We start from the raw sequence: 56,084 nt of genomic DNA on the forward strand, positions 1-56,084 counted from the left end.
GTGCAGCGCCTGGAGTCGTACGGGGTGAAGTTCGAGAAGGACGAGCACGGGGAGTACGCGGTCCGCCAGGTGCACCGCTCGGGCTCTTACGTGCTGCCCATGCCCGAGGGCAAGGACGTCAAGAAGGTCCTCTACCGGCAGCTGCGCAGGCGGGAGGTGCGCGAGAAGGTCCGTATCGAGAACCGGCTGATGCCGGTGCGGGTCCTGACCGCCGAGGGCAGGGCGGTCGGCGCCGTCGCGTTCAACACCCGCACCGGTGCCTTCGTGGTCGTGCGGGCGGGTGCGGTGATCCTCGCGACCGGTGCCTGCGGACGCCTCGGTCTGCCCGCGAGCGGCTATCTGTACGGCACGTACGAGAACCCGACCAACGCGGGCGACGGCTACGCGATGGCGTACCACGCGGGCGCCGAGCTCACCGGCATCGAGTGCTTTCAGATCAACCCGCTCATCAAGGACTACAACGGCCCGGCCTGCGCCTACGTCGCCAACCCCTTCGGCGGCTACCAGGTGAACCGGCACGGGCAGCGGTTCGTCGACTCCGACTACTGGTCCGGGCAGATGATGGCCGAGTTCGCCGCCGAGGTGGCCTCCGACCGTGGGCCGGTCTACCTCAAGCTCAGCCATCTGCCGGAGGAGTCGATCTCGGCCCTGGAGTCCATCCTGCACTCCACCGAGCGCCCCACCCGCGGCACCTTCCACTCCGGGCGCGGCCACGACTACCGCACCCACGACGTGGAGATGCACATCTCCGAGATCGGCCTGTGCGGCGGGCACTCCGCCTCGGGTGTACGGGTCGACGACCACGCCCGCACCACCGTCCCCGGCCTGTACGCGGCGGGCGACCTGGCCTGCGTCCCGCACAACTACATGATCGGGGCGTTCGTCTTCGGTGACCTGGCGGGCGAGGACGCGGCCCAGTACACGGCGTACCAGGGCGAGTTGCCGCAGGACCAGCTCGCCGAGGCCCACGAGTTGATCTACCGTCCGCTGCGCAACCCCGACGGTCCGGCTCAGCCCCAGGTCGAGTACAAGCTGCGCCGTTTCGTCAACGACTACGTCGCCCCGCCCAAGAGCGGCGCCCGGCTCTCCCTGGCGCTGGAGCACTTCGAGCGGATGCGGGACGAGATCGCCGAGATGGGGGCACGGACACCGCACGAACTGATGCGCTGCGCCGAGGTCTCGTTCATCCGTGACTGCGCGGAGATGGCGGCCCGGTCGTCCCTCGCCCGCACCGAGTCCCGCTGGGGCCTCTACCACGAGCGCCTCGACCACCCTCAGCGCGACGACACGCAGTGGCTGCACCACCTCGACCTGCGCAAGGGCCTCGCGGGAGCCATGGAGTTCACGGCGCGTCCCGTCGCCCCCTACCTCGTGCCCGTCGACGAGTTCACCCCCACCGGCGGTGCCTCCCGTCACCTGGGCGAGGTGGACCCGCTCCCCACGGCGACGGCGGGACGCCGGGAGGTGGCGCCGGCAGCGGCCATCATTCGACCGGGCGCTGTCGCGCCGTCCGACGGCCCGACGCACGGAGCCTCGGAGTCCAACCGGGAACGGATCCTCGAACTCGTCGCGCTCTCGGAGGAGGAACCCGATCTCCCGGCGCTGGAGCCCTACCTGAAGGACCCGGACGCGGCCGTACGCCTCGCCGCCGTGAAGGCGCTGACGGAGACGGCCCCACCCGGAACGGGCCCCGCGCTGGGTTCCGCGCTGACCGACAGCGACGGACAGGTGCGCGCCGCGGCCGCCTCGTCGCTGCGCGAGCTGGCCGAAGTCCTCATGGCGGAGCCGGAGTTGCGGGCTCCGCTGGTGTCCGCGCTCACCGCGGCGGATCCGACGGCCCGCGCGGCGGCCCTGGACGTGCTGCGCGCCCTGCGCCTGGGTGACGCGGCCCTGTTCGCGGGGCACCTGGCCGACCCGGACACCGAGGTGCGCCTGGCCGCAGTACGCGCCCTGGTCTCAGTGGACGCGGTCGATGCCCTGTCGGAGGCGGCCGGCGACCCCGCGCGTGAGGTACGGGTCGCCGTGGCGCGTGGGTTCGCCGCCGTGGCCGCGCACATCGCGCGTGCGCGGCAAGGTACGCCGTCCGCCCTGCACGGCCTGCTCCAGGACCCCGACGCCCTTGTCCGTGCCGCTGCCCTTGAGTCCCTGGGCGTCCTCGGCATCCCGGACGGACTCCTCGCCGCCGTGACAGCGGCGCTCACCGACCCGGCCTGGCAGGTCCGCGCGGGCGCCGCGAAGGCCCTCGGCGGGGCGGCGCCGGAAGACGGTGTACCCGCCCTCGCCGAACTGCTGCGCGACACCGACGCCGATGTGCGCAAGGCCGCGGTTCTCAGCCTGCTGCGGCACGCCGCACACGCCGACGCCCGTACGGCACTGGCCACGGCGGTGGACGACCCGGACGCCGACGTCAGGGCGTACGCGGGCCGAGCGGCGCGGTGATCCTGCGTCCGCCTCCCGCTCCTGGCCGCCCGGACTCCCTTGGCCCCTACCCCGGTTGATTGGTCTACACCTTATTTGGTCTACACCCTTGACTGGTACATACCAAAGCGATTGAGTGTGTCTCCACACCCCCCACCACGGCCGCCCCCACGCCGTGGCCGACCCCGTCGGCGCGTGCGCTCAAGGCTCTGCTTCGCCCGGGCCCTTGTCCGGGTGCGGCCGTGCTCCGCAAAGGAGTTGATCCTGTGTCGAGGCGCCGCATAGCCGCACTGCTGTCCTCACTCGCCCTGGGCAGCGCCGCGCTGCTGTTCCAGCCGGCCCCGAGCGCGTCCGCCGCCGGGTTCGTCGTGAGTGAGTCGCAGTTCAACCAGATGTTCCCGAACCGGAATTCGTTCTACACGTACAGCGGCCTGACCGCCGCGCTCAGTGCCTACCCGGGCTTCGCCAACACCGGCAGCGACACGGTGAAGAAGCAGGAGGCCGCCGCGTTCCTCGCCAACGTCAACCACGAGACCGGCGGCCTCGTCCACGTCGTGGAGCAGAACACCGCCAACTACCCCCACTACTGCGACCGGAGCCAGCCGTACGGCTGTCCCGCGGGCCAGGACGCCTACTACGGCCGCGGTCCCATCCAGCTCAGCTGGAACTTCAACTACAAGGCCGCCGGTGACGCGCTCGGCATCGACCTGCTGAACAACCCCTGGCGGGTGCAGAACGAGTCGGCCGTCGCCTGGAAGACCGGCCTGTGGTACTGGAACACCCAGTCCGGCCCCGGCACCATGACCCCCCACAACGCCATGGTGAACCAGGCCGGCTTCGGCCAGACGATCCGCAGCATCAACGGCTCCCTGGAGTGCGACGGCAAGAACCCGGCGCAGGTCCAGAGCCGAGTCGACGCCTACAACCGGTTCACCTCGATCCTCGGCGTCACACCGGGCGGCAACCTCTACTGCTGACGCTCCGGCGCCCGAGGCGTGTGCGACACTCCGCCGATGACCTCGGAGACGATCACCGCGCGCGCCGCGGGCACCTGGAAACTCGGCGACCTGTCCGTGAGCCGCGTCGGCTTCGGCGCGATGCGGCTGACGGGCAGCGCCGCCTTCCACCACGGGACGCCCAGCGCCCGGCAGCGCTCGACCGCCGTACTGCGCAAGGCGGTCGAGCTGGGCGTCGACCACATCGACACGGCGGCCTTCTACTTCTCCGCCCTGCGCTCGGCCAACGAACTCATCAACACCGCGCTGGCGCCGTACCCCGACGACCTGGTCATCGCGACCAAGGTCGGACCGTTCCGGGACTGCACGGGGGAGTGGGGCACCTCGGCCCGCCCCGACCAGCTGCGCGGCCACGTCGAGGAGAACCTGCGCCAGCTCGGCCGCGACCACCTGGACGTCGTGTACCTGCGCCGCATGGGGCAGGAGTCCATCGCCGAGCACTTCGGCGCGCTGGCCGAACTGCGCGAGGCGGGCCTGATCAGGCACCTCGGCGTCTCCGCCGTGGAGCCACGGCACCTCGCCGAGGCGCAGGCCATCGCGCCCGTGGTCAGTGTGCAGAACCGGTACGCGCTCGACCGGCCGGACCCCGAGGCCGACGAACTCCTGCGCCTGTGCGGCGAGCAGGGCGTCGCCTTCGTGCCGTTCTACGCCGTCGCGGGCGACACCGGGGAGCGGGGCGCGACCGGCGCCCACGACGACGAAGTGCTCGCCGTGGCGCAGGCGCATGGGGCAAGCCCCGCCCAGGTGCGTATCGCCTGGACCCTGCACCAGGGCCCGCACGTCCTCGCAATCCCCGGCACCGGCAACCCCGACCATCTCGCCGAGAACGTGGCCGCGGGAGCCCTTCGCCTCACCGACGACGACCTGGCCCGGCTCAACACGGCGCGACAGCAGGCCGGTTGAGCCGGAGCCTGCACGGCATTGCTCAGCCGGCGAACCCGGTCACCGGATAGTGGTCGGACAGGTTCGTGTACGTGTAGTCGGTGCCCCAGCTCGACACGGTCCAGGGCGCGCTCTGCTCCTTGACCACGTCGTTTTTCCAGACAGTGGGACGGGCGTGACCCGCGCGGTGCAGGACGTGGTCCAGGTCCTCGCGCGGGTCGTCGGGGTAGCGGTCGCGGGCTATGGAGTTCTCCGCCGTGTCGAAGGAGTACGGGTGCCCGGTCCGCGCGTCGGCCCCGACCAGCCCGCCGTCGGCGAGCATCGAGCCGTACTCGGACGTGTGCGAGTCGACGTTCATGTCGCCGGCGACCAGAACCTGCTCGCTCGCGGGGATGCTCTTGGCGTCGAGGAAGGCGTCGATCGCCTTGAACTGCCGGCTGCGCATCGCCGCTGCCTCACCGGCGTCGCAGCCCGGGTCGGTCGACTGCGCGTGCGTGCCCACGACGTGCACCCTGGTGCCGTTCACGTTCAGCACCACGTACGCGAAGCCCTTGTTGGACCACCAGTCCGACCCGCACGCGTCCTTGTACACGTACTGCTCCTTGCGCAGCACCGGCCACTTGCTCAGAATCGCGACCCCGCCGTCCTCGGGCGTGGTCGCCGAGTACGCGCCACCGGTCGCGTCCCAGCCGCTCTTGCTGCGCCCGACCACCGGCGTCTGGTACGGGTAGCGGCCGGCGAGGGAGCTCTTCAGCGCGTCCGAGGAGGAGTTGTCGAACATCTCCTGGAACACCACGACGTCGTTGCCCTGCACGAACGGCGCCTTGGCGATCTCGGCGGCCCGGTGGTCCTGGCCCCAGTTCGGGTACAGGGTCTTGCTGAAGAGGAAGACGTTGTACGACAGCACCTTGAGCGGCGGCGCCTGCTCGGCGGCCGACGCGGCGGGCGCCGAGCAGGCAAGACCGGCACCGGCGAGCGAGAGCGCGAGCACGACCGAGCCCTGTGCGCGGCGGTGTGCGGAGAGCGTCACTGGATCTCCCTGTGGTTGAAGGGGGTTGCGTGGCGCCGCACATCAAACCATCAGGAGTTACTCCCAGGTAACACTTGTGCGGGAAATGGATGGCGTAGGGACGTACGCGCGAAACTTGTTCAGACAAGCCACATTCCGTTTCGCATGAGATGCCGCTGCGGCAGTTCATGCTGCTCGTGCCACGCCTGCACCGCGCACGGCCGCACTCGGTAATAGGCATACGTCGCGGAGTCGTTCCGCGGATCCCAGCCCGTTTTCGCGCGGAACGCCTCGGCGGCCGCGGCCGGCACCGCGTCGATGTCGTGGACCTCCACCTCGCCGTCGATGAGCACGACGTCCCGGGTGTCCCCGAAGGCGAGGCGGGTCCGACGGCCGGTGCGGAGGTTGCGCCCGGTGGGGTTGCCGGGGCGGGTGGCCATCCAGAGCGCCTCGCCGTCCCAGACGAACCACAGGGCGACCAGACACGGCACCCCGTCACCGTCCGCCGACGCCACCCAGATGTCCGTCTCCCGATCCAGCCGCTCCAGAACGTCCTGCTTGCGGCGCTCGGGGCTGCGCGCCCCCTCCGTGATCGTCATTCCCGGAACGCTAGCCGCCGACCGCCTGCCGCACCTCGGGCGGCGGGCGTAGGACTGCGGTCCCGGTCGGGACCGGCGCCGGTCAAGGTCGGGACTGGCGCGGACGACGTTTTACGTATAACCTCTCCCGTCAATCGCACCTCCAGGAAGGCCCCGATGAGACACATCGCCCTGGTCACCCTCGTCGTCGACGACTACGACGAGGCGATCCGCTTCTACACCGACGCCCTCGGGTTCCGGCTGGTCGAGGACGCCCCGCGCCCCAACGGCTCGCGCTGGGTGGTCGTGGCGGCGGGCGATCAGGGCACCGCACTGCTGCTGGCCCGCGCCAAGGGTGACGAGCAGCGGGCCCGGGTCGGCGACCAGACAGGCGGGCGCGTCGGGTTCTTCCTGCACACCGACGACTTCGCCCGCGACCATGCCCGCATGCTCGCCGCGGGCGTGACCTTCCTGGAGGAGCCCCGGCACGAGTCCTACGGCTCGGTCGCCGTCTTCCAGGACCTCTACGGCAACCGCTGGGACCTGCTCCAGCCCGCCGGCTGATCCACCTCCCGGCCGATCCCTCTCCGGCTGATCCACCTCCTGGCCGATCCCTCTCCGGCTGATCCGCCTCCTGGCCGGCGGCCTCCGCCCGCCGCTTCGAACCGCCCGCTCAAGGAAAGACTCCGCCATGACCGCTACGCGCGTAGACACCGACGTCATCCGTCACCTCCCCAAGGCCGTACTGCACGACCACCTCGACGGCGGCCTGCGCCCCGCCACCGTGGTGGAGCTCGCGGAGTCGGTCGGCCACACCCTGCCGACCACCGACCCGGACGAGCTCGCCGCCTGGTACTTCGAGGCCGCGAACTCCGGCGATCTGGTCCGCTACATCGCCACCTTCGAGCACACCCTCGCCGTGATGCAGTCCCGCGAAGGGCTGCTGCGCACCGCCGAGGAGTACGTCCTCGACCTGGCCGCGGACGGCGTCGTCTACGGCGAGGTGCGCTACGCCCCCGAGCTCAACACCAATGGCGGGCTGACCCTCGCCGAGGTCGTCGAGACCGTCCAGGAGGGCCTCGCCGCGGGCATGGCCAAGGCCGCGGCCGCCGGCACTCCGGTGCGCGTCGGCACCCTGCTGTGCGGGATGCGGATGTTCGACCGGGTGCGCGAGGCGGCCGACCTGGCCGTCGCCTTCCGGGACGCCGGTGTCGTCGGCTTCGACATCGCCGGCGCCGAGGCGGGCTTCCCCGCCGCCGACCACGTCGACGCCTTCGATCACCTGCGCCGCGAGAGCGTGCCCTTCACCATCCACGCCGGTGAGGCCGACGGCCTGTCCAGCATCCACCAGGCCCTCCAGGTCTGCGGGGCCCAGCGCATCGGGCACGGCGTGCGCATCACCGACGACATCGTGGACGGCAAGCTCGGCCGCCTCGCCGGCTGGGTGCGCGACCGCCGTATCGCGCTGGAGATGTGCCCGACCTCCAACCTCCAGACCGGCGCCGCCACATCCATAGCCGAGCACCCGATCACCGCGCTGAAGGACCTCGGCTTCCGCGTCACCCTCAACACCGACAACCGTCTGGTGTCCGGTACGACGATGACGCGCGAGATGTCCCTGCTGGTCGAGCAGGCCGGGTGGACGGTCGAGGACCTGCGCACGGTCACCGTGAACGCTCTGAAGAGCGCGTTCATCCCGTTCGACGAGCGCAAGGCCCTCATCGAGGACGTCGTGCTGCCGGGCTACGCGGCCGCGCTGTGAAGCGGTTCGCGGTCTAGGACACCAGCCCGCGGACGTAGGCGGCCTGTCCGACGTGCTGGAGATCGTCGGACAGGACGCTGACCAAGCGCGCGCCCAGGGTGACCGGCGGATCCCAGCGTTCGTCCACGATGCGCTCCAGATCCTTGGCGGCCACCTCCCGCAGCGCCCCCAGGGTCTGGGCGTGCACGGCGTCGTAGTAGCCGGTCAGCAGGTCACCGGAGTCGACCCGTACCTTGGCGACCTTCGCCGAGGTGTGGCCGTAGCCGGTGTCGTGACGCGGCAGGTCGAGCCCGAAGGTCTTCTGGAAGTCCTGGGTCAGCCACACCTGGTCGAGGCCGAAGGCGTCGGCGATGTGGTCGTCCTGGACCCGGGTGAGATGCCAGATCAGCCAGGCGACGGTGTTGGCGTCGGGGGACGGGCGGGCGTGCAGGCCGTCGGGGTCGAGGCCCTCGACGGCGGCATGGACTTCTTCCTGGATGCGGTCGTACCCGTCGATGAGGATGTCCTTCGCATGCATGGCTCCACCATCGCGCACCCGTCCGTCATGCGCCCTCTGTTTCCAGCAGCGCCATGAGGGCCCGGGCCGCGGGGCTGGTGGCCTGCGCGGGCGGCAACAGGGCGACCGTCTCGTAGACGGTCTCGCCGGTGCCCTTCACGGGCAGCGCCGTCAGTGAGCGCCGCTTGTCCCGGAAGTGGCGCGGCACGACGGCGATGCCGAGGTCCTCGTCCACCAGGTCGAGCAGGCTGTGCACGTCATTGACCTCCAGGGCGACGGTCCGGCGCACGCCCGCGGCTGCGAAGACGGCGTCGGTGGTGCGGCGCGGCCCCCAGTCCGGGTGGAAGTCGACGAAGACCTCGCCGCCCAGCTCCTCCGGAGTGACGGCGGCGCCGGCGGTCGCGAGCCGGTGGCTCGGATGGCACAGGACGGTCATCGGCTCGCCGGTCAGCGGTACGACCCGCAGCTGGTCGGTGTCCTCCTGTGCGGTCCGGACGGCGAAGGCCAGATCGAGGCGTCCGGCCCCGACCTCCTCCGCGAGAGCGCCCGAGCCCGCCTGGCGCAGGCAGATCTCCACGTCCGGATGCGCCCGCCGGAAGGCTGCCAGCAGCCCTGCCACATGCACCCCGGCGATGCACTGCTCGGACCCGAGCGCCAGCATCCCGCGCAGCACGCCCTGCACCGCCGCCACCGCCTCATGGGCGGCCCGGACCTGGGCGAGGATCCGTTCCGCCTCGCACAGCAGTGCCCGGCCGGCAGGGGTGAGCGTCACCCGGCGGGTCGTCCGCACGAACAGCGGGGTCTGCAACTCCCGTTCCAGGGCGCGGATCGAGGCCGACAGGCCCGACTGGGACACCAGGAGGCGCTCGGCCGCCCGGGTGAAGTGCTGGTCCTCGGCGACCGCCACGAAATGCTGGAGATGGCGCAGTTCCATGATTGAGCAGCGTAGCCGCTGAATCCCATCTGATTTACCTGTTGGACCACTGCCAGCAGGTCACGACAGAGTGGACGGCGACTGGAACACCGGTTCCCCGGAGCCGTCCTCCCTGTGCCAACCCCTCTGGAGTCGCGTTGTACACCGCACACACCGACCGCTACGCGGACATGCCCTACCGGCGCACCGGCCGCAGCGGACTCAAGCTTCCCGCGCTGTCCCTCGGCCTGTGGCACAACTTCGGCCCGGCGGACCGCTCGGTCGAGCACCAGCGGGCCATCCTGCGCCGGGCCTTCGACCTCGGTGTCACCCACTTCGACCTGGCCAACAACTACGGACCGCCGCCCGGCGCCGCCGAGTGGGCGTTCGGCGAGGCGCTGAAGGCGGACTTCGCGCCGTACCGGGACGAGCTGATCATCTCCACCAAGGCCGGCTATCTGATGTGGCCCGGCCCGTACGGCGAGTGGGGCTCGCGCAAGTACATGCTGTCGTCGCTCGACCAGAGCCTGAAGCGGATGGGCCTGGACTACGTCGACATCTTCTACTCGCACCGCCCCGACCCCGACACTCCGCTGGAGGAGACGATGGGCGCCCTGCACTCGGCGGTGCAGCAGGGCAAGGCGCTGTACGTCGGCGTCTCCAACTACTCGGCGGAGCAGACCCGAGAGGCCGCCCGCATCCTGGGCGAGCTGGGCACACCGCTGCTCATCCACCAGCCGGCCTACTCGATGCTCAACCGCCGCCCCGAGGAGGAGGGGCTCCTCGACGCCCTCGACGAGCTCCAGGTCGGGTCGATCGTCTTCTCCCCGCTGGCGCAGGGCCAGCTGACCTCCCGCTACCTCGACGGCATTCCGCAGGACTCGCGGGCCGCGAGCGGCAGCCCGTTCCTGAACGCCGACGCGATCACCGACGAGCTGCTGGGCAAGCTCCGCGCACTCGACGAGATCGCCAAGTCCCGCAGCCAGACCCTGGCCCAGCTGGCCCTGGCCTGGGTTCTGCGCGGCGGCCGGGTGACGTCCGCGCTGGTCGGTGCGAGCAGCGCGCAGCAGATCGAGGACAGCGTCGCGGCCACCCGCAATCTGGACTTCGACGCCGACGAGCTGGCCCGCATCGAGGCGATCCTCAAGCCGTAAGGCTGATCCTCAAGCCGAAAGGCGTTCGCTGACCTCCCAGAGGCGGGCCGCCGCCTCTGGGTCCACGGCGTAGGACAGCACACCGGGTGTCTCCGCTCCGGCGCGCCACTCGGCCTCGTCGGCCTCGGTCACCAGGGGGCTGACGTCGCAGTTCTCGCAGTAGACCCCGCCCAGTCCGGTCAGTTGCGGGCTGGTGGCGCACCAGACGCTGGTGGCGGCTCCCTGCTCAACCGTCTTCAGCTGGCGGGAGGGGTCCCGTACCGGGCGCCCGTGCTCGTCGAGGACGCCGGCCGCCCGGACCACCTCCGCGGAGACGTGCTTGGCGAGGCCGGTCTCGATGATCGTGCCCGGGTGCACGGCGAAGGCCCGCACGCCCTGGTCCCGCCCGCGCCGGTCCAGTTCCACGGCGAAGAGCGCGTTGGCCGTCTTGGACTGGCCGTAGGCGGCGAACGGCTCGGAGGGCCGGTGCTCGAAGTGCAGGTCGTCGAAGTCGACGTTGCCGAAGCGGATGCCTCGTGAGGACACGGCCACGACCCGCGCCCCGTCGGCCGCGACCAGCGCGGGCCACAGCCGGGCGACCAGCTGGAAGTGGCCCAGGTGGTTGGCGGCGAACTGTGCCTCGTATCCGCGCGCGTCCCGGGTCAGCGGGGTCGCCATGATCCCGGCGCTGTTGACCAGGATGTGCAGCGGACGCCCGGAGGCCAGGAACTTCTCCGCGAACGCGTCGATCGACGCCGGGTCCAGCAGGTCGAGGTACTCGACCTCGGCCCCCGGCACGTCCTGCACCGCGGCCCGTGCCCGCTCCAGGTCCCGCGCCGGTACGACGACCTCGGCGCCGGCGGAGCGCAGCACCCGGGCCGTCTCCACCCCGATGCCGGAGTAGCCGCCGGTGACGATGGCCACCTTGCTGGTCAGGTCGACCCCTTTGATCACCTCCTCGGCGGTGGACGCGGCGCCGAAGCCGGAGGGCAGGGGGTGCTGTGCTGGCTGCGCGCCCTGGCCGACGAACGGCTCGCCCCGGTGCTGCGACTGATGCACGGCGATCCGGGCTACCCCTGGCGGCTGGAGGACCTCGCCCGGGCGGCCGCGATGTCCCGGACCACCTTCGCCGTACGGTTCAAGAAGGCGGCCGGGGTGCCGCCGCTGACGTATCTGCTGAACTGGCGCATGAGCCTGGCCGCCCGCGCCCTCAGGCAGGACACGGCGTCGGTCGCGGCACTCGCCCGTTCCGTGGGCTACACCTCCGAAAGTGCCTTCAGCAACGCCTTCAAGCGGGCCGTGGGCGTCGCGCCCCGGCGTTACCGGGAGGGGGGCGGCTAGGAGCTGATCCGCTCCTCAAGGTGCACGGTCACGGTGTCGCCCTCCGCCTTGCCGATGACCTTGCGAATGTCGGCCTTCACGGGCAGCTTGTGCGTGCCGTCGCCCATGGCCATGAACGAACTGCGGAAGGGCTGCCCGTCGATCGTGCCGCGGACCTTGACGAGCCCGCGGGTGCCGAAGAACTCGACGCTCCTCGGCCAGACGAGATAGGTCCAGCCGCCCTCACTCGGACTCTTGCGCAGGACGGCCGTGAACTCCTCGTCCAGCCTGGCGGTAGTGGTCATGGTGGTTCCTCCGCTCGTGGTGGTCACGTACTGAAGAGACCACCACGAGCGCTCGAACTCATCGCGGAGCTCACGCCCCGGCCGGCACCCGGTCCAAGAACCCGAGGACGGACAGGATCCGTCCCTCGATGTCCAGGGTGATCACATCGGACCCGGCGACCGGCGCCGCCCCGTCGACCTCGCTCACCAGCTCCCAGGAGAAGCGCGCCGTGTCGTGGTGGCCGTCCACGGAGCCGGTCTGCCGGAAGACGAAGCCGGGGAACCGTGCGCGCGCCGCCGCGACGACGGCCACGATCCCCTCGTGGCCCCGGACGTCCGCGAGCGGGTCGGTGTAGCCGCCCTGCGGGGACCAGGCGACGGCGACCGCCCGGGCCAGTGCGTCGGGCTCGCGGGTGTTCCAGGCCTCGAAGTAGCGGGCGACGGCGATCTCGTAGCGGTCGGTGGTCACGGGTACGGACGCGGACATGGGCGATCAGCCTCCAACGAGGTCGTCACTGGTGGGAAGCCGGATCCCGCTCGCGGTGACCCGGTACGGCAACGATGCCCGCGCCCGCCGGAAAGCTCGATTACTCCCGAGGTAATGCCCGGTCATGCAGCGGGGTTGACGTGTGCCCGCCGTGTTTCGGCCAACACCGGCTGTGAATATGCCAGGAGACTGGCCGGAAAGTCATGGTGACAGTGTTTCAGTAGTGAACATACTCAACTACGAGGGTGCCTCACTTGGGGCGACGGCCCCCTTACGCACCGCTCACGAGCCGCACGGAAAGCGAGGTCCGCCGAGAGGCGAACACGGCAACACGGGGGAGGTCACGTGCACGACGAGTTCCTGTGCCATGTCACCGCATACGGCGTCTGCGGCGGCCGGCGCATCGGGGTACCCCTGGGAACCTACCGGGCACCCACCCTGGCCCTCGCGCTGTGGTGGTTACGTGACCGCGCCTCGTGGATCGCCCAGCGATTAGACCCGCGACCGGACGCCGAGCACTTCCCTCCGAATGCGCTCGTCCCGGTCGCGGACAATGTGCCCGACGTGCCGGCCGTGCTGCGCGCATGGTGCGGCGATGACGATCAACAAGAGCTGGTCGCCGACGAGTTGGCGGCCGGACGACTGGTACGGATCGCCGTGAGCGACGAGACCACCGAATACGAACTGCTCGCCGAGTCGATCGACGCCCTGCGGATGCAGCGGACCGCCCCGACGCTGGTCGTGCCCGTCGCCTGAACCTCCCCCGCTGCCGAAGGAACTCGCCCTCAGCACAGGCGGACGCAGCGCGCGCAGGCAGCGCATACCTGGGCAGATCGATAGAATCCTCGCATGGCGGAGCGGCCGGTCGCACCGACTGCGCCCGTACTGGTCCTGGAGACCGAGTCGGGCTCCACCGTGATGACCCCCGGCCGTGACTACCGCGTCGGACGCGACCCGCTCAGCGACGTCGTCATCGATGACGCCCGCGTCTCCTGGCACCACGCGGTACTGCGGCCCGGCGCCGACCACTGGACCCTCGCGGACGAGAACAGCACGAACGGCACCTACACCGAAGGTCACCGCATCCGCGAGTGGGACGTGGGGCCCGGTACCGTCATCCGCTTCGGCAACCCGTCCGACGGCCCCCGCGCGGTGCTGCTGGACCGCCCGGGCCCGCCCGCCGCGCCGGAACACCCCTCGGCGATCGCCGTGCCCGGCCTCACCGGCACCTTCCGCCGGCCCACCTCCGTGCGGCCCCTGCCCACCCGCACCGTCCGCATCGGCCGCGCCGCCGACAACGACCTGGTCATCGACGACCTGGTCGTCTCCCGCCACCACGCCGAACTGCACGCCCTGGCCGACGGGACGTACGAGATCGCCGACCTGGGCAGCCACAACCGCACCTACCTCAACGGCAGTCCGGTCACCACCGCCCCGATCGGCCCCGGCGACATCGTCGGCATCGGACACTCCGCGTTCTGCCTGGTCGGGGACCAGCTGCAGGAGTACGTCGACACCGGCGAGGTCTCCCTGGAGGTGCAGGACCTCGCGGTCGCCGTCGACCACGGCCGCAAGACCCTCCTCGACCATGTCTCCTTCCCGGTGGGGGAGAAGTGCCTGCTCGCCGTCGTCGGCCCCAGCGGCGCCGGGAAATCCACACTTCTCAACGCCCTCACCGGCCAGCGCCCCGCCGACCACGGCACCGTGCTCTACGACGGCCGCGACCTCTACCGCGACTACGCCGAGCTGCGCCAGCGCATCGGCCTGGTCCCGCAGGACGACATCCTGCACGCACAACTCACCGTCCGCAGCGCCCTGTCCTACGCCGCCGAGCTGCGCTTCCCCCAGGACACCGCCAAGGCCGAGCGCCGGGCCCGGGTCGACGAGGTGATCCACGAGCTGGGTCTGGAGCAGCGCGCAGGGCAGCCCGTGCACAGCCTCTCCGGCGGGCAGCGCAAACGCGTCAGCGTCGCCCTTGAACTGCTGACCAAGCCGTCGCTGCTGTTCCTCGACGAGCCGACCTCCGGGCTCGACCCCGGAATGGACCGCTCGGTGATGAACATGCTGCGCGGCCTGGCCGACGACGGCCGCACCGTCATCGTCGTCACCCACAGCGTGCTCAGCCTCGACATCTGCGACCGGCTCCTCGTCCTTGCCCCCGGCGGACGCATCGCCTACTACGGCCCGCCCGAGGAGGCTCTGCTCTTCTTCGGGTTCGAGCACTGGCCGGAGGCCTTCGAGGCGTTCGAGCGCGACCAGGAGCGGGACTGGGCGGGCGACTACCGCAGCTCGCTCTTCCACCGGCAGTACATTGCCGACGCGACCGGCCAGCCCCGGCAGCCCCGCACCGGCCCGGTCGTGATCGCCCGCCCGCCTCGGCCGCGCAGCCGCGGTGCCCAGCTCGGCACGCTGATCCGCCGCTACGCCACCGCGCTCGCCGCCGACCGCACCTTCCTCGCGATCATGATCGCCCTGCCGTTCGTGATGGGCGCGATGGCCCGCGCCCTGGCCGGCAGCAGGCTGACCCAGGAGACGGCGATGAACGCGCTGCTCATCCTGTGCGTCGGCGGCGTTCTGACGGGCGCCGCGAACGCCGTGCGCGAGCTCGTCAAGGAGCGCGTCATCTACCGGCGGGAGCGCGCCGTCGGCCTGTCCAGATCGGCGTACCTGATGTCCAAGGTGGTGGTCCTGGGGACGATCACCGTGCTCCAGGCGGTCGTCCTGACTCTGGTGGCCCTGCTCGGCGTGGACCTCAACGCCCCCGGCGGCGAGGGCGTGTTGATGCCGCCGCTCGTCGAGATCACCGTCGCCGTCGCCCTGCTGGCCTTCACCGCGATGATGCTCGGCCTGGTCGTCTCCGCCCTGGTGCGCAAGGAAGAGGTGACGATGCCGCTGCTGGTGCTGCTCGCCATCGTCCAGGTCGTCTTCTGCGGAGCCCTGCTCAAGCTCCACGGCGTACCCGGCCTGGAGCAGCTCTCCTGGGTCGTGCCCTCACGGTGGGCGCTCGGCGCGATGGCCGGCACCTTGGAGCTGTCCCGGCTGGTCCCCGGCGACCTGACCGGGGACCCGCTGTTCAAGCACTCGGCCGGCGTGTGGCTGCTCAACGTGGCCATGCTCGTCGTGCTCTCCGCGGTCTTCGGCTACGTCGTCTCCCGGCTGCTGCGCCGCCGCGAACCCGTCGTCATGCGGAAGTAGGCGAGCGCCCATGACGTCCCCCGGCTTCCGGCCCACCCACGTCGTCCCCCAGCACGGCATGCCCGCCTGGGAGGCACCTGACCCAGCCCGGCCCACCGTCCCCCTGGACGCGCTCCTGCCGGTCCAGCTCCTCGAACGGCAGGGCGACTGGGGGCACATCCTGTGCGCCAACGGCTGGTCGGCCTGGGTCGACGGCCGCCACCTGGTCGCCGTCCCGCAGGACCCGCCCACCGCCGACGCCGGACCTCTCACCACTGCCGTGGACCCGCGCCCGCTGCTCGCCCGAGTCGAGCAGGTGCTGGCCGGGTACCGGTCCGCGGTCGAGGACCTCGCGGCCGGCGGCCTGGACGGCGAGTCCTTCGGCGTCCGCACGTCGGGGCTGCGCATGGGGGTGGTCGTCGACGGGGAGTCCCTGTGGCTCTATGACGCCGAGCACGGCCGCTGGGTGTACGCGGACGGCACCCGCCTGAGCACGTACGCCACCGACGACGGCCCCCGCGTCGCCACGGACCCCGGCCATGCCCCGACCCAGGTCGTGACCCCCGATGGTCCGTGACACGAGCCTCTTCTCCGGCCGCCCCTCCGAACTGATCGGCCGGGAGATCGCGGGCTACCGCATCGAGCGCGAGATCGGCCGCGGCGGCATGGCGGTGGTCTACCGCGCCCTCGACCTCCGCCTCGACCGCACCGTCGCCCTCAAGCTCCTCGCCCCCGAACTCTCCCGCAACGACACCTTCCGGCGCCGCTTCACCCACGAGTCCCGGGCCGCCGCCGCGATCGACCATCCGCACATCGTGCCGGTCTTCGAGGCGGGCGAGACGGACGGCGTCCTGTACATCGCCATGCGCTACGTCTCAGGCAGCGACCTGCGCCATCTCCTCGACCGCCAGGGTCCCTTGACGCCCCCGACGGCTCTGCGCATCGCCGCCCAGGTCGCCTCCGCCCTCGACGCGGCGCACGATCACGGCCTGGTCCACCGGGACGTGAAACCGGGCAACATCCTCGTCGCGCGCGGCACCGACAGCGATCACCCCGAGCACGTGTACCTCACCGACTTCGGCCTGACGAAGAAGTCGCTGTCCCTGACCGGCTTCACGACCGTCGGCCAGTTCGTCGGCACCCTCGACTACGTGGCCCCGGAGCAGATCTCGGGCAAACCGGTCGACGCCCGCTGCGACGTCTACGGTTTCGCCTGCGTGGTCTACGAGTGCCTGGCCGGCCACCCGCCCCTGCGCCGGGACAACGACATGGCCCTGCTGTGGGCCCACCAGTACGACCAGCCACCGCCCCTGACCGAGGCGCGCCCGGACCTCGCCCCGGCCGTCGACGCCGTGTTCGCCAAGGCGCTGGCCAAGAGCCCCGACGACCGGCAGGACTCCTGTCTCGCCTTCGTCGCCGACCTGCGCGCCGCGGTCGCGGGCGGTGCGGAACAGGGGCACACGCCGACGGAGGTGGACCTGAGGGTCGTGGAGCGGGCGCAGAAGTCCCCGAAGGACGAGCCGAGACCACCGCCCCGCTGGGCCGAGCCGGTCTTCCGGCGGTGACCGGCACCGGTGTGGTCACCGGTGTGGCCGATCATCCCTCCACGCGCGGCGGCACCTCGCCCCGGTGCCGCATCCGCTTCGCCAGCAGCCCACCGAGGAACCCGGTGACCAGCCCCCACAGCAGTGCCAGGCCGATGGCGCCCCACACCTCGGGCCGCAGGAACAACTCGCCGCCGAGATCCCCGCCGAGGTCACCGATGCCCAGCACCGACAGGCCGTAGTGTGCGGACGTCCGGCCGACGAGGCAGATCATCAGCACCGTCAGCGCCAGCGCGACCGCCATGTGCACGGCATGCTGCCAGGCGCGTATCCGGGCCGGCGAACGCCTCGCCATCACAAACGCGGCAGCCAGCAGCAGGACCGCGTCGACGACGACCAGCCACCACACCCGGCCGTCGTGCTCGGCGAGCGTGCCCAGATTCAGCTCTGCCGCCTGACGGCCGCGCAGCACCTCGTCGAGCACATGGGGCATGGGCAGCCCGAACGGCCCGTCCACCCGGCCGTTCCAGGTCGCGCCGAGCCCGATCGTCAGGGCGAGCCACACCACGTTCGGCAGACCGAGCAGGAGCACCGCGAACGTCTCGGCCGCGTGTCCGCGCGTCGCCGCCACGACCAGGCCGATGACGACACCCAGCACGACGTACGCGAGCAGCAGCGCCACCATGGCGTACGCGGCCGGCCGCACCGACTCCTGGAAGCGCAGCAGCCGGCCGGGCAGCGGAGCCCCGCGCGAGACCAGCAGGGCAAGTACCAGCACGCCCGCCAGCCACAGCAGGCCGAAGAACAAGGTCGCCGGGATGTGGGTGGTGAAGCCGACCTCGGGCGAGATGCCGAACAGGTCGCCGAGGTCGCCGAGTGCGTCCTCCCCGAGGTCGCGCAGGGAGAGGGAGAACGTCTGGCTGGCGGCCAGGGCCAGCGCCAGGAGCGCGACGAGCCACAGCGCGGCGATCCTTGCGGCCCAGCCGGCCAGCTCCCAAGCTCCGGCGACCGCACGGTGCCGCAGCGGACGCAGGAAACCGGCGGCCAGGACGAGCGCACCGGCGAGCGTGACGGACAGCGGGATCACAGTCAGCCCGGCGTCGGACTCGGCCAGCCCTCCGGCGTTCCCCGAGAGCTCGATCGTGCCGCCGACCGCCGTGACGACGGTCGCCGCGACGACGCGGGGGAAGGCGTTGTCCGGGAGGTCTGCGGCCCCGGCCGCCCACAGCCCGAGCGTGGCGACCACCCCCATCGCCACCAGCCCGGCCAGGACCGCGACCAAGGCCTGCACCCAGCCATGGGCGGCCGGGGCCGTTCGGGAAGGGGTCGGCGAGCTCACCCTGCCCACGCTAAGCAGCGCCTCGGCGCCCCGCCCGCCAGGAGGTCCGTCCGCGTCGGCTTGCGGGCGGCGCGGCACCGGAGCACAGAATGGGATCGCCGTAGAGAAGCGACAAGAGCGACAAAAGCGATAAAGGTGTGCGGCGAGTGCGCGGCGAAAGCACCACCTGCCACGCTGGGAAGAAGGCTTCGTGAGCGTCGAACCTCCGTCGTCCGGCCGCCCCACAGGACCGCCCTCGGGCCCCCTGTCGGGTCCTTCCCAGCCGCCCTCCGGCCCGCCCTCGCAGCCCCCGCCGACCGGCGGCACCGGAGCACCCGGCCCCGAACCGCGCCGCCCTTGGTGGCGGTCCGCGCCCCGCATCGCGGCGATCGCCGTCGTGGTCGTGGCCGCCGTGATTCTCGCCGTCGTCCTCTCCCGCGGTGACGGCGGCGACGGCGGCACCGGGACGAGCGCCGACGGGGAGGTCTTCCTCCAGGCAGCCGGCAAGACCGGACCCGACCCGTTCACCGAGTCCACGGCCACGGACAGCTCCGCCCCGCCCGCCACCCCCACCCAGGCCACCGAGTCGGCGCCGTCGAACGCGGTACGCGGAGTGGACGGCGGCGCGCCCGGCCTGTACGGCGGCACCCGCAGCACCGCCGCGTGCGACGTAGAGAAGCAGATCCAGTACCTCCGGGCGGCCCCGGACAAGAACAGGGCGTTCGCGTCGGTCGCGCGCGTCGACGCCGACGATGTCCCCGCATATCTGCGCGCGCTCACGCCCGTCCAGCTGCGCTTGGACACCCGTGTCACCAACCACGGCTACCGCGACGGCGCCGCCACCCGGTACCAAGCCGTGCTCCAGAGCGGCACGGCGGTGCTGGTCGACGACCGCGGGGTGCCCCGGGTGCGCTGCGCCTGCGGCAACCCGCTGACCCCGCCGGTCGCCCAGCAGGGCACGCTCAAACGGACGGGAGACTCCTGGCCGTCCTACCGCTCCTCGAACGTCGTCGTGGTCGTGCCCTCCACGACGGTCATCAACGTGTTCGTCATCTTCGACGACGAGCGCGACGAGTGGGTCGCCCGCGAGCGCGGCGACGACGGCGACAAGGACAAGAAGACCGACCGACCGGCGAAGCCCTCCCCGTCGGTGAGCGTGTCGACGCCGACGTCGCCGACTTCCCCGTCCAGCCCGCCGACATCGACCCCGGAATCGTCCACTCCGGAGAGCTCGCCCCCCGAACCCCCGACGACCGAGCCCGAGTCGCCCGAGCCCCCGGCCCCGCCGCCGGACGAGGACACGACCGCGACGTCCGGGTCGGCGCCCGCGGAGGGCACGTCGCAGTCGCCACCGCTGTGACGTACGGCGCGACCTGCACGGGGACTGCGCGGCCCCTCTCTGGGTAACAGGACTGGTGCAGCAGCGTCCGGCCGGGCCGGCTTCCGAGAGAGAAACGCATGATCGAGCACGTGGACGGGGCAGTGATTCCGACTGGTTTCGACGTGCCCGTGGAACCGCTTCGGCGGGCGGCGCACTACAGCGGTGAACCGGGATGCATCGCCGAGGCGCGGTCCTTCGCGGCGCTGTTCCTCGGGCGGCTCAGGACCGAGTGGTGCGCCACGATCGGGCAGCCGGACGAGGACAAGGTGCTGTTGGTGGTCAGCGAACTCGTCACCAACGCCGACCGGCACAGCAACGGCCCGTACATCCTGGATCTGGAGGGCACCGACGACGCGGTGACGGTCTGCGTGTACGACAGCAGCGCCGCCCTGCCTCGCCGCTATCCCAAGGACCCGCAGCGGGTGGGCCGGCACGGACTGGAGATCGTCCATGCGCTGGCCGCCGAAGTCGCCGTGGAACGGGTGCCGGTCGGCAAGCTGGTGCGGGCGGTGCTGCGACTGGCCGACGAGTGACCGGCGATCGGGAGTTCCGTGCCGGTTCGTAGCCGCGATTTCCCCCAGGGCAGAACGCCGGTCCCTTCCCCTGCCGTCGCACGCTCATAGGCTGGGAGAGTGAGCAAACCAGCGCCGAACGAAGCCCGCGTCATTCCCCTGCGCCCGCCGGCCGCGCGCCCGGGAACGACCCGCCCCGCGTCCGAACGCCCTGCCACCCCGGCATCCGCGCCCGCCGCCACACCGCCCGCCCCGGCACCCAAGGAACCCCTGTGGCGCGACCTGGTCGGCGACGTGCTGCGCCGCGAGCGCCTCGCCCAGGAACGCACCTTGAAGGACGTGGCCGACGCGGCCCGGATCTCCATGCCGTACCTCTCGGAGGTGGAGCGCGGCCGCAAGGAGGCTTCCTCGGAGGTCCTCGCGGCCGCCGCCCACGCCCTCGGACTCGGCCTCGGCGACCTGTTGTCGCAGGCGCAGGGCGAGCTCCTCCGGCTCACCGCCCGCCGTGCCCCCACCGGCAGCCGCACCAGGGCCGGTTCACGGTACGACGGGATGTGCCTCGCGGCGTGAGGTCGCGCCGGCGCCTCAGACCCGCAAGAGGCGCCGAGTCACCACCTCGTCGGCGAGGCCGTACGCCACGGCCTCCTCGGCGGTGAACACCTTGTCGCGGTCCATGTCCGCCCGCAGGGTCGCGATGTCGTGGTGGGTGTGCCGCGCCAGCACCTCCTCGACCTGCGAGCGGATCCGGACCATCTCCTTGGCCTGGAGGGCGAGGTCGGACACCGTGCCCCGGCTGCCGCCGGTGGCGGGCTGCCCGAGCAGCACGCGCGCGTGCTCCAGCACGAACCGCCGCCCCGGATCCCCTCCGGCCAGCAGGACGGCCGCAGTGGAAGCCGCCTGGCCGACGCAGAAGGTCGAGATCGGCGCCTGCACGTAGGTCATCGTGTCGTAGATCGCCATCAGCGAAGTGAACGAGCCGCCGGGGGAGTTGAGGTAGATCGCGATCTCGTTCTCCGGAGCCGACGACTCCAGATGCAGGAGTTGCGCGATGACGACGTTGGCGACGCCGTCGTCGATCTCCGTACCGAGGAAGATGATCCGCTCCGACAGCAGCCGGCTGAACACGTCGGAGGACCGCTCGCCGTGCGCGGTCCGCTCGACGACGTACGGAATCGTGTAGTTGCCCATGTCACAGCCCCATCCGTCGCTTGGAGGCGGCCGGGCGGACGTCCGCGAGGGACTCCACGACCTGGTCCACCATGCCGTACTCCCTGGCCTCCTCGGCCGTGAACCAGCGGTCGCGGTCGCCGTCCCGGGAGATGGTCTCCGGGCTCTGGCCGGTGTGCTCGGCGGTGATCCGCTCGATGGTCCCCTTCGTGAACTCCAGGTTCTCCGCCTGGATCTCGATGTCCGCGGTGGTACCGCCGATGCCCGCCGACGGCTGGTGCATCATGATCCGCGCGTTCGGCAGCGCGTACCGCTTGCCCGCGCTGCCGACGCTCAGCAGGAACTGGCCCATGCTGGCCGCAAAGCCCATGGCGAGCGTCGCGACGTCGTTCGGGATCAGCCGCATCGTGTCGTAGATGGCCAGGCCCGCGTGCACGGAGCCGCCCGGGCTGTTGATGTACAGGCTGATGTCGGTGCGCGGGTCCTCCGCGGACAGGATCAGCAGTTGGGCGCAGACCCGGTTCGCGGAGACCTCGTCGACCTGGGTGCCCAGCAGGACGATGCGCTGGCCGAGGAGCTGGGCGGCCAACTGGTCGTCGAAGCGGGTGGGCGCGGTGTCGCCCTCCTCGGCCCGCGGCGCGAGCGTGGTGAGTGGAGTCATCGGTTCTCCTCGTGGTGGCGGGAATGCCTTCGACTCCACTCTTGACCTCGGACGACGCCGGAATGCGGTTTCTCTGCCCGCGGCAGATTCGCTACCGGCAGAGCGGGCGGCCCAGGCCTCTGCCGCGTCAGCCGTCGCCCTTCTCGCGCAGCTGCCGGAAGAACGCCCGTACGTCCCCCACCAGCAGCTCCGGCTCCTCCATCGCCGCGAAGTGCCCGCCCCGGTCGAACTCCGTCCAGCGCACGATGTTCTCCGTCCGCTCCGCCTTGTGCCGCAGGGGGATCTGCGGGTCGCCGAAGAAGGACGCCACCGCGGTCGGGGCGGTCGAGGGCTCGTGCTGTGCGGCCACCCGGTCACCCTGGGCATGGGCGCGCTCGTAGTACACCCGGGCCGACGATCCCGCCGTGCCCGTCAGCCAGTACAGCATCACGTTGGTGAGCATCTGGTCCCGGTCGACGGCCTCCTCGGGCAGCTGCTCGGAGTCGGTCCACTCCTGGAACTTCTCGACGATCCAGGCGAGTTGGCCGACCGGCGAGTCCGTGAGCGCGTACGACAGGGTCTGCGGCCGGGTGGACTGCACGTGGAAGTAGCCCGTCGATCCGCGGAGCCACTGGGCCCACCGCCGCCAGGAGGTGAGCGTCCGCTCCCGCTCCTCGGGGCTCAGCGCCGCCAGCTCCTCGGCAGTCGGCTCGGTGGACGCCTGCGCGCCGGGCAGGAGATTGAGGTGGATGCCGATGACCCGGTCGGCGTGGACGCGGCCCAGCTCGCGGGAGATTCCCGCGCCCCAGTCGCCGCCCTGGGCGCCGAACCGCTCGTAGCCGAGGCGTGTCATCAGCTCGACCCACGCGTCGGCGATGCGACGCGCCTCCCAGCCGGTCTCGTGCGTCGGGCCGGAGAACCCGAATCCGGGAATGCTCGGCAGGACCACGTGGAAGGCGTCGGCGGGATCACCCCCGTGCGCCGCCGGGTCCGTCAACGGACCGATGATGTTCAGGAATTCCACGATCGAACCCGGCCAGCCGTGCGTGACGATCAGCGGGGTTGCGTCGGGCTCGGGCGAGCGGATGTGTGCGAAGTGCACATGCGCGCCGTCGATCTCGGTCGTGAACTGCGGCCACTCGTTCAGCCGCGCCTCCGCCGCCCGCCAGTCGTACTCGTGCCGCCAGTGCCGCACCAGCTCGCGCAGGTACTCCGACGGCACGCCGTAGGCCCATCCGACCCCGGGCAGCTCGTCGGGCCACCGGGTGCGGTCCAGGCGGTCGTGCAGGTCGTCCAGGTCGCTCTGCGGAATGTCGATACGGAAGGGGTGGATGCCGTGGGCGGCGGACGAAGGCGTCATGACGGCGATGCTAGTTCCGAACGGTGTAACGGCCATGTGGATTATCCGGCCGCGCGACCGATGAGTTCCGGGGCGAGGATCGGTCGGTACAGGTGACAGCGTTCCGCACGCCCAGGAGGTACCCATGGCAACCGACGGATTCACCACGTGTCTCTGGTACGACGGCCAGGCCGAGGAGGCCGCCAACTTCTACGTCTCCGTGTTCAAGAACTCCGGCATCGGCAAGGTCGCGCGCTACCCCGAGGGCGCGATGCAGCCGGCCGGCTCCGTCATGACCGTCGAGTTCACGGCCAACGGTCACAAGTTCCTCGCGCTCAACGGCGGCCCCCAGTTCAAGTTCACCGAGGCGACCTCCTTCATGATCTTCTGCGAGAACCAGCAGGAGATCGACTACTACTGGGAGAAGCTCATCGAGGGCGGCGGCGAGCCCGGCCCCTGCGGCTGGCTCAAGGACAGGTTCGGGCTGTCCTGGCAGGTCGTCCCGGACAGCCTCGATGCCATGGTCACCGACCCGGACCCGGCGAAGGCGGCCCGCGTGACCAAGGCCTTCATGGAGATGGGCAAGTTCGACATCGCCGCTCTGGAGAAGGCCTACGTCGGATAGTGAACCGGCCCCGCCGTCAGCCGACGGTGGCGGTGCCGATCGCTCGGGTGATCTCCCGGGCGATCCGCAGGATCCCGGGCGAGCGGACCGGGCACGGCCTCGGCTTCGAGGTCGTCGGTGCCAGACAGAAATGCAGGTAGTCGTCGTCGCGGTGCAGGGCGGTCCGGTCGCGGTCCGGCTGGGTGCAGTACTCGGCGTGCTCGCGCTCGTACGCCGTGCACGGCAGGTACTGGACCCAGGAGTGACGGGCCCCGGCCGCGCTCAGCGCCTTGCCCGCGTCGGCGAGCAGGCCGCCCGAGGCACCGGCCCGCAACTCGTAGAGGGCGTTGACGCGCCGGACCCGGTCGGGGGTAATCGGGTCCGGGCCCTGCAGCACCCAGACGATCCGTGCCTCACCGGCCGCGGCGATCTGGTCGGTGAGCCGCTTCAGGTCGGCCTCGTACCGCTTGAAGTACTTCCCGGGCGAGGCGTCATGGGTGATCCCGTCCATGCACGGCGTGTAGCCCCACGCGTTCCCCCAGAACTGCAGCACCACGAAGTCCGGCCGCAGCTTGCGCACCAGGGCGGCCGCCTTGTCCGCGACCGGCACGAGGGACCGTTCGCCGGTGCCCTCCAGGTAGTCGCACAGGGTCGTTCCCGAATAGGGGGCGCTCGTGAACGTCGCCCCCAGCTCGCGGCGCAGTTCCTGCCCGAGCACGTCCTGCGCCTCCATGGCGAGGGAGTCGCCCAGGTACAGCACGGCGGGCGCCTTCGCAGGGGCCTTCTTGTCGGTGTCGGCGCCGGTGCCGGTGCTCGGCGAGGCCGGCTTCCGCTGTTGCGTGGTCACCGACGCCTGCGGTGCGTGCGGAGGCGGCGCCTCCGGCCCGGACGCCGGATCCCCGCACGCGCCGAGCAGCACGGCGGCCAGCAGTAGCCCCACGATCCACGGCCTGCGCATACGGCAACTCCCGCCCCGGGCAGCGAAAACGGTTCCCCAGGCAAGCACAGCCGGGCCCAAGGCGGAAGACTCGCGTCGGCCATGGCCCACCCATGGCCGACGCGAGCCCGACGGTCGGTCAGACGCGGTCCGCCGCGATCAGCAGGTACTGGAAACTGCCGTTGCGGTACGCGGTCAGGAACGTGTCCTCGATGCCCGTCACCAGGTGCTCGGCCTCACGGCGCAGTTCCCAGTAGGGCATGGTCGCCTCGGTGAGATCCTCCACATGCACCGGGACGAGCCGGTTGCGGGCCATGGCGCGGAAGTACTCCGAGCGTGGGTGGATGTCGCAGATGTAGTGGGCGTTGATCAGGGACACCTCTCGCGAGGCTCGCCCGTAGGTGTCGTTGTAGCAGCCGGTGATGGTCACGTAGCGGCCGCCGCGGCGCAGCAGCCGGGCGTGTTCGGCGAACAGCAGGTCGAGCTCGACGTACATGGTCGACTCGTTGTTCCAGGAGGCCGCGTACGCCCCGGTCTGCAGCCCGGTGTCGAGCATGTTGCGGTGGTGGTAGCGCACCCGGCCGTCGATGCCCCGCTTGCGGGCCTGGGCGTTCGCGAACTCCGCCTGTTTCTGCGAGATGGTGACGCCGTCGGCGTGACAGCCGTACCGCAGATGCGCCGTGACGCTGCCGCCGCCGCGCCCGCAACCGGCGTCGAAGACCCGATCGTTGGGGGAGAGGGGGCCGAGCCGGTCGGCGAGCAGTTCGGCCTGGGCGTGCTCCAGCCGGTGCAGTTCGGTGGTGATGCGCTCCCGCCGCAGGTCCGGGTCGCGTTCGTCGAGCACGGAGCGGTCGGCGGCTCCGATGCCGTAGTGATGGTGGTAGAGGTCGTCGAGCTTTCCGAGTTCGAGGTTGACCGGGTTCTCCTCGGCGTTCCAGTAGTCCGCGACGCGGGTCTGGTACGTGGACTGGGTCGGCACCGATGCTGCCTTGGTGCCGGCGTCGGGGGCGATGGTCAACGGTGACTCCTTGTGCCGGTACTTGTGACGCTCTGTCATTCGATCGCGCTTTACCAGTAGTTGGGCAGGTGGTAGCGGTGGGTGTTGGTGGAGTGCCACTCGTGGTTGCCGGCAACCCAGTCGGACAGGCCCCGGGCGTACCGCTCGACGAGCGGCGAGGTGACGGACAGCAGGGCCGACTCCTCCTCGAACGCCTCCATGATCCGGTTGTGGATCTCGACGGCCTTGAGGTAGGCGGCCTTCAGCCCGCAGTGCTCGTTCGCGGCGATGACCTGCGGCAGGTTCAGATGGTCGGGATCGCTCGCCAGCTCCTTGGTGAAGGAGTACAGGTCGTTGACGATCGTGGTGGCGTTGCAGGCGAGCGCCGTGATCCGCTGGATCTCGGGGCGGGCGTAGACCGCCTCGGGCAGTTCGTAGCCGTCCACGGCGTCCACGATTGACAGACAGGGGCGGAAGTTGTTGAACTGCCGCATCACCAGGTACTCCCAGACCTGCGGGACATACCGGGTCTCCGCCCAGGCGGCCTCGGCGAGATAGCCCAGGTGCAGCCGGGCGATGTCGTGGACGAAGCGGTCGGTCTGGCTCGGCGTGGCGAAGGCGGCGTAGTCCTGGAGGGCGAAGTGGTACGAGCGCAGTGGACCGTCGGCCCGCACGCCGTGCCGCCACTGTTCCTCCAGCTCGGGAATGCCGTGGTACGGGTCGAGCGCCGACTGGGCCATGATCAGCCTGCCCCCGAGGCCCCTGCGCGCTCCGCCCCGGCCCTCGTCCTCCTCGCAGTAGCAGGAATCGACGACGTTCTCGGCGAGCAGCAACTCGCCCGCGGCAGTCAGACGTTCCAGATCGAGCGCCTGAGGATGCTGGAGCACCACGGCCCGCCCGAACTGGAACCCCGAGAAGTCTCCCTTCCACGCCTCGGGGAACAGATCGAGATGCCGGGCCCACTCCTCCAGCCTGCGGTCGACCTCCGCGGCCGTCACGGGGTCGGCGGGGGCCACCTGCCGGTACCGGAGCCCGGGAATCGCCCCGGTGCGCCGCTGGGTGCCGAACGAGCTCGCGATGTTCGGCGGTCCCGGCAGTGCGAAGCCGGAGACGGGGGAGGACGTGCTCATCGGGTGCTCCACGCGGTCACTCGGCCGTCCGGCCGATCTGGGCGTTCTCCAGGATCCCGACCGCGTCGGGGACGAGGATCGCCATCGAGTAGTAGGCGGTGACCAGGTAGCGCATGATCGAGTTGGCGTCGATGCCCATGAACCGCACGTTCAGGCCCGGCTGGTACTCCTCCGGAATGCCCGTCTGATACAGCCCGACGGCGCCCTGGTCGCCCTCCCCGGTGCGCAGCGCGATGATGCTGCTGGTGTGCTGCGGGCTGATCGGGATCTTGTTGCACGGGAAGATCGGCACACCCCGCCAGGCGGGGATCTCGTGCCCGTCGACGTTCGCCGTGCCCGGCACCAGACCACGCCGGTTGCACTGCCGGAAGAAGGCCGAGATCGCCTTCGGATGGGCGATGAACAACTTGGTCTTGCGGCGCATCGACAGCAGTTCGTCCATGTCGTCGGGGGTCGGCGGCCCCGTGAAGGTGCTGACGCGCTGCCCGTGGTCGGCGTTGGCCAGCAGCCCGAACTCCCGGTTGTTGACCAGCTCCCACTCCTGCCGTTCGCGGATCTCCTCGATAGTGAGGCGGAGTTGCTGTTCGGTCTGGTTCATCGGGTCGTTGAAGAGGTCGGCCACCCGGGTGTGCACGCGCAGCACGGTCTGGGTGAGGGACAACTCGTACTCGCGCGGCGAGAGTTCGTAGTCGACGTAGCCGCCGTCGATCGTCGGCTCGCCGGTGTGGCCGGCCTGCACCGGAACGTGGGCCTCGCCCTTGCGGTTCATGGGCAGCTTCTGGCGTTCGCCGTACGCCTCCAGGTGCGCCGCGAGGGACGGCACCCGGTCGACGATCTCCGCGACCACGGACCAGGGGAGCGCCAGCAGTACGCCCGCCGTCTCCGCGCGCACCGAGCTCCGCCACAGCGGCTCGGACTGGCCGATGGCCTCGTCGCCGAGCTGGTCGCCGTCGGTGACGACCCCGAGGATCTCCTCCTCGCCGTACTTGCCCTCGGTGAAGCGGGTGAAGCGGCCGTGCACGACGAGAAAGGCCTCCGTGACCGACTGCCCGGCCGCGACGAGCACCTGGCCGGCCCGGACCTCGCGCACCCGGAAACGGCTCGCGATCTCCTTGAGGACATCGATGTCGGAGTAGCCGCGCAGGGTGGGCAGTTCGGTGAGCGTCTGCGGGATGACCTTGATGTCGTCGGCGCCGTTCTGCTCGAACTGCACCCGGCCACGGCCCACGCGCAGCTGGAGACGCCGGTTGACCCGGTAGGTACCGCCCTTGACGTCCACCCACGGCAGCATCTTCAGCAGCCATCGCGAGGAGATGGCCTGCATCTGCGGTTCGGACTTGGTGGTCGTGGTGAGTTGGCGCGCTGCATGGGTGCTGAGACTGGTGAGTTGTCCGTCGGCGGAGGGGCCGGAGTCGTCGGTGGCGGGTTCCGTGGCGCTGTCGGGTACGGACACGTATCTCCCTAGAGGGTGATCGGGCGTGAGCGAAGTGGTCGGTGACGACGGCAACCGCGGGCGCGTGATGAGGGCTGCCCAGTGGCACTGGTGAGCCGCACGCGCCGCAGGGACAAGCCAAACAGCGCAGGTGGTGGGGTCGGTACGGCGTGAAGGGGGCGGTTTGATCACCTGGGTGGTGCAAACTCTCCCTGGAAGCAGAGGGCACACGCGCATGTGCCTGCACGCCGGTCGCGTTCGGCCCGACGTGCGGGCGCGCGGGGCGCGCGACCTGCGGGCTCTCGCACTTCGTGTCCCGTCCGGCGCGCGGGCCGCACGAGGCTCAAGAGACGTCGTTCACCAGTACGGCCGCTCCGTCGAAGCGCCCGGCCCTGAGATCCCGCAGTGCCTCGTCCGCCCGGGCGAGCGGATACGTGTGCGTCGTGGCGCGCACGGAGTGCTCGGCGGCGAGTGCCAGGAACTCACGGCCGTCCGCGCGCGTGTTGGAGGTGACGCTGCGCAGCTGTCTCTCGTAGAACAGCTCGGTCTCGTAGTGCAGTGCCGGGACGTCGGAGAGGTGGATGCCCGCGACGGCCAGGGTGCCGCCCCGGTCGAGGGCGCGCAGCGCGACCGGGACCAGCTCGCCGACCGGCGCGAACAGGATCGCGCTGTCCAGCGGCTCGGGCGGCATCTCCTGCGCGTCGCGCGCCGAGGCGGCGCCCAGATCGAGCGCCAGCTGCCGCGCGGCCGCCCCGCGCGTGAGGACGTGGACCGTGGCGCCCTCGGCCATCGCCACCTGCGCGCACAGATGGGCACTGCCCCCGAAGCCGTACAGCCCGAGCCGCCCGCCCGGTGGCAGCGCAGCGCGTCGCAGGGCGCGATACCCGATGATCCCGGCGCACAGCAGCGGCGCGCACGACACGTCGTCCAGGCCGGCGGGCAGGCGGTACGCGAACGCGGCCGGCACGGTCGTGTACTCGGCGTACCCGCCGTCGGCGTCCCAGCCGGTGTACGCCGAGGCCGGGCACAGGTTCTCGGCGCCCCGCGCGCAGTAGCCGCACGACCCGTCGGTCCGCCGCAGCCAGGCGACCCCCACCCGCTCCCCGACGCCGAAGCCCCTCACGGCCGCCCCGAACCCCGCGACCTCGCCGACGACCTCGTGCCCCGGCGTCACACCCGGCCGGTGCACCTCCAGATCACCCTCGGCGACGTGCAGATCCGTGCGGCACACCCCGCACGCCCGCACCCGCACGAGCAGCTCGTCGTCCCCCGGCACCGGCACCGGCTTCTCGACCGGCCGCAGGGACCCCGACTCGACCGGCCCCGGCTCGACCACCGACCACGCGCGCATCGTCCCGTCCGCCATACCGTGTCCCGTTCGTCGACCGGCTGCCGTCCACCCCCAGTCTGGAGCGGAACCGGGCATTCGGCGCGCGGCCGGAGGGCCGGGTGACTAGCGTAAGAATCCGGACAACTCACCGATCCGGGAGAGGGCCGCGACCATGGCCGTGAAACCTGAAGGAACGCCGATCTGGGCCGACGCGATGTTCAGTGATGTCGAGGGAGCAAAGAGCTTCTACGGCGACGTCCTGGGCTGGACCTTCGGCGAGGAGTCGACGGAGTTCGGCAACTACACCCAGGCCTACGCGAACGGCAAGGCGGCCGCCGCGGTGGTGCCGCCGATGCCCGGCCAGGAGGGCCAGTCGCAGTGGTGCCTCTACTTCGCCTCCTCCGACGCAGGCGCGAGCGCCGCCAAGATCCGTGAGAACGGCGGCGAGGTCCTGATGGAGCCGATGGCGGTCGGCGAGTTCGGCAGCATGTGCCTGGCCCGGGACCCCGGCGGTGTCGTCTTCGGTGTCTGGCAGCCCGGCACCCACAAGGGCTTCGAGACGGAGATGGATCAGCACGGCGCCTTGTGCTGGTCGGAGATCTTCACCCGCGAGCCGGAGAAGTCCGACGCCTTCTTCCCCGCCGTATTCGGCTATGGGCAGCAGCAGATGGAAGACGGGGAGATGGACTTCCGGCTCTACACCCTCGGCAAGGACAACATGGCCCTGGGCCGGATGAAGATGACGTCCGACTTCCCGCCCGACATCCCGCCGTGGATCAACGTCTACTTCAACGTCCCCGACTGCGACGACGCCGTCGCCAAGGCCACCAAACTCGGCGGAACCCTGCGCTTCGGCCCGATGACCAGCCCCTTCGGCCGGTTCGCGGCGCTGAGCGACCCGCAGGGCGCGAACTTCTCGGTGATCGACACCGGCACGACCGAGGGCGACATGCCCGAGCTCAGCGACGTCTCCTGACCGACTCCGCGATTCCGGGCACCCGGCCCGCCCATGGCATGATCGGGCACATGCTTGAACGTGTAGTGGCCGCGTGCGACGGGGCTTCCAAGGGAAACCCGGGACCGGCGGGCTGGGCCTGGGTCGTCGCCGACGAAACGGAGACCCCGGCCCGCTGGGAGGCGGGACCGCTCGGCAAGGCCACCAACAACGTCGCGGAGCTCACCGCCCTGGAACAGCTGCTCACCGCGACCGACCCGGACGTACCGCTGGAGATCCGCATGGACTCGCAGTACGCCATGAAGGCCGTCACCACCTGGCTGCCGGGCTGGAAGCGCAACGGCTGGAAGACGGCCGCCGGAAAGCCGGTCTCCAACCAGGAACTGGTCGTACGCATCGACGAACTCCTCGACGGCCGCACGGTCGAGTTCCGCTACGTCCCCGCCCACCAGGTCGACGGCGACCCCCTGAACGACTTCGCCGACCGCGCCGCCAGCCAGGCCGCCACCGTGCAGGAGTCCGCGGGCAGCGGGCTCGGCTCACCGGAGCCGCCGTCCTCCCCGGGCACCCCCAAGGCCAAGGCAGCCCCGCGCCGCAAGGCTGCCGCGCCCCGGAAGAACGGCAGCTCCTCGCGCACCATCAAGGCCAAGTTCCCCGGCCGCTGCCTCTGCGGTCGAGGCTATGCGGCGGGCGAGTCCATCGCCAAGAACCCGCAGGGCTGGGGCCACCCGGAGTGCCGGACCGCCGAGGCGTGACGACGAGCCCTGCGGGGCTCAGGCCGCGTCGAACGTGTAGTGCGCGGTGTGGTCCAGCAGGTCCGCGGGGCGTACGTCGTTCCACGGCTTCATCGTGTCGCCCAGGTCGATCACGTTGGGCGTCCCGGCGGCCGGCAGATAAGTGGAGCCGGGGTGCCGGCGCTGCCAGTCCGCCCACAGCTTGTCGATGTAGGCGTGGTGCAGCCAGAACACCGGGTCGTTGGGCGACGCGCCGGTCGCCATCTGCCCGCCGACCCACACATGCACCCGGTTGTGCAGATTGACGCCGCGCCAGCCCTCCAGGTGGTTGCGGAAGCCGTCCGAACCGCTGTTCCAGGGCGCCATGTCATACGTCGGCATGGCGAGCACGGACTCCACCTCGGCCTGCGTCGGCAGCTCACGGACGCCGGCGCCGAGCGCCCGGCGCAGAAACGTACGCCCGTCGACGCGCACATTGATCTGCCAGTTGCCGGTCGACGCCGCGAACGGCCCGTCCATCACCTGTCCGTCGCGGCTGCGCCCGGTGCCGCCGAGGAAGTCGGGCGCCCACAGCGAGGACCGTATCGAGCGGTCGCTGCTCCAGTCCCAGTACGGCAGCGCGACCGAGGCGTCCACCTCCTGCAGCGCGCGCTCGAACTCGAGCAGGAATCTGCGGTGCCAGGGCAGAAAGGACGGTGAACGGTGTCCGGTGCGCTCGCCGTTGTCGGTGTCGCCGACGATGAAGGCGTTGTGGGTCGTGACGAACTCGTCGTAGCGGCCGCTGCGCTTCAGCTCCAGGAGCGCGGAGACGAATCGCCGCTTCTCGTCGGCGGTGAGCAGGGCCTGGTTCTTACGGACGGTCATGGTCGCTGGTGCTCCAAAGTGCGGGTGGGGCTAGGCAGTTGATCGATGGACGGCCGCCCTGTCGGCGGTCGGCCGGTACTTCGGTCGGCAGGTCAGCCGGTGGGGAAGGGGAGGAGCGCGGCGCCCTGGAGTTCGTCCACGGCGGCGCGGGCCGCGGCGCGCGGCGTGGGCACCGGGTCGTAGTGGCTGACGACGCTGATCCAGCTGCCGTCGGCGTTGCGCATCACATGCAGTTCCACCTCGTCGACGAGCACGGCGTATCCGCCGCCGTGGTGAGCGTGACCGCCGCCCGAGGCCGGCCCGCCCTGTATCCGGCGGCCCTTGTAGACCTCGTCGAAGGGCGTCGGGGTCGAGGCATGGTGGTCGTGCCCGCCGGTGGACCCGGTCGGCGCGGTGGACCCGGCCGGGGTGGCGGACGCGGTGGTGGCGGTGGGGGCGGTGACCGTCTGGACACCGGCCACGGTGGCGAGGGCGGCCGCGGCGGTGAGCGCACGGCGACGGCTGAGTTCCGGCATGCGGACCTCCTGAGTTCGTTCGGCTGGGACTCCGCATGCTTATCGGGCCGGACGAGAGCGGAAGAAATCGCTCGGCAGTGGTTGGCCCCGATCCGGACAAGTAACTACATGTCGTGCAAGGTTGAATGAAGGTGATCTTGCCGCGATGGTGACCGCGAAGCCCCGGAACGGGAAATTCCTCCCCCGGTAGATCGCGTTCCGGATGGTCCTTCGCCGGCGGAGCCCGCGCGCGTGGCCCACCTCACGCGCGGAAAGTGGCGCGATCAGCAATGCCGCGGGATGGGGTGTCCGTCCTGCTACTCTGCCGAGCAGATATGGCCGATTTGAGTATTTTCAAGGGGTATGTGTGAATATCGCCTGTGTCGGTGGCGGGCCCGCCGGCCTCTACCTCTCGATCCTGCTGAAGCTGCGGGACCCGTCGCACGACATCACCGTCCACGAGCGCAATCCGGAGGGCACCACCTACGGCTGGGGTGTCACGTACTGGCGCGGACTGCTCGTCAAGCTGTACGAGCGCGACCCCGTGTCCGCTCGCGCCATCGAGGAGAGCTCGGTCCGCTGGGACGAAGGCGTCGCCCACGTCCGGGGCGTGACGGCCCGTCGGCCGAGCGACTCGGGGCACGGCATCGGCCGCCACCGGCTGCTGGAGATCCTCGCCGAACGCGCCCGGGCCCTGGGCGTACGGCTGGACTACGAGCACGAGATCACGCCGGAGAACCTTCCCGCCGCCGACCTGATCGTCGCGGGTGACGGCGTCCACAGCTCCCTGCGCACCCAGTACGCCGACCACTTCGGTACCCAGGCCAGAGCCGGGCGCAACCGCTACCTCTGGCTCGGCACCAGCAAGGTCTTCGACGCGTTCACCTTCGCCTTCGTCGAGACCGCCCACGGCTGGATCTGGTGTTACGGCTACGGCTACGGCAAGGGCTCCGGCCCGGATGCCAGCACCTGCGTCGTCGAATGCGCCCCGGAGACCTGGACCGGCCTGGGCTTCGACACCGCGAGCGAGGCCGACGGACTGGCTCTGCTGGAGAAGCTCTTCGCCGGCGTCCTCGACGGCCACCCCCTCATCGGGCGCTCAGGCCCCGACGGAAGCGACCGGTGGCGGCCCTTCCGCACCTTCGACAACCGCACCTGGCACCGCGACAACCTCGTCCTGCTCGGCGACGCCGCCCACACCACCCACTACTCCATCGGGGCCGGCACCACCCTCGCCCTGGAGGACGCCATCGCCCTCGCCGACGCGCTGCACGAGCACCCCGTCCTCCCGGAGGCGCTCGCCCACTACGAACGGGAGCGCAAGCAGGCCCTGTTGTCCATTCAGAGCGCGGCCCGCTACAGCGCCCAGTGGTACGAGAACCTGCCCCGCTACCTCCAGCTGCCCCCGGACCAGATGTTCGCCCTGCTCGGCCAGCGACACTCACCCCTGCTGCCACATCTGCCACCGCAGCTGTACTACAAGATCGACCGGGCCGCAGGGCAACTGGAGGCCATGCGCCGCCTCAAGCGCTGGCTCGGACCGAAGGTCGCACGCACCGTGCACGCCAGGGCCCTGGCGTCCCGCACCTAGGGCCTCACCGGAACAGCCGGTCGAGGAACGCGTTGCCGAACACGCCGTGCGGGTCGAGGCGGTCCAGGACGCCGGAAGCCTCGCCCCACACGCCCTCCCCGAAGGTGCCCGGTACGACCGTGCCCAGCACCTCCCCGTCGCTCCACGCGGCCTCCTTCGTATAGGCCCAGCCCTTCGACCACTCGACGCGGGTCATGGCGTACTCGCCGTCGAAGGTGCGCAGCAGGAACCGTTCGATCTGGCTCAGGAAGGCCTCCGCGTACGGCGTTCCGGGCAGCGTCAGGATGTTCAGCCAGACGGCGGTGTCCCATTCGGGACGGTCGTCGCGCGGACGGAGTGCCGACAGCAGCGGGGTCCGCGCCCCGTCCAGGCCGGCGTCGGCCGGATCGTCGAGACCGGTCACCCGGATCTCCACCGACCCGTTGACGGGGAACTGCCCCCGGTCGGCGTACGCTGCCAGACGCTCCCGGTAGAAGGCCGTGAACTCGGCCACGACGCGCTGTACTTGCGCCCGGCCGGTGAGCACCGCGTAGCCGTTCGTGGCGATCCGCAGCGTCGTCGGCCGCAGATACAGCAGCGTGTTCTTCGACGGCCCCCAGATGTCCGCCGACAGCGTCGCCACCAGTCCGAGCGCGGCCACGTCGTACTGCGCGTTGCCGAGCACCGGCGCCAGATACCAGGCCCCGTCCGACACGATGTGCCCCACCAGGTCCGCGACCGGAGTCGGGACGCTGTCGGAGAACGGGTAGTTGTACGGCCTCGTCACGCGCCGCGAGACCGGCGGCCGGGTGGGGGAGACGCTCCACACCTTCAGCCACGGGAACTCGGTGAAGGCGAACCAGATCGCCTCGACCCGCCCGGCCCGGTCCAGGTGACTCGCGAGGGTGCGTCCGTCGGTGCCGGGCGCGGCGAAGAGCTCGCGCGCCGGGATGTCCGTACGGCTGACGCAGCGAAGGTCGGTGTTCGCGCCCACGCGCAGCACGACCTCGGTCACCAGGGAGCGCCCGAGATGGGCCAGCAGAGCGGCACAGTCCGCCTCGTCACGGCCGTACGTCCGCAGCACGTACGCGCCCCTGGCGTCGTCCCAGACGACCGCCGTCAGCGACAGTACGAGATTGCTCAGCGAACCGTACGTGTGCCCGGGCAGCCGCTGTTCGCCGCGCGCCGGTACGGCGGTGCCGTGCGCGTCGACGGCCAGGGCGCCGCCCAGGGTGAGGTTGCCGGGCGCGGGCACGGCGGTGATGCCGAGACCGTGTTCCTCGAGGCGGGTGAGCAGGGCCTCCAGGGTGACGCCGGTGCCGGCGCGCACGGTCGTCGGCGACTCCACGGACAGGCCGGTGAGATGGGCGGCGGTGTCGACGAGGAGGACCGGCGCGTCCGACGGGGTGCCCTGCGTGATCGTCAGGGGCGACCAGCCGTGCGAGGCGCCCCGGGCGCGCACTCTCCAGCCGTGCCGCCAGGCCCAGTTGACGACGGCGACCGCCTGCTCCGGGCGGGCCGGTGTGCAGGCCCACAGGCCGTCGGCGGTGATCTCGCCCACCCAGTTGCGGTACGCCGAGCGGTGGAGCGCCACGTCGGCCGGGAAGTCGGGCAACTCCTGTGCCGCGGCGGCCGGATCCGCCGGCAGCAGAGTCGGTACGGCGGTCAGGGCGGCTGCCGTGCGCAGGAAGCCCCTGCGGCTGAAGTCGTCGGTCACGGGCTCACGCTAGGGACCGCCTTGACAGACACCGCCTGCCTGTCGAATTGATTCACCCGTGTGAGTGATGGATTCACAGGTAACGAGGCGGAGGGGCCTGTTCCGCGCACAGGGATGACGAGTGACACACTGACGCCATGGACGAGCGTGTAATCGGTAGGTCGGGTCAGCGGGCATCCGTCGTCGGTCTCGGTACGTGGCAGCTGGGCGCCGACTGGGGAGACGTCGACGACAAGGAAGCCCTGGCGGTGCTGGAGGCAGCGGTCGAGTCGGGAGTGACCTTCTTCGACACGGCCGACGTGTACGGCGACGGGCGCAGCGAGCAGACCATCGCCACGTTCCTGCGCGCCAGGCCCGAGCTCGACATCTTCGTGGCGACCAAGATGGGCCGCCGGGTCGACCAGATCCCCGAGAACTACGTCCTCGACAACTTCCGCACCTGGAACGACCGTTCACGGCGCAACCTCGGCGTCGACCGCCTCGACCTGGTCCAGCTGCACTGCCCGCCCACCCCCGTCTACTCGACGGACGAGGTGTTCGACGCCCTCGACACCCTGGTCGCGGAGGAGCGCATCGCCCGGTACGGCGTCAGCGTGGAGACCTGTGAGGAGGCGCTGACCGCGATCGCCCGCCCGGGTGTCGCGAGCGTGCAGATCATTCTCAACCCGTTCCGCATGAAGCCCCTGCGCGAGGTGCTGCCCGCCGCGCACGAGGCCGGCGTCGGCATCATCGCCCGGGTTCCGCTGGCCTCCGGCCTGTTGTCGGGCAAGTACACCAAGGACACCGTCTTCGCAGCGAACGACCACCGCACGTACAACCGGCACGGCGAGTCCTTCGACCAGGGCGAAACCTTCTCGGGGGTCGACTACGCCACCGGCGTCGAGGCCGCCGCAGAGTTCGCCGACCTCGCGCCGGTGGGCTACACGCCGGCCCAGCTGGCGCTGCGCTGGATCATCCAGCAGCCGGGTGTGACCACCGTGATCCCCGGCGCCCGCACACCCGAGCAGGCTCGCGCCAACGCGACCGCCGCCGCGCTGCCGGAGCTGTCCGGGGACACCCTCTCCGCGATCCGGGACCTCTACGACCGGCGGATCCAGGACCAGGTGGCGGGACGCTGGTAGCAGCGGCGCGCCGGTGGCGGTGGCTACCCGACTGCTCCCGGAACCACGCCGTTTGAGCGCTGGACGCTTCGGTTACTCGTAGCGCATGACTGAGCATGAAAGACGGACGGGGCGCGACGAGAGCGAGGAGGAGCGGGCCGACCGAATGTGGACCGACCTCCTCCAAGAGGTCCGGGTGGCCCAGATGGGCGTCCAGATCCTGTTCGGCTTCCTGCTCACCGTCGTCTTCACGACGAAGTACGACACGCTGAGCGACACCGACCAGACGATCTACATCGTGACGGTCGTGCTGGGTGCCACCGCCACCGGAGCCCTGATCGGTCCGGTCTCCCTGCACCGTTTGGTGTCGGGGCGACGCATCAAACAGCATGCCGTGCAGTGGGCCTCCCGGCTGACCCTGGTCGGCCTGCTCCTGCTCCTCGCCACGACGGCGTCCTCGCTCCTGCTCATCCTGCGGGTCGCCACCCACGACGACTACGTTCCCTGGCTGGTCACGGGCGTGGTCGTCTGGTACCTGCTGTGCTGGTTCGTGCTGCCGCTGTGGGCCCGCCGCCGCCACACGGAGTGAAGCGGCGGCGCCCCGCAGAGGTGAGCGGCTACTGCTCCCGCCCGGGGCCCGACCGGGCCCCGCGCAGGGCGGTGATGCACGTGCTGATGGCCTGCTGGAGCTCCTCCAGTTGCTGGACCATGTCGTCCTCGACGAACTCCTGCACATCGTCGAAGGTCAGCTCCTCGAAGACCTTCGTCGCCCGCTGCAGGCTGCTGTAGAACTTCGTTCGCCGCTCCTGCACGCGCAGCTCGGGATCGGCCTCCACCGTCTCGGCGACGAGGGACTTCATGGTGTCGTAGGCCTCGGTGGCCCACTCGCCGGTGTCCTGCTCGTCCTCCAGCTCGTCGATGAGCGACAGGTGCCGCTCGGCCTCCTGGCGCACGTCGACGGGCGCGTCCACGGTCTGCCCGGCCGGGGTCCTGATCTGGCCGGACTCCGCGATCTGACGGACGTAGCCGATCCGGTCGGCCGCCCGGCTCTCGGTGGCGACGGCCTTCTTGAGGTCGTCGGTACGGACGACGTCCCGCGCCAACTCGGCCTGCAGATCGGGGTCCTCGCGGACCCGGTCGAGGAGCGCCTGGCGGGCCGCGCGGGCGGTCGAGGGGTCGGCGAGGATCGCGGCGCGCAGCGCGGTGGGGTTCTCGGCGACCTCCAGCGCCTTCGTCGGGCGGATGCCCTCGGCCTCGGCGGCCTCGGTGATGGCGGTGCCCCGCTCCGAGGTGGCGCTGTTGCGGGAGACGTAGTAGCCGAGCCACACGTCGGCGTCGGGCAGCTCCACTTCCTGGCCCGGCGTGAGCGTCTCGAAGTGCGGGACGAGACCGTCGTCGGCGGCGCGGTCCCAGGCCTTGTAGTAGCGCATGACGCGGTCGGCGGAGCACCCGGCGAGTTCGGCGAACTCCTTCGCGGACACCTTCGGCGTCTCGCCCGCGCTCTGCCCGCCGGGCCGCACGCTGCGCGCCACCATCAGGCCGAAGGCCCACCCTCCGGTCCGCGCGTAGACGCCGAACTCACGCGCGTCCCGCGCGACGAGATCGGGCAACGGTGGCTGGGGCGCGGGGGACGTCTCGGGCGGGACGAACGCCAGTGTCACGGATGACTCTCCTGTGGGGGCTGCTCGGAAGGCACCGCCGGGAAGGCTCAGGTGCCGACCGGCAGCCTATGACACCCGCGGCCGACGCTCTCGCGGTCCCCGATGCCGTCCGGTGCGCGTGCGGTGCGCCTGCGCTCGTGTGCTTCAGCCGAGCGCGTCCCGCAGCGCGGGCAGCAGCGTCGACTCCGCCCAGTCGATGTACGGCCGTTGCTCCTCGCCACCGATCTGCACGAGGGCGACCTCGGTGAAGCCTGCCTCGGCGAAGGGACGGACGGCTTCCACGAAGGCATCCCCGTCGTCGCCGCACGGGATCGCGTCGGCGACGTCATCCGGCGTGACGAACCGGGTCGCTGCCTCGAAGGAGTCAGGGTGCGGCAGTTCGGCGTTGACCTTCCAGCCGCCGCCGAACCAGCGGAACTGGGAGTGGGCGCGCTTGATCGCGGTGTCCCGGTCGGGGTCGTAGCACACGGGCAGTTGCCCCACGCGCGGCTTGCCCGCGCCGCCGTGCCGGTCGAACGCCGCGAGCAGGTCGGCCTTGGGTTCCGTGGCGATCACCAGGTCGCCGAGCCGGCCCGCGAGTTCGCAGGACTGCTCGCCGGAGACGGCGATGCCGATGGGCGGCGGCTGGTCCGGCAGGTCCCACAGACGGGCCGACTCCACGTCGAAGTGCGTGCCGCGACGGTTCACATGGCCGCCCCTGAACAGCGCCCGGATGATCTCCACCGCCTCCTCGAACATCTCGTGCCGTACATCCACGGACGGCCAACCACCTCCCACGACATGTTCGTTGAGGTTCTCCCCGGAGCCGAGCCCCAGCCGGAACCGGCCCTCGGACAGCAGTTGCATCGTGGCCGCCTTCTGCGCGACCACCGCCGGGTGGTAACGGAACGTCGGACATGTCACGTAGGTCATCAGCGGAATCCGCGACGTGGCCTGGGCGGCCGCGCCCAGGAGACTCCACGCGTACGGAGAGTGACCCTGCGAACGCAGCCACGGAAAGTAGTGGTCCGAGGTCACAGAGAAGTCGAAGCCGGCTTCCTCGGCGCGAACCAGATGGTCCACCAGGTCACGAGGGGAGGCCTGCTCGGTCATCATCGTGTATCCGATCTGCACCATGCGGCCCGAGTCCCCGGACACGGGTGGTGAAAACGGGATCGACGGGACGGACGGGACGGCGTCCGGAGTCCGGGCGCGAATGCCTCTGTCATCGCCACGGAATCGGAGAGGATGCTCGCATGAGTGTTCGCCCGTTGCCTTCGAGCACGCCCGCCGCCCAGGGCGTCGACGCCTCCGGTGTCCTCGCCTTCCTCGACGCCCTCGACGCCGCCCCCGACATCGAGCCGCACAGCCTGATGATCCTGCGCCACGACCGGCTCGTCGCCTCCGGCTGGTGGGCGCCGTACACCCCCGAACGCCCGCACCTGCTCTACTCGATCAGCAAGAGCTTCACCGCGACCGCCGCCGGGATCGCCGCCGGCGAGGGCCTGATTCGGCTCGACGATCCGGTGATCTCGTACTTCCCCGAGCTCGACGCCGACATCACCGATCCGCGCAGCCGCGCGATGCTGGTCCGGCATGTGGCGTCCATGGCCAGTGGGCACGAGACCGACGCATTCGACGAGGCGCGGGCCCGGGACCGAGAGGACCTCGTCCGCGGGTTCCTGCTGGTGCCGCCGCCCCGCGATCCGGGCACGTTCTTCGCCTACAACCAGCCCGCCACCTTCACCCTGTCCGCCATCGTCCAGCGTGTGAGCGGCCAGTCGCTGACCGAGTATCTCCGGCCGCGTCTACTCGACCCGCTCGGCATCGGCGAGATCGCGTGGCTGCGCTACCGCGGCGGCCCCGAGCTCGGCTTCAGCGGACTGCACGCCACCACCGACGCGATCGCCAGGCTGGGCCTGCTGTATCTGCGGGGCGGGGTGTGGGACGGCCGGCGGCTGCTCCCCGAATGGTGGGTGGCCGAGGCCACGCGCCCGCAGATCTCGAACTCCGGATTCATGCCCGGGGACGACTGGCAGCGGGGATACGGCTTCAAGTTCTGGATGTCCCGGCACGGCTACCGCGGCGACGGCGCGTTCGGTCAGTTCTGTCTGGTGCTGCCCGAGCAGGACGTCGTGATCGCGACGACCGCGGACACCTGGAACATGCAGGCTCTGCTGAACCTGGTCTGGGAGCATCTGCTGCCCGCGTTCCGCCCCGCGCCCCTGACGGGAGGCGAGGCGGCGGACGCGGCCCTGGCCGAGCGGCTGGCGGGCCTGGCGCTGCCGCCCGCTGCCGGTGAGCCCGCACCGCCCCAGGGGGCCGAGGCATGGTCCGCCGCCGCCTTCACCCCGGACGGCGATGCCGGCGGGAACCTGGCCAGGCTGAGCGCGATCGACCTCACGCCGGAAGGAGACGGCTGGGCCCTGACGCTCACCGAGGACGACCACCCGTTTCGGCTGCGGCTCGGGGAGCGCGGCTGGAGCGTCACCGAGGGGCCGGTGCCAACCGCGGTCAGCGGCGGCTGGACCGACGCGGACACCCTCGTCATGGACATCGCCTTCCTGGAGACCCCGCACCACCTGGACGTGACGTGTTCGCTCAAGGACCGGACGTTCACGGCGCGTTGGCGGACCGAACCGCTGCACCGCCTGCCGCTGCGGGCGATGTGCGCACCCCGAGTGCCGGTCTGATCAGGCTTCGGGCACCCGGAAGGTCCGCAGGACGGTGTCCAGGGCCTCCTGGTTGCCGGCGTCGTTCCAGTCGCCCGCCGGGGTCGTCCAGCGCAACGAGTAGCCGAGGTGGTCGCCGATGAGGAAGCCACGGCCGAAAGTGCGCACCCGCGTGTCGTCCACGTCGGCGAGCCACTGGATGTCGGCGGCCTTGTAACCCTGGTACGAGGTCGCCTCGATGTCGCCGATGCGTTCGTAGTCGGCGGCGGACTGCTTCAGCCCGGGCTCGACGTCGTCGCGCCATACGGCGACGGGGTCCGGGCCGACGCGTTCGCTGTAGGTGACAGCGAGGGTACGCGGATCGCCCTCCGCGCCGAACACGACCCGGTACGCCAGGTCCGAGGCGCGCGTGGTGCTCAGGGGTTTCCAGTCCTCGGGCAGGGCCAGGGAGAAGCCCTCCGGCGAGGTGTACGTCCGGAAGCCCGAGGGCAGCCCCGTGTCCGAGGGGGACGCGGTGGGCGATGCGGTCTCCGGCGCGCTCTTCGTGGGGGAGGCCGTGGGTTCCTTCGTGGGGGAAGCGGTCGGAGCCGGAGTCGTGGGCTGCTCGGCGGAGGCCGACGGGCTGGGTGCCGTACCGGCCGCCGAGGGGTCCGAGTCGTCGGACCGGTCGCTGGTCACCACCAGGACGGCCGCGGCTACCGTGACGACGGCGAGCGCGGTGCCGACGATCATGGCGCGTCTGCCCCAGCCCGGTCCGACGGCGTACAGACCGCGCAGCCGGGGGCGCGGCTCGGCCGGCATGGGCGTCGCGGGATCCTCGTTGAGGACGCGCACGAACGCCTCGCGGACCACGGGTCGGCTCAGCCGCTCCCGGGAGTCCTTGCGCAGGAGTCCCTGCACGGCCTGGGTGAGCGGTCCGGCACGCACCGGGGCGCGCAGCGGAAGCCGGTCCACGCCCTTCAACGTCGCCTCGGGCCGGTCCCGTTCGCGGTACGGCGGGCGCCCCTCGACCATGGCGTAGAGGATCGCGCCGAGCGCCCACAGGTCGGACGCAGGTCCGATGCGCTCGTCGCGGGCCTGCTCCGGTGAGGCGTACGACGGCGCGGCGACCCGGGGCGCAAGGGTCGCTCCGGCCAGCCCGAAGCCGGTGACCACCACGGTGCCGTCGCCGCGCACGAACACCTGGCCGGGGCTCAGTTCGCCGTGCGTGATGCCGGCGACGTGTGCCGCTTCCAGGACGTCGAGCAGTTCGAGACCGATGCGGGCGGCCCGCACATAGTTGAACGTGCCCTGCTGGGTGAGGAGTTCACCGAGAGGCGTGCCGTCGATCCACTCGGTGACGATCCACAGGTTCCCGGCGTCCTCGACGGCGTCCACGACCGTGGCGACCGCGCCGGGGCGCAGCAGCCCCATCTGCTCGGACGTGCGCAGGATACGCGAGGTGGCCCGGCGCCTGTCGTCCGGGCTCGGTGCGGCGGGCAGCCCGATCTGCGTGAGAAGGAACGGGCGTTCGGTCTCGATGTCCTCGCCGTAGTAGCTGACGCGGTTCGTCTCGCTGTGCACGACATCGACGAGCCGGTACCTCCCGGCGACCAACTCGGATGTGGAGACGCGCGCCTTGACCATGGTCATCCCTCGCTGAACCCCTGATTCTCATTTCTCACAGGAAGTACGAGAGACGGGACAGGAAGCGTTCAACGAAAACCTCAACTAAAGGGCCGTTCCTTTCGTTTGGTTCTTACGCGTGAGTAACCTGACGAATAAGTAAGGAATTCGAGACGGCGTTTCAGTGAACCCCGAAATCCGCCGCCCAGCGCAGCACATCCCCGGTTGTCGCGTTGCCCCCGCACACCACCAGCCCGAGCCGCGCGCCGTCCCCGACCCGTTCCAGGACGCGCCGGGCCGCGGGCAGCAGACAGCCGGCGGCCGGCTCGGTCCACAGCTTGGCGTGCTCGGCGAGGTCGAGCACGCCCCGCACCGCCTCCCGGTCCGGGACCACGAGCACCTCGTCGACCAGGGCGGACACATGCTCGTACGTCAGCCGGGACGCGGCCGGTGCGCACAACGTGGAGACGATCGACGACAGCGCCACCGGCACCGGCCCGCCCGCCGCCAGTGCTTCGGACATCGCCTCGGCTCCCTCGGTCTCCACGCCCCAGATCCGTACGTCCGGACGGCGGGCCCGCAGCGCGACCGCGACGCCGGAGATGAGTCCACCGCCCCCGACGCTGACGATCACGTCCGTGAGCTCACCGGCGTCGTCGGCGAACTCCAGCCCGACGGTGCCCTGGCCGGCCATCACCAGCGGATCGTCGAACGGATGGACGAGGGTCAGTCCCTCGTCCCGCAGCCGTGTGACAAGGAGAACGCTCCGTCCATGTCGTCGGTCAGCCGCACGGACGCTCCGGCCCCGCGGGCGATCTCCACGGCGCCGTCCGGCGCCGAACGCGGCATCACGACGGTCGCCTTCACGTCGAGGACGGCGGCCGTCATCGCGAGGGCGATTCCGTGGTTGCCGCCGCTGACCGCCACGACCCCGGCCGCGCGCTGGGCCTGAGTCAGCGACAGCAGCTTCGCCGTCGCCCCGCGGGCCTTGAACGAGCCGGTGCGCTGCAGCAGTTCGAGCTTGGCCGTCACCGGGACGCCGAGCAGGGCCGACAGGCCGGGGCTGGGCACGGTCGGCGTGTGGACGACGTGGCCGGCGATGAGGTCGGCCGCGGCTTCGACGTCGGAGATCCCGATCAAGGCAGTCACCCTTCCGGCGTGGGGCGGGGGTCCACGCCGTTGGCACCCTGACGCGCGAGCCGACGCCGGTCAACTCGGGCTCGCCGCGGGCTCCGCAATGTCCGACGATCACCGCGCCGCTTGGAGCCGGGCCCTCACGGGTCGCGTCGTACCAGGATGTCGAGCAGCGTCCGCAGCTCCCCGGCGGGACCGGCCTTCAGTAGTGCGTCGGCCTGAGGGGGCTCAGCTGGGGTCACATGACGTTGGTCAACGTGGGCTCGCTGCGGGCGCCACGATGACTCGACGATCGCCGCCGCGTTTGGGGCCGGGCCCTCACAGGTCGCGTCGTACCAGGATGTCGAGCAGCGTCCGCAGCTCCCTGGCGGGACGGGCCTTCAGTGGTGCGTCGGCCTGAGGGGGCTCAGCTGCGGTCACAGACGTTGGTCAACGTGGGCTCGCCGCGGGCGCCACGATGACTCGACGATCGCCGCCGCGTTTGGGGCCGGGCCCTCACAGGTCGCGTCGTACCAGGAAGTCGAGCAGCGTCCGCAGCTCCCCGGCGGGACCGGCCTTCAGTGGTGCGTCGGCCAGAGCGGCCTCCACGGCGGTCACATGGCGACGGGCCTCCGCGAGCGCTGCCGAGCGGCCGCCTGCTTCATCGATCAGCGAGGCCACCTCGGCGGGGTCGGCGGGCGACTCCAGGAGGGCGGCGAGACGCCCGCCGGCGGGCGAGTCGAGCGCGGCCAGTACGGGGAACGTCTTCTTGCCCTCCCGCAGATCGCCGTACACCGGCTTGCCGGTGACGGCCGGGTCGCCCCAGATGCCCAGCAGATCGTCGACCACCTGGAAGGCGATGCCCAGGTGCCGGCCCGCCCGGTCGAATGCGGCGACGGTCGAGGGCGGCGCACCGCCGAGCAGGGCGCCCAGCGCGGCCGCACAGCCCAGCAGGGCGCCCGTCTTGTGCTCGGCCATGGTCCGGTACTCATCGGGCCGCACGCGTTCCGGCCCCGTCCACGGACGCGTGGCGAACAGCAGGTCGTCCGCCTGCCCGCGCACCAGGTCCTGCAACGCCACGGACAGCAGCCGTACGGCCCGCGGGCCCGCCGGTGCGGCGGCCAGCGTCTCGACGGCGAGCGCGAACAGCGCGTCACCCGCGAGGACAGCGGGTCCCGTGCCGTACGCCTTCCACACGGTGGGGCGGCGGCGCCGGGACGTGTCGCCGTCCATGATGTCGTCGTGCAGCAGGGAGAAGGCGTGCACCAGCTCCACCGCGACCGCCCCGGGCACCGCGAGCCGCCCGGGCGCACCGGCCGCCTCGGCCCCGAGCACGGTCAGCGCCTGCCGTACGCCCTTCCCGCCGGAGGCTGCGGCGGGCGCGCCGCCCACCTCGCACCAGCCGAAGGAGTACGCGGCCATCTCACCGACCCACGGATGTGTCCGCTCCACGGCCTCCCGCAGTGCGGGCCGCACCAACGCGCCGCAGCGGTCGAGGACTTGGCGGGCGTCGGGTGGAGGAGCCTGAACCGACGAAGTGTGCTGCTGGAGGCCGGACGGAGTTCGCAGAGCAGAAGGGGACGCCGTCACCGTACGACCCCCGCCCCGGCGCCCGCCATGGCATCCTCGCCGACGCCGAACTCCTCCTGCGCCCGCGCCACCATCTCCCGCGCGTGCCGCAGCCCGATCCGCTCCAGCACACCGGCCAGCTCGGCCAGTTCGGCGCCGGTCTCGGCACGGTCGCGCCCCAGCTGGGCCCGCGACTTGGCCAGCCCCAGCCGGGACAGCGCCTCCCCGCGCGGCTCGCTCATGGCACGGAACTCGGCCAGCGCCTGCTCGTACAGGTCCAGGGCCTCGGCGTAACGCCCGGCGCGGTAGAGGACGTTGCCGCGCATCTTGTGGTTGTAGGCCAGCGCGCTGGACAACTTCATCGCCCGGCACGTGGTCTCCGCCTCGGACAGCAGGGCTAGTGCCCGTTCCGTGTCGCCGTCGCGCACGGAGACGACGTCGGCGAGCCCGCGCAGCGCCCAGGCGTGGCCACGCCGGTCCTCGGCGCCCGCGGCGATCTCCGCCGCCTCCTCGAACAGGGCGTACGCGGTGTCGTACGAGCCGGTGTTGCGGTGGATCTGGGCGATGCCCTCCAATGCCCACACGGTGTGCCGCGCCTCGCCGCGCCGCCGCGCCTCGGCCAGCAACTGCTCGTGCAGCCGGTGGACGGCGTCGTAGTCGCCCTGGATGCGGCCGGTCTCGGCGAGCCCGGCCAGGGAGTAGCCGCGTACGACGATGTCGCCGCCGCGCTCGCCGAAGTCCGCCGCGAGCTGAAGCAGCCGCCGGGCCAGCGGGAACGCCCCGCGCTGTCGCGCCAGCGTGCCGCCGCTCCACAGCGCCCAGGCCATCGCCGCGGTGTCGTCGGCCTCCCGGGCGGCGCGGTAGCTCGCCTTCCACGCCCGGTCCGCGTCCCCGATCTGCCCCAGCCGGCGGTGCGCCTCGGCGACCGCGAGCCCTGAACGTGCCGCCTCGCCGTGCTGCCCTGCCTGCTCGGCCGCTCTCAACTGCTCGGTGCCGGCGGCCAGTACGTCGGTCAGCGAGGAGTTCACGGACAGCTTGGTCAGGGCTCCCTGATACTCCGGGGCGAATGCCTTGCCGTACATCGATGCCTCTCGATCGATATACACACCATCTCTACTCTCCGTGTATACGCGGTGCGTATACGTGATGGGTATACATGGTGTGTATAGAGCGTTGAAAACGGGCCCTGGCCGGAAAGGGCGGCCAGGGCTTCACTTGTTGTCGATCAAGACGTCGGCAAGGCGGATGGGGTTGCTCGTGAGGCGCAGATCACCTCACGAGGGCGGTATCAGTGCTGCTGGGACTTCTGCGGGGTCACCTCGCTCGGCCGCACGACGACATGGCCCTGGCCCTGCAGCATCAGCTGCACGGCCTCCCCGGAACCGCCGCGCAGCATCGAGCCGAGGGACTGCGAGCGGTGCAGCGACGTGTCCAGGCCCGCGGTCCACCCGACGACGGCGTCCGTGTCCACGTACACCGGGTACTGCGGCGAGACCGGGATGACCAGCGGATTGCCCTCACACACCAGGCCCAGCCTGCCCTGCCCCGTGAAGACGCTGTTGAACAGGCCGCCGCCGGTGATGCCGGCGCCCTTCACCGTCGCTATCCGGTACGACAACGAGGCGTCGAAACACAGGACGTTGCGGCCGTTGACCGTGAACTCGTCGCCGGGGTCGACGTCGACGACGAAGCAGTTCTGCGCCTCGTGCGCGAACCAGGCTTCGCCCTGCCCGCGCACCGCCATCAGCGGCAGCCCCTCACCGGTCACCGCCCGCTTGAGCATGCCGCCCATGCCCTGGCCCTTGCGCTCGAACTGGAGGTTGCCGCGGTAGGCGACCATCGCGCCCTGACGGGCGTGCATCTCGCCGTTCACCGCGTACTTGATGCATTTGGCGTTCTCGATCGTCATGCCCGGCGCCGTGGCGGGCTGGACCATGTGCTCGTTGGAAAAGAGGTCACCCTTCATGCGGGCATCGTGTCCCGGAGGCTGCCGTTCTGCCTAGATCGCGGCGTGTCGGATTCCGCGGGCCGTCAGGCGCCGAAGAGTTGGGTCCAGTACGTGCCGGCGGGCCCGCCGCCCGCGAAGCCGATCCCTATGTGGGTGAAGTCGCGCTTGAGGATGTTGGCGCGATGACCCGGGCTGTTCATCCAGCCCTCCACGACCTCGGCGGGGGAGCGCTGGCCGCACGCGATGTTCTCGCCGATCGAGCGCATGCGGGAGCCCACGGCGGCCGCCCGGTCCCAGGGTTGGCTGCCCTCGGGCGAGGTGTGGGAGTAGAACGCACGGGCCGCCATGTCGGCGCTGTAGGCCTGCGCCGCGGTGCCGAGCGCGGGATCGACGGCGAGGGGACGCAGCCCGGCCCGGGCCCGCTCCCGGTTGGTGAGGTCGACGACCTCGGTCGCCGTGCGGGCCAGGTCGCCGGGACCCAACGGCCTGGCCCACAGCGCCGTCCAGTACGTGTCGCCCGAGCGGCCGCCCGTGACGTGCGCCAGCGCGGCGTGGGTGTAGGCCGGGTCGTGCAGGGTGCGGCGGGGCTGTTCGGCGCGCAGGCAATAGGCGACGAACTCGGCGGGGGTGCGCGGGCCGGAGACCAGGTGCTCGCCGACGGTGAGATACGCGTACCCGGCGCCGGTGATGCGCTGGTACACGGAGACGCCGTCGCGGCCCTCGACACCGAGTTGTCCCGCCGCTGCCATGGCGGAGGCGTGGGCCTGCGCGGCGGAGACCAGCCGGGCGTCGAAGGTGACGGGCGGTGAACCGGCACTGGCGCGCGCGGAGTTGACCAGGCCGAGGAAGCCGTCGCGATCGGGGGAGGGGGCGTGCGGGGCGGTGACGGCGGACAGGGTGTGCATCGCGGACCGGGCCGCCGGTCCGGCCGGAGCGATCGCTGCGGGTGCCGTGGCGACCGGGGTCGGCCTCGCGTCCTCGACGACGTCCACACCGAAGTCGCGCGCCAGCCCCGCCAGCCCGTCCGCGTACCCCTGCCCCAGCGCCCGCAGCTTCCAGCCGTCGCCACGCCGGTAGATCTCCGCGAGCAGCAGCAAGGTCTCCTGCCGTGGGCGCGGTGGGGCGAACCGGGCGATCGCGCGGCCGCCCGGACCGCTGACGTGGAGCACGGGGGCCGGCAGGCGGCCCAGGGGAGTGCCCGGGTCGGCAGGGCTGACGACCACCGTGACCCGGGTGGCCCCGGGGCGCAGGCGTGGCGGGTCGACGGTCAGGGTGTCGCCCTGGAGCCGGGCGCCCGCCGCGGACGGCTGGTTGTAGAACACGAAGTCGGCATCGCCGCGGACCTTGCCGCTGTCGTCGGTGACCAGCGCGGACACGTCGAAGGGACCGGGCACCCGGACGGTCACGCTGCCGCCCGGGAGGGGCAGATTGCCCCCGGGAACCAACTCGCTCATCGGGCCGTCCTGGTGGGTCGTTCGAGATCCGGTGGGGATGCCGGTGGTGTTGTCCTGGAAACGTCCACCGGATCTCGCGGGTTCCCGCCCCGCCCGCGTCCTCAGCCCGCGTTCGGGCCCAGCGGGAGCCGGATCCCGGGTTCGATGTCCTCGTGCCGTTCGACTACGGCGGCACGCTTCTGCGGCTTCGTCCGCTTGCCGCAGAACGCGGACTCCAGGGTGCCCATCATGGAGTTGAGGACCGTGCCGTTGTTGGAGGTGTTCGCGAGCGCGGCGAGGCTGCGCCTGCCGTCCTTGGAGGCGAACGCGTACGTGTAGTAGCCCTGCACGGCGCCTGTGTGGCCGTACACGGAGACCCCGCACGACAGATCGCGGCGCCGCAGCCCGAGCCCGTACGACTGCACGCCGCCCGCCGGTACCCAGCGCTGCATCTGGGCGAGCTGCGCCCGGGAGGTGAGCCGGCCGCCGAGCAGGGCCGACAGGAATGTGTTGAGGTCCCGCGTGCTGGAGATGACCGCGCCCGCGCTCTGCGCCCAGGACGCCGTCTGCGCGGTGGCGTCGACGAGCGCCGCGCCGGCCGTGTCCGGCGTGAGATAGCCGCGGGTGTGCCGGCCGGGGATCTTCGTGCCGGGGTGCACGTAGAAGGTGTCGCGCAGCTTCAGCGGTTCGATGATCCGGTTCCGGTACTCGGTGCCCACGGAGTGCCCGGTCAGCTTCTCGATGAGCATCCCGGCGACGACGAAGTTGGTGTTGGAGTAGGAGTACGCGCCGCCCGGCTTCGTGGTCCGTGCCTTGCTCAGGGACCGGTTCACCAGCTGCCGGTAGGTGAACACCTTCGTACGGACCGCCTCGAAGCCGGGAACCGTCCGCGCGAACATCTCGTTGGTGTAGTCGTACAGGCCGCTGCGGTGGCTGAGCACATGCCGGACCGTGATGCCGTCGTCGGGCAGCAGCCCCGGCAGATAGCGGTTGACCGGGGCGTCCAGCTTGAGCCGCTTCTCCTCGGCCAGTTGCAGCAGGACGACGGCCGAGAAGGTCTTCGTGACGCTGCCGATGCGGAACCGGTCGGCGTTGTTGATGGCCCGGCCCGACTTGCGGTCGGCGACGCCCACGGCCGCCCAGTGGGCCGTGCCGCCGTCGTCGAGGCGCGCGATCGCGCCGGGTGCGCCCTGCCGCCGCGCCGTGCGCAGGACGTTCCAGATGCCGTCCACGTCCGGGGCGGGCAGGGCGGCTGCCTTGGCGTCGACCGCGGCGGCGCCGGGTTGCCCGGGCGCGGCGTGGGCGGGAACCACCAGGAGCGACATCACGGCCGCCGCCACCGCCGTACCTCTGACCACCGTTGCTGAGACCATCCGGATTCCTCACGTTTCTGTCGATGTGCTGCTCATACGAGAACGATCAGCTTCGTGCGGGGCAACCCTCTCGCATCCCGTCAGATCGCCACAGACGACGCACAGTTGGACAGGCAGGGATCACCGGGTGGGAGTCCTGCAGTGTTCGGCAGGGAATCCTGCTTCTTTTATTGACGGCGGAAAATAAGCCATCTAGGTTCCGGGCATGTCCTCGATCCGCCGTGCCGAGACGTTCCCGGCGAACACGCCGGCCGCCTCGCAGATCTTCACCACGGTCCTCAGCCATGGGCCGCTCACCCGCCTTGAGGTGGCCCGGCGGGCGGGACTGTCCCCGGCCGCCGTCACCAAGGCGGTCCGACCTCTCATCGAGGCCGGCTACCTGGTGGAGGACGCGGACGAGCCGGCCCGCCCCGCATTCGGCCGCCCCGCCAACCCGGTGCGGGTCGACGGGGGACGGGCGCTCTTCATCGGTGTCAAGGTGACCGGCGACGAGGTCATCGCCGTCCTCACCGACCTGTGCTGCCGCATCCGCGTCGCCCGGCACGCGCCGCTCCCGGACCGGGAGCCCAAGCGGGTGCTGGCCTCGGTCACCGAGCTGGCGGGCGAACTGCTCGCCGAGGCGGGCGACTCGGGCGTGCCCGTCCTCGGCCTCGGAATCGCCGTCTCCGGTGACGTGGACCGCGGCGCCGGTGCCGTCCGCTACTCCCCGTTCCTGGAGTGGCGGGATGTGCCCCTCGCCGAACTCGCCTCCGCGACCACCGGATTGCCGGTCACCGTCGACAACGACGTACGCGCCCTGACCGTCGCTGAGCAGTGGTTCGGCGCCGGCGTGGGGCTCTCCGACTTCGCCGTGGTGACCGTCGGCGCCGGCATCGGCTGCGGCCTCGTGGTGCACGGCCGCGTCGTCGCCGGTGCGCACGGCGTGGCCGGGGAGATCGGGCACGTGACCGTCGACCCGGCCGGCCCGCCCTGCCACTGCGGCAACCGCGGCTGCGTGGAGGCGATCGCGGGGGATGCCGCGATCGTCCGGCGGATCCGCGAGACCACCGGCGTCGAGGTCGCCGACACCGCGGAAGCCGTGGCCCTCGCCCACCGGGGCGTCGCCGGAGCGCGCGAGGCCTACGCGCGCGCAGGTGAGGCGATCGGCCGCGGCATCGCCACCGTGGCCAACCTGCTCGGCCCCGAGCGGGTGATCATCTCCGGCGAGGGACTCGCCGCCTACGACCTGTTCGCCGAACAGATCCGCGACGCCTTCGGCGCGGCCGCCTTCGGCTCCGCCGCCCGGTGCGACGTACAGACCCGCCCGCTGCCCTTCGAGGAGTGGGCGCGCGGTGCCGCGGCCACCGCGATCCAGTCCTTCATCAGAGCCGACGACCAGCGCCAGAACCGCTGAACCAACCCAGGGAGGTACGACCCATGAGGTCATCCTCGTACTCCGTCATGCCCGCACGCGCCCTGAGAGCCGTTGTGGTCCTGGCCCTCACCGCCGGTGTCACGGCCGCCGTCCCCGCCGCGCAGGCCGAGACCCCCGCACCCCCGGCCGCCCCGGCCACCACCGTGGCCGCCAAGCCCTACATGGGCTGGACGAGCTGGACCATGCAGTCGTCGAAGTACCCGGGCCTCAACCCGAAGGGCGACTACAGCTACCTGTCCGAGGCGAACGTCATCAAGCAGACCGACGCCATGGCCGCCAAGCTGAAGAAGTACGGCTACGAGTACGTCAACATCGACGCCGGCTGGTGGATGGACTGGTCCTGGAAGTCGCAGTTCGACGAGTACGGCCGGCAGAAGGCCGACCCGGTGCGCTTCCCCAGCGGCATGAAGGCCGTCGCCGACCGCATCCACGCCAAGGGCCTCAAGCCCGGCATCTACCTCCCGGTCGGCCTGGAGAAGGGGGCGTACAACGACGGCAAGAACCCGATCTGGAACGCCGAGGGCTGCACGACCGGCGACATCGTCTACGACGACCTGCGCACCACCAACGGCTGGGACAGCGCTTACAAGATCGACTTCTCGAACCCCTGCGCGCAGAAGTACATCGACTCCCAGGCCCAGATGTTCGCCGACTGGGGCTACGACTTCCTGAAGCTCGACGGCGTGGGCCCCGGCTCCTTCAAGAGCGGCGACAACTACAACAACGTCGCCGACGTCGCCGCCTGGCAGAAGGCCATCAAGACCGCCGGCCGCCCGATCCACCTGGAGCTGTCCTGGTCCCTCGACTACGGCCACGTCGAGGACTGGAAGAAGTACTCCAACGGCTGGCGCATCGACACCGACGTCGAGTGCTACTGCAACACCCTGGTCACCTGGGAGAACTCGGTCGACGACCGCTGGGACGACGCCCCGGCCTGGACCGCCCACGCCGGCCCCGGCGGCTGGAACGACCTCGACTCCCTGAACGTCGGCAACGGCGAGATGGACGGCCTCACCAAGGCCGAGCGGCAGAGCTACGCCACCCTCTGGGCGATAGCCAAGTCCCCGCTCTTCACCGGCGACGACCTCACCAAGCTCGACTCCTACGGCCTGTCGCTGCTGACCAACCGCGAGGTCATCGCGCTCAACCAGAGCAGTGCCCCGCCCGCCGAGCCCGTCACCGCCTCCGACCCGCAGCAGGTGTGGGCGGCGAAGAACCCGAACGGCACCTACACCGTCGCGCTGTTCAACCTGTCCGACGCTCCCGCCTCGGTGACCGCCAACTGGTCCACCCTGGGCTTCAAGGGCAAGGCCTCGGTGCGCGACGTGTGGAACAAGGAGAACCTCGGCTCCCACACCGACAAGATCACCCAGGCGCTCCCCGCGCACGGCTCCCGCCTGTTCACCGTCACCCCGCGCGGCACCGACCTCGCCTGGACCGCCTACGAGGCCGAGGCGGGCACCCTGAGCGGCAACGCCTCCGTCGCCGACTGCTCCGCCTGCTCCGGCGGCCGCAAGGTCGGCAACCTCTACACCGGCGGCCAGCTGACCCTCGACGACGTCGTGGTCCCCAAGGCCGGCACCTACCAGATCAAGGTCGCCTACGTCAGCGGTGACGCCCGTTCGATCTCCGTCTCGGCGAACGGAGGCGGCGGAACCTCGCACAAGTTCGCGTCCACGGGCGACTGGTCCACGGTGAACAGCGTCCACGTGGCGGTGAAGCTGAAGGCCGGGGCCAACACGATCACGTTCGACAGCGGGAACGGCTACGCGCCGGACATCGACCGGATCGACGTACAGAAGTCTCTCTGACCTCCCCCGTCGGGGCCCGGCAGCGCGCCGGGCCCCGGCCCAGACGCATCCGGAGCCCCGCATGAACACCAGCCCCAACGAGCCGAGCCGAAGAGCCCTCCTCTCCCTCGCCACCACCGCGGGCCTCACCGCCGCCCTCGGCACGCTGCCCACGTTCACCGCCTTCGCCGCTCCTGCCCGCCCCGCCGAAGCCGCGCTCCCCGCCGACGCCGCTCGCGAGCGGCTGTGGTGGCAGGCACCGGGCGACGAGGGCTCACTCATCGAACAGGGCCTGCCCGTGGGCAACGGCCGCATCGGAGCCCTCGCGAGCAACGACCCCGGCCGCGAGCTCCTCCTGATCACCGACGCGACCATGTGGACCGGCGGCCTCAACGACACCCCGGACCAGGACGGCCAGTTCCCCTACGGCCGCTCCGACTTCGGCTCCTTCACGCTGCTCGCCAGACTCACCGTCGACATCCCCGCCCACGACCTCGACGCCGTCTCCGGCTACCGCCGCACCCTCGACCTCGCCCAGGGTCTGGTCACCAGCTCCTACGTCCGCTCCGGCGTCACCTACCGGCGTGAGATGTACGCCAGCCACCCCGACGACGTCATCGTCCTGCGTTTCACCCAGAGCGGTGGCGGCCGCTACACCGGCTCCATCACCCTCACCGGCACGCACGGCGAGAAGCCGACCGCCGCCGAGTCGTTCGGCGCGGCTCTCCCCAACGGCCTGCGCTACGGCGCCGCCGTCAAGGCCCGCGGCAGCGGCGGCAGGGTCACCGTCAACGGCACCCGGATCGACTTCGCCGGCTGCAAGGACCTCACCGTGGTGGTCACCGCGGGCACGAACTACGCGCCCGACGCCGCGGCCGGTTTCCGTGATCCCTCCCTCGACCCGGAGCGCCTGGCCCGTACGAAGGTCCGCGCCGCCGCCGCGGAGTCCGCCGACGCCCTGCGCCGCACTCATGTCGCCGACTACCGCGCCCTGTACGGACGACTCGGCCTCTCCCTCGGTACGTCCACGGACGCCCAGCGCCAACTCGACACCTGGGAGCGCCTGCACGCCCGCAGCCGCGATCCCGAACCCGACCCGGAACTGGAAGCGGCCTACCTCCAGTACGGCCGCTACCTCATGATCACCGGCTCGCGCGACAGCCTCCCGATGGGCCTCCAGGGCCTGTGGCTGGACGGCAACGACCCGGACTGGATGGGCGACTACCACACCGACATCAACATCCAGATGAACTACTGGATGGCCGACCGCACGGGCCTTTCCCCCTGCTTCGACGCCTTCACGGACTACTGCGTCGCCCAGCTCCCCTCCTGGAACGACACCACCCGTCGCCTGTTCAACGACCCGCGCAATCGCTACCGCAACTCCAGCGGCAAGAACGCCGGCTGGGCCGTCGCCTTCTCCACCAACCCCTACGGAGGAAGCGGCTGGTGGTGGCATCCGGCGGGCAACGCCTGGCTGTGCACCACGCTGTGGGAGCACTACGAGTACACCGGGTCACGCGAACACCTGAAGAAGATCTACCCCCTCCTCAAGGGCGCGTGCGAGTTCTGGGAGGCGCGGCTGCTCACCGTCACCCTCCCCGGCACGTCGAAGGAGGTGCTCGTGGACGACAGCGACTGGTCTCCCGAGCACGGTCCGCAGGACGCCAAGGGCATCACCTATGCTCAGGAAGTCGTGTGGACACTGTTCGGGAACTACTGCACCGCGGCCGCCGCCCTCGGGCGGGACACCGACTACGCGGATACGATCGCCTCACTGCGCAGAAAGCTGTACCTGCCGCAGGTCAGCCCCGCCACCGGCTGGCTGGAGGAGTGGATGTCGCCCGACAACCTGGGTGAGACCACCCATCGCCACCTGTCCCCGCTGATCAACCTGTTCCCCGGCGACCGCATCCGCCCCGACGGCTCCACCCCGGCCGACATCGTCGAGGGCGCCACCGCCCTGCTCACCGCGCGCGGCATGGAGAGCTTCGGCTGGGCCAACGCCTGGCGCAGCCTGTGCTGGGCCCGCCTGAAAAACGCCGACAAGGCCTACCAGCTGGTCGTCAACAACCTCCGCCCGTCGACCGACGGCAGCAACGGCACCGCTTTCAACCTCTTCGACATCTACGAGGTGGAGCGCGGCCGCGGCATCTTCCAGATCGACGCCAACTTCGGCACCCCGGCCGCGATGGTGGAGATGCTGCTGTACTCGCGGCCGGGCCACGTCGAGCTCCTGCCGGCGCTCCCCGACGCCTGGGCCGACTCGGGCCATGTGCGGGGCGTCGCC

General features: G+C 71.1%; 50 protein-coding genes and 2 pseudogenes (2 of these 52 cut by a window edge). 24 read left to right on the top strand and 28 right to left on the bottom strand.

From position 1 onward, the window contains the following. The 3 genes from ACZ7L5_RS28945 to ACZ7L5_RS28955 form a co-directional block, all read left to right on the top strand. On the top strand, positions 1 to 2,439 hold the 3' portion of the coding sequence (locus tag ACZ7L5_RS28945; protein WP_471520053.1) for a fumarate reductase/succinate dehydrogenase flavoprotein subunit. It extends 333 nt beyond the left edge of the window; 2,439 of the gene's 2,772 nt are visible here — the last part of the coding sequence; its start codon lies beyond the left edge, outside the window; the stop codon is at positions 2,437 to 2,439. A 245-nt stretch (positions 2,440 to 2,684) separates the two neighbouring features. Next, positions 2,685 to 3,395: a chitinase gene (locus ACZ7L5_RS28950; RefSeq protein ID WP_471520055.1), complete on the top strand. Its 711-nt coding sequence runs from the start codon at positions 2,685 to 2,687 to the stop codon at positions 3,393 to 3,395. Positions 3,396 to 3,431: 36 nt separating this feature from the next. After that, a complete protein-coding gene (locus ACZ7L5_RS28955; protein WP_471520057.1) occupies positions 3,432 to 4,337 on the top strand; it encodes an aldo/keto reductase in 906 nt (301 codons plus the stop codon). A gap of 22 nt (positions 4,338 to 4,359) precedes the next feature. On the opposite strand, the gene sph is transcribed toward ACZ7L5_RS28955, so the two are convergent. Both sph and ACZ7L5_RS28965 read right to left on the bottom strand, forming a co-directional pair. Continuing rightward, positions 4,360 to 5,346 (bottom strand): sphingomyelin phosphodiesterase, encoded by a 987-nt coding sequence (sph, locus tag ACZ7L5_RS28960; RefSeq protein WP_471520058.1) that lies wholly within the window; start codon positions 5,344 to 5,346, stop codon positions 4,360 to 4,362. A 119-nt stretch (positions 5,347 to 5,465) separates the two neighbouring features. Then, on the bottom strand, positions 5,466 to 5,924 hold the full coding sequence (locus ACZ7L5_RS28965; RefSeq protein WP_471520060.1) for a pyridoxamine 5'-phosphate oxidase family protein: 459 nt from the start codon (positions 5,922 to 5,924) through the stop codon (positions 5,466 to 5,468). Positions 5,925 to 6,080: 156 nt separating this feature from the next. On the opposite strand from ACZ7L5_RS28965, the gene ACZ7L5_RS28970 reads away from it, so the two are divergent. Continuing rightward, positions 6,081 to 6,467 (top strand): VOC family protein, encoded by a 387-nt coding sequence (locus ACZ7L5_RS28970; protein ID WP_471024833.1) that lies wholly within the window; start codon positions 6,081 to 6,083, stop codon positions 6,465 to 6,467. Positions 6,468 to 6,594: 127 nt separating this feature from the next. Beyond that, positions 6,595 to 7,665, top strand: a complete 1,071-nt coding sequence (locus tag ACZ7L5_RS28975; RefSeq protein ID WP_328883776.1) for an adenosine deaminase — start codon at positions 6,595 to 6,597, stop codon at positions 7,663 to 7,665. Between the two features lie 13 nt (positions 7,666 to 7,678). On the opposite strand, the gene ACZ7L5_RS28980 is transcribed toward ACZ7L5_RS28975, so the two are convergent. Together ACZ7L5_RS28980 and ACZ7L5_RS28985 are read right to left on the bottom strand one after the other, a co-directional pair. Further along, positions 7,679 to 8,182, bottom strand: a complete 504-nt coding sequence (locus ACZ7L5_RS28980) for a mycothiol transferase (RefSeq protein WP_471520062.1) — start codon at positions 8,180 to 8,182, stop codon at positions 7,679 to 7,681. A gap of 25 nt (positions 8,183 to 8,207) precedes the next feature. Next, positions 8,208 to 9,095, bottom strand: coding sequence for a LysR family transcriptional regulator (locus ACZ7L5_RS28985; RefSeq protein ID WP_471520064.1), 888 nt, complete (start codon positions 9,093 to 9,095; stop codon positions 8,208 to 8,210). Between the two features lie 137 nt (positions 9,096 to 9,232). On the opposite strand from ACZ7L5_RS28985, the gene mgrA reads away from it, so the two are divergent. Beyond that, a complete protein-coding gene (gene mgrA, locus ACZ7L5_RS28990; RefSeq protein ID WP_471520066.1) occupies positions 9,233 to 10,228 on the top strand; it encodes an L-glyceraldehyde 3-phosphate reductase in 996 nt (331 codons plus the stop codon). A gap of 9 nt (positions 10,229 to 10,237) precedes the next feature. On the opposite strand, the gene ACZ7L5_RS28995 is transcribed toward mgrA, so the two are convergent. Beyond that, positions 10,238 to 11,266: an oxidoreductase gene (locus ACZ7L5_RS28995; protein WP_471520068.1), complete on the bottom strand. Its 1,029-nt coding sequence runs from the start codon at positions 11,264 to 11,266 to the stop codon at positions 10,238 to 10,240. Between ACZ7L5_RS28995 and ACZ7L5_RS29000 the strand changes: the two are divergent. Further along, positions 11,213 to 11,548, top strand: a pseudogene (locus ACZ7L5_RS29000) (helix-turn-helix transcriptional regulator); the annotation flags it as partial. The gene ACZ7L5_RS28995 and the pseudogene ACZ7L5_RS29000 sit on opposite strands and share 54 nt — an antisense overlap. On the opposite strand, the gene ACZ7L5_RS29005 reads toward ACZ7L5_RS29000, so the two are convergent. Both ACZ7L5_RS29005 and ACZ7L5_RS29010 read right to left on the bottom strand, forming a co-directional pair. Beyond that, positions 11,545 to 11,832 (bottom strand): DUF1905 domain-containing protein, encoded by a 288-nt coding sequence (locus ACZ7L5_RS29005; protein WP_471520070.1) that lies wholly within the window; start codon positions 11,830 to 11,832, stop codon positions 11,545 to 11,547. The pseudogene ACZ7L5_RS29000 and the gene ACZ7L5_RS29005 sit on opposite strands and share 4 nt — an antisense overlap. Positions 11,833 to 11,902: 70 nt before the next feature. Beyond that, on the bottom strand, positions 11,903 to 12,298 hold the full coding sequence (locus tag ACZ7L5_RS29010) for a nuclear transport factor 2 family protein (protein WP_471520072.1): 396 nt from the start codon (positions 12,296 to 12,298) through the stop codon (positions 11,903 to 11,905). 345 nt (positions 12,299 to 12,643) lie between these two features. On the opposite strand from ACZ7L5_RS29010, the gene ACZ7L5_RS29015 reads away from it, so the two are divergent. The 4 genes from ACZ7L5_RS29015 (at position 12,644) to ACZ7L5_RS29030 (ending at position 17,037) form a co-directional block, all read left to right on the top strand. Beyond that, complete coding sequence (locus ACZ7L5_RS29015) at positions 12,644 to 13,054, top strand: hypothetical protein (RefSeq protein ID WP_362389189.1); 411 nt, start codon at positions 12,644 to 12,646, stop codon at positions 13,052 to 13,054. 93 nt (positions 13,055 to 13,147) lie between these two features. Continuing rightward, on the top strand, positions 13,148 to 15,493 hold the full coding sequence (locus tag ACZ7L5_RS29020) for an ABC transporter ATP-binding protein/permease (protein ID WP_471520074.1): 2,346 nt from the start codon (positions 13,148 to 13,150) through the stop codon (positions 15,491 to 15,493). Positions 15,494 to 15,503: 10 nt separating this feature from the next. Continuing rightward, complete coding sequence (locus tag ACZ7L5_RS29025) at positions 15,504 to 16,049, top strand: SH3 domain-containing protein (protein WP_471520076.1); 546 nt, start codon at positions 15,504 to 15,506, stop codon at positions 16,047 to 16,049. After that, on the top strand, positions 16,039 to 17,037 hold the full coding sequence (locus ACZ7L5_RS29030) for a serine/threonine-protein kinase (RefSeq protein ID WP_471520078.1): 999 nt from the start codon (positions 16,039 to 16,041) through the stop codon (positions 17,035 to 17,037). The genes ACZ7L5_RS29025 and ACZ7L5_RS29030 overlap by 11 nt, the downstream gene beginning before the upstream one ends. Before the next feature lie 31 nt (positions 17,038 to 17,068). Here ACZ7L5_RS29030 and ACZ7L5_RS29035 read toward each other — a convergent pair whose 3' ends face one another. After that, on the bottom strand, positions 17,069 to 18,355 hold the full coding sequence (locus ACZ7L5_RS29035; RefSeq protein WP_471520080.1) for a streptophobe family protein: 1,287 nt from the start codon (positions 18,353 to 18,355) through the stop codon (positions 17,069 to 17,071). 190 nt (positions 18,356 to 18,545) lie between these two features. Between ACZ7L5_RS29035 and ACZ7L5_RS29040 the strand changes: the two genes are divergently transcribed. The 3 genes from ACZ7L5_RS29040 to ACZ7L5_RS29050 all read left to right on the top strand — a co-directional run bounded on the left by ACZ7L5_RS29040 (position 18,546) and on the right by ACZ7L5_RS29050 (position 20,797). Further along, positions 18,546 to 19,694, top strand: a complete 1,149-nt coding sequence (locus ACZ7L5_RS29040) for a DUF6777 domain-containing protein (RefSeq protein WP_471520082.1) — start codon at positions 18,546 to 18,548, stop codon at positions 19,692 to 19,694. 98 nt (positions 19,695 to 19,792) lie between these two features. After that, the gene (locus ACZ7L5_RS29045; RefSeq protein WP_328883791.1) at positions 19,793 to 20,248 is read left to right on the top strand and encodes an ATP-binding protein; all 456 of its coding nucleotides are present in this window, start codon (positions 19,793 to 19,795) and stop codon (positions 20,246 to 20,248) included. A 99-nt stretch (positions 20,249 to 20,347) separates the two neighbouring features. Beyond that, positions 20,348 to 20,797 (top strand): helix-turn-helix domain-containing protein, encoded by a 450-nt coding sequence (locus ACZ7L5_RS29050; protein ID WP_471520084.1) that lies wholly within the window; start codon positions 20,348 to 20,350, stop codon positions 20,795 to 20,797. 15 nt (positions 20,798 to 20,812) lie between these two features. On the opposite strand, the gene ACZ7L5_RS29055 is transcribed toward ACZ7L5_RS29050, so the two are convergent. From ACZ7L5_RS29055 to ACZ7L5_RS29065, 3 genes are all read right to left on the bottom strand, one after another. Continuing rightward, a complete protein-coding gene (locus ACZ7L5_RS29055) occupies positions 20,813 to 21,415 on the bottom strand; it encodes a ClpP family protease (protein WP_471520086.1) in 603 nt (200 codons plus the stop codon). Position 21,416: 1 nt separating this feature from the next. After that, positions 21,417 to 22,055 (bottom strand): ATP-dependent Clp protease proteolytic subunit, encoded by a 639-nt coding sequence (locus ACZ7L5_RS29060; RefSeq protein ID WP_471520088.1) that lies wholly within the window; start codon positions 22,053 to 22,055, stop codon positions 21,417 to 21,419. Between the two features lie 127 nt (positions 22,056 to 22,182). Further along, positions 22,183 to 23,394 (bottom strand): epoxide hydrolase family protein, encoded by a 1,212-nt coding sequence (locus tag ACZ7L5_RS29065; RefSeq protein ID WP_471520090.1) that lies wholly within the window; start codon positions 23,392 to 23,394, stop codon positions 22,183 to 22,185. 124 nt (positions 23,395 to 23,518) lie between these two features. Here ACZ7L5_RS29065 and ACZ7L5_RS29070 point away from each other — a divergent pair, with 124 nt between their 5' ends. Continuing rightward, positions 23,519 to 23,998, top strand: a complete 480-nt coding sequence (locus tag ACZ7L5_RS29070; protein ID WP_471520092.1) for a VOC family protein — start codon at positions 23,519 to 23,521, stop codon at positions 23,996 to 23,998. Between the two features lie 16 nt (positions 23,999 to 24,014). Here ACZ7L5_RS29070 and ACZ7L5_RS29075 read toward each other — a convergent pair whose 3' ends face one another. From ACZ7L5_RS29075 to ACZ7L5_RS29095, 5 genes are all read right to left on the bottom strand, one after another. After that, complete coding sequence (locus tag ACZ7L5_RS29075) at positions 24,015 to 24,935, bottom strand: SGNH/GDSL hydrolase family protein (RefSeq protein ID WP_471520094.1); 921 nt, start codon at positions 24,933 to 24,935, stop codon at positions 24,015 to 24,017. 118 nt (positions 24,936 to 25,053) lie between these two features. After that, positions 25,054 to 25,932, bottom strand: a complete 879-nt coding sequence (locus tag ACZ7L5_RS29080; protein ID WP_471520096.1) for a geranyl diphosphate 2-C-methyltransferase — start codon at positions 25,930 to 25,932, stop codon at positions 25,054 to 25,056. A 50-nt stretch (positions 25,933 to 25,982) separates the two neighbouring features. Further along, complete coding sequence (locus ACZ7L5_RS29085) at positions 25,983 to 27,041, bottom strand: family 2 encapsulin nanocompartment cargo protein terpene cyclase (RefSeq protein ID WP_471520098.1); 1,059 nt, start codon at positions 27,039 to 27,041, stop codon at positions 25,983 to 25,985. Between the two features lie 16 nt (positions 27,042 to 27,057). Then, positions 27,058 to 28,494 carry a family 2B encapsulin nanocompartment shell protein gene (locus ACZ7L5_RS29090; RefSeq protein ID WP_328883800.1) on the bottom strand — a complete coding sequence of 479 codons (1,437 nt, stop codon included), beginning with the start codon at positions 28,492 to 28,494 and terminating at the stop codon, positions 27,058 to 27,060. Between the two features lie 322 nt (positions 28,495 to 28,816). Continuing rightward, positions 28,817 to 29,824 carry a zinc-binding alcohol dehydrogenase family protein gene (locus ACZ7L5_RS29095; protein WP_471520210.1) on the bottom strand — a complete coding sequence of 336 codons (1,008 nt, stop codon included), beginning with the start codon at positions 29,822 to 29,824 and terminating at the stop codon, positions 28,817 to 28,819. A gap of 151 nt (positions 29,825 to 29,975) precedes the next feature. On the opposite strand from ACZ7L5_RS29095, the gene ACZ7L5_RS29100 reads away from it, so the two are divergent. Together ACZ7L5_RS29100 and ACZ7L5_RS29105 are read left to right on the top strand one after the other, a co-directional pair. Beyond that, the gene (locus ACZ7L5_RS29100) at positions 29,976 to 30,779 is read left to right on the top strand and encodes a VOC family protein (protein ID WP_471520100.1); all 804 of its coding nucleotides are present in this window, start codon (positions 29,976 to 29,978) and stop codon (positions 30,777 to 30,779) included. A 38-nt stretch (positions 30,780 to 30,817) separates the two neighbouring features. After that, the gene (locus tag ACZ7L5_RS29105; RefSeq protein ID WP_471520102.1) at positions 30,818 to 31,513 is read left to right on the top strand and encodes a ribonuclease H family protein; all 696 of its coding nucleotides are present in this window, start codon (positions 30,818 to 30,820) and stop codon (positions 31,511 to 31,513) included. An 18-nt stretch (positions 31,514 to 31,531) separates the two neighbouring features. Here ACZ7L5_RS29105 and melC2 read toward each other — a convergent pair whose 3' ends face one another. Further along, positions 31,532 to 32,356, bottom strand: coding sequence for a tyrosinase MelC2 (melC2, locus tag ACZ7L5_RS29110; protein ID WP_471520104.1), 825 nt, complete (start codon positions 32,354 to 32,356; stop codon positions 31,532 to 31,534). A 92-nt stretch (positions 32,357 to 32,448) separates the two neighbouring features. Then, a complete protein-coding gene (gene melC1 / locus ACZ7L5_RS29115) occupies positions 32,449 to 32,871 on the bottom strand; it encodes an apotyrosinase chaperone MelC1 (protein ID WP_471520106.1) in 423 nt (140 codons plus the stop codon). Positions 32,872 to 33,217: 346 nt separating this feature from the next. On the opposite strand from melC1, the gene ACZ7L5_RS29120 reads away from it, so the two are divergent. Next, the gene (locus ACZ7L5_RS29120; RefSeq protein WP_471520108.1) at positions 33,218 to 34,441 is read left to right on the top strand and encodes an FAD-dependent monooxygenase; all 1,224 of its coding nucleotides are present in this window, start codon (positions 33,218 to 33,220) and stop codon (positions 34,439 to 34,441) included. Positions 34,442 to 34,445: 4 nt separating this feature from the next. Here the strand turns inward: ACZ7L5_RS29120 and ACZ7L5_RS29125 are convergent, their stop codons facing one another. Further along, entirely contained in the window at positions 34,446 to 36,137 is a 1,692-nt protein-coding gene (locus ACZ7L5_RS29125; RefSeq protein WP_471520110.1) for a cholesterol oxidase substrate-binding domain-containing protein, read from the bottom strand. Positions 36,138 to 36,274: 137 nt separating this feature from the next. Here ACZ7L5_RS29125 and ACZ7L5_RS29130 point away from each other — a divergent pair, with 137 nt between their 5' ends. Together ACZ7L5_RS29130 and ACZ7L5_RS29135 are read left to right on the top strand one after the other, a co-directional pair. Further along, positions 36,275 to 37,258 carry an aldo/keto reductase gene (locus tag ACZ7L5_RS29130; protein ID WP_471520112.1) on the top strand — a complete coding sequence of 328 codons (984 nt, stop codon included), beginning with the start codon at positions 36,275 to 36,277 and terminating at the stop codon, positions 37,256 to 37,258. A gap of 85 nt (positions 37,259 to 37,343) precedes the next feature. Beyond that, a complete protein-coding gene (locus tag ACZ7L5_RS29135) occupies positions 37,344 to 37,826 on the top strand; it encodes a DUF6328 family protein (protein WP_471520114.1) in 483 nt (160 codons plus the stop codon). 28 nt (positions 37,827 to 37,854) lie between these two features. On the opposite strand, the gene ACZ7L5_RS29140 is transcribed toward ACZ7L5_RS29135, so the two are convergent. Continuing rightward, complete coding sequence (locus ACZ7L5_RS29140; RefSeq protein WP_471520116.1) at positions 37,855 to 38,898, bottom strand: hypothetical protein; 1,044 nt, start codon at positions 38,896 to 38,898, stop codon at positions 37,855 to 37,857. A 144-nt stretch (positions 38,899 to 39,042) separates the two neighbouring features. Then, positions 39,043 to 40,014 carry an LLM class F420-dependent oxidoreductase gene (locus ACZ7L5_RS29145; RefSeq protein WP_471520118.1) on the bottom strand — a complete coding sequence of 324 codons (972 nt, stop codon included), beginning with the start codon at positions 40,012 to 40,014 and terminating at the stop codon, positions 39,043 to 39,045. 119 nt (positions 40,015 to 40,133) lie between these two features. Between ACZ7L5_RS29145 and ACZ7L5_RS29150 the strand changes: the two genes are divergently transcribed. Further along, positions 40,134 to 41,570, top strand: a complete 1,437-nt coding sequence (locus tag ACZ7L5_RS29150) for a serine hydrolase domain-containing protein (protein ID WP_471520120.1) — start codon at positions 40,134 to 40,136, stop codon at positions 41,568 to 41,570. On the opposite strand, the gene ACZ7L5_RS29155 is transcribed toward ACZ7L5_RS29150, so the two are convergent. The 7 genes and pseudogenes from ACZ7L5_RS29155 to ACZ7L5_RS29185 all read right to left on the bottom strand — a co-directional run bounded on the left by ACZ7L5_RS29155 (position 41,571) and on the right by ACZ7L5_RS29185 (position 50,590). Further along, on the bottom strand, positions 41,571 to 43,181 hold the full coding sequence (locus tag ACZ7L5_RS29155) for a serine/threonine protein kinase (RefSeq protein ID WP_471520122.1): 1,611 nt from the start codon (positions 43,179 to 43,181) through the stop codon (positions 41,571 to 41,573). Between the two features lie 154 nt (positions 43,182 to 43,335). After that, positions 43,336 to 44,294 (bottom strand): annotated as a pseudogene (locus ACZ7L5_RS29160) (threonine/serine dehydratase). 489 nt (positions 44,295 to 44,783) lie between these two features. After that, entirely contained in the window at positions 44,784 to 45,719 is a 936-nt protein-coding gene (locus ACZ7L5_RS29165) for a polyprenyl synthetase family protein (protein WP_471520124.1), read from the bottom strand. 134 nt (positions 45,720 to 45,853) lie between these two features. Beyond that, entirely contained in the window at positions 45,854 to 46,918 is a 1,065-nt protein-coding gene (locus ACZ7L5_RS29170; RefSeq protein ID WP_471520211.1) for a tetratricopeptide repeat protein, read from the bottom strand. A 206-nt stretch (positions 46,919 to 47,124) separates the two neighbouring features. Next, positions 47,125 to 47,802, bottom strand: a complete 678-nt coding sequence (locus ACZ7L5_RS29175; protein ID WP_471520126.1) for an AIM24 family protein — start codon at positions 47,800 to 47,802, stop codon at positions 47,125 to 47,127. A 65-nt stretch (positions 47,803 to 47,867) separates the two neighbouring features. Further along, a complete protein-coding gene (locus ACZ7L5_RS29180) occupies positions 47,868 to 49,238 on the bottom strand; it encodes a CAP domain-containing protein (RefSeq protein WP_471520128.1) in 1,371 nt (456 codons plus the stop codon). Between the two features lie 101 nt (positions 49,239 to 49,339). Further along, entirely contained in the window at positions 49,340 to 50,590 is a 1,251-nt protein-coding gene (locus tag ACZ7L5_RS29185) for a serine hydrolase domain-containing protein (protein WP_471520130.1), read from the bottom strand. A gap of 205 nt (positions 50,591 to 50,795) precedes the next feature. Here ACZ7L5_RS29185 and ACZ7L5_RS29190 point away from each other — a divergent pair, with 205 nt between their 5' ends. From ACZ7L5_RS29190 to ACZ7L5_RS29200, 3 genes are all read left to right on the top strand, one after another. Then, positions 50,796 to 51,983: an ROK family transcriptional regulator gene (locus ACZ7L5_RS29190; protein WP_471520132.1), complete on the top strand. Its 1,188-nt coding sequence runs from the start codon at positions 50,796 to 50,798 to the stop codon at positions 51,981 to 51,983. A gap of 23 nt (positions 51,984 to 52,006) precedes the next feature. Continuing rightward, positions 52,007 to 53,815 (top strand): alpha-galactosidase D, encoded by a 1,809-nt coding sequence (locus ACZ7L5_RS29195; protein ID WP_471520134.1) that lies wholly within the window; start codon positions 52,007 to 52,009, stop codon positions 53,813 to 53,815. Positions 53,816 to 53,876: 61 nt separating this feature from the next. Beyond that, on the top strand, positions 53,877 to 56,084 hold the 5' portion of the coding sequence (locus ACZ7L5_RS29200; RefSeq protein WP_471520136.1) for a glycosyl hydrolase family 95 catalytic domain-containing protein. 168 nt of this gene lie beyond the right edge of the window; the window shows 2,208 of its 2,376 coding nt (coding positions 1-2,208); it begins with the start codon at positions 53,877 to 53,879; its stop codon lies off the right edge, out of view.

The sequence above is a fragment of the Streptomyces sp. NPDC107528 genome (assembly GCF_055639295.1).

Bases quoted from the DNA above. Each gene is read 5' to 3' on its own strand.
- ACZ7L5_RS28955 (WP_471520057.1), top strand. From the start codon at position 3,432: ATGACCTCGGAGACGATCACCGCGCGCGCCGCGGGCACCTGGAAACTC.
- ACZ7L5_RS28965 (WP_471520060.1), bottom strand. From the start codon at position 5,924: ATGACGATCACGGAGGGGGCGCGCAGCCCCGAGCGCCGCAAGCAGGAC.
- ACZ7L5_RS28970 (WP_471024833.1), top strand. From the start codon at position 6,081: ATGAGACACATCGCCCTGGTCACCCTCGTCGTCGACGACTACGACGAG.
- ACZ7L5_RS28975 (WP_328883776.1), top strand. From the start codon at position 6,595: ATGACCGCTACGCGCGTAGACACCGACGTCATCCGTCACCTCCCCAAG.
- ACZ7L5_RS28980 (WP_471520062.1), bottom strand. From the start codon at position 8,182: ATGCATGCGAAGGACATCCTCATCGACGGGTACGACCGCATCCAGGAA.
- ACZ7L5_RS28985 (WP_471520064.1), bottom strand. From the start codon at position 9,095: ATGGAACTGCGCCATCTCCAGCATTTCGTGGCGGTCGCCGAGGACCAG.
- ACZ7L5_RS29005 (WP_471520070.1), bottom strand. From the start codon at position 11,832: ATGACCACTACCGCCAGGCTGGACGAGGAGTTCACGGCCGTCCTGCGC.
- ACZ7L5_RS29010 (WP_471520072.1), bottom strand. From the start codon at position 12,298: ATGTCCGCGTCCGTACCCGTGACCACCGACCGCTACGAGATCGCCGTC.
- ACZ7L5_RS29020 (WP_471520074.1), top strand. From the start codon at position 13,148: ATGGCGGAGCGGCCGGTCGCACCGACTGCGCCCGTACTGGTCCTGGAG.
- ACZ7L5_RS29025 (WP_471520076.1), top strand. From the start codon at position 15,504: ATGACGTCCCCCGGCTTCCGGCCCACCCACGTCGTCCCCCAGCACGGC.
- ACZ7L5_RS29030 (WP_471520078.1), top strand. From the start codon at position 16,039: ATGGTCCGTGACACGAGCCTCTTCTCCGGCCGCCCCTCCGAACTGATC.
- ACZ7L5_RS29045 (WP_328883791.1), top strand. From the start codon at position 19,793: ATGATCGAGCACGTGGACGGGGCAGTGATTCCGACTGGTTTCGACGTG.
- ACZ7L5_RS29055 (WP_471520086.1), bottom strand. From the start codon at position 21,415: ATGGGCAACTACACGATTCCGTACGTCGTCGAGCGGACCGCGCACGGC.
- ACZ7L5_RS29060 (WP_471520088.1), bottom strand. From the start codon at position 22,055: ATGACTCCACTCACCACGCTCGCGCCGCGGGCCGAGGAGGGCGACACC.
- ACZ7L5_RS29065 (WP_471520090.1), bottom strand. From the start codon at position 23,394: ATGACGCCTTCGTCCGCCGCCCACGGCATCCACCCCTTCCGTATCGAC.
- ACZ7L5_RS29070 (WP_471520092.1), top strand. From the start codon at position 23,519: ATGGCAACCGACGGATTCACCACGTGTCTCTGGTACGACGGCCAGGCC.
- ACZ7L5_RS29075 (WP_471520094.1), bottom strand. From the start codon at position 24,935: ATGCGCAGGCCGTGGATCGTGGGGCTACTGCTGGCCGCCGTGCTGCTC.
- ACZ7L5_RS29085 (WP_471520098.1), bottom strand. From the start codon at position 27,041: ATGAGCACGTCCTCCCCCGTCTCCGGCTTCGCACTGCCGGGACCGCCG.
- ACZ7L5_RS29095 (WP_471520210.1), bottom strand. From the start codon at position 29,824: ATGCGCGCGTGGTCGGTGGTCGAGCCGGGGCCGGTCGAGTCGGGGTCC.
- ACZ7L5_RS29100 (WP_471520100.1), top strand. From the start codon at position 29,976: ATGGCCGTGAAACCTGAAGGAACGCCGATCTGGGCCGACGCGATGTTC.
- ACZ7L5_RS29105 (WP_471520102.1), top strand. From the start codon at position 30,818: ATGATCGGGCACATGCTTGAACGTGTAGTGGCCGCGTGCGACGGGGCT.
- melC2 (WP_471520104.1), bottom strand. From the start codon at position 32,356: ATGACCGTCCGTAAGAACCAGGCCCTGCTCACCGCCGACGAGAAGCGG.
- melC1 (WP_471520106.1), bottom strand. From the start codon at position 32,871: ATGCCGGAACTCAGCCGTCGCCGTGCGCTCACCGCCGCGGCCGCCCTC.
- ACZ7L5_RS29130 (WP_471520112.1), top strand. From the start codon at position 36,275: ATGGACGAGCGTGTAATCGGTAGGTCGGGTCAGCGGGCATCCGTCGTC.
- ACZ7L5_RS29135 (WP_471520114.1), top strand. From the start codon at position 37,344: ATGACTGAGCATGAAAGACGGACGGGGCGCGACGAGAGCGAGGAGGAG.
- ACZ7L5_RS29145 (WP_471520118.1), bottom strand. From the start codon at position 40,014: ATGGTGCAGATCGGATACACGATGATGACCGAGCAGGCCTCCCCTCGT.
- ACZ7L5_RS29150 (WP_471520120.1), top strand. From the start codon at position 40,134: ATGAGTGTTCGCCCGTTGCCTTCGAGCACGCCCGCCGCCCAGGGCGTC.
- ACZ7L5_RS29155 (WP_471520122.1), bottom strand. From the start codon at position 43,181: ATGACCATGGTCAAGGCGCGCGTCTCCACATCCGAGTTGGTCGCCGGG.
- ACZ7L5_RS29170 (WP_471520211.1), bottom strand. From the start codon at position 46,918: ATGTACGGCAAGGCATTCGCCCCGGAGTATCAGGGAGCCCTGACCAAG.
- ACZ7L5_RS29175 (WP_471520126.1), bottom strand. From the start codon at position 47,802: ATGAAGGGTGACCTCTTTTCCAACGAGCACATGGTCCAGCCCGCCACG.
- ACZ7L5_RS29180 (WP_471520128.1), bottom strand. From the start codon at position 49,238: ATGAGCGAGTTGGTTCCCGGGGGCAATCTGCCCCTCCCGGGCGGCAGC.
- ACZ7L5_RS29185 (WP_471520130.1), bottom strand. From the start codon at position 50,590: ATGGTCTCAGCAACGGTGGTCAGAGGTACGGCGGTGGCGGCGGCCGTG.
- ACZ7L5_RS29190 (WP_471520132.1), top strand. From the start codon at position 50,796: ATGTCCTCGATCCGCCGTGCCGAGACGTTCCCGGCGAACACGCCGGCC.
- ACZ7L5_RS29195 (WP_471520134.1), top strand. From the start codon at position 52,007: ATGAGGTCATCCTCGTACTCCGTCATGCCCGCACGCGCCCTGAGAGCC.